Raw genomic sequence first — 56,687 nt, 5'->3', positions numbered from 1 at the left:
GCTACGGAAACAATCCCCGCAGCCAAGAATGTTCATCGAGTATGAGCAGGGATGTGTTTAAACATCAAACCTTAGTTTTGTGCTTCTCCATCACCATCATATTCAATCGATACGGCATGGGCGATGCATGGAATCGTCTCACTTTGTTGAAAGGATAGGGGAGATAGCAAGGCACCGGTAGCCACGACGAGCAATCGTTTTATTTCTCCTTTTTTCATGCGATTTAATAGATGTCCATAAACGACGGTTGCGGAACATCCAGGGCCACTTGCCCCGGCCAGGACCGGTTGACCATCCCTGTATATCATTAAACCGCAATCTTTATATTGCTCTTCTTTAATCGGGGTGCCATGTTTCTTAAATAATGCCAGAGAAACTTCATGTCCAATCTTTCCTAAATCCCCGGTCACTATTAAATCATAATAGGATGGGTCGAGGTTTCTTTCTCTGAGATGTGCTTCAATCGTATCTACAGCGGCTGGGGCCATGGCACCGCCCATATTGAAAGGATCGGTCAATCCCATGTCGATGACACGGCCTATCGTAGCTGAAGTGACTCTTGGTCCCTCCCCGGCACTGCTCAATAAAGCCACCCCGGCCCCTGTAACGGTCCATTGGGCTGTTGGAGGTTTTTGCCCTCCGTATTCAGTTGGGTAGCGAAATTGCTTTTCTACTGCGGTGTTATGACTTGATGCTCCTGTCAATAAGTACTCTGCTCCTTTGGTATTGACAAGGTAGGCACCAAGAGCCAGTCCCTCCATGGAGGTGGAGCAGGCACCAAATAAGCCGAGATAAGGTGTTCCAAGTGTTCGACAGGCAAAACTGGTAGGGGTTATTTGATTGATAAGGTCGCCTCCGAGGAAGAATTGAATCTGTTCCTTCTGAAGACCCGCCTTTTCGATTGCTTTTGTACTCGCTTCTTCCAATAAGACTTTATGTGCTTTTTCATAGGTATCTTGATTGATCCATAAATCGGAATGGAGAAGATCGAAATCATCCGCAAGCAAACCGTCTGCTTCAAATGGACCGCCAACGGTTCCTGTGGAGACGATGACAGGCTTTTGATCAAACACCCATGTGCGATGCCCCGTAAGCATTATTAACCACCCCATTGTTTGAGTATTGTCAGTAAGATAAAGCAAAGGAATAATCCTAGCCAATTTGATATCTAAAACGAAACCTGAAAGTGGAATGAAGCTGCCAATTCGTTCAAACACTCCAAGTCCGATGAGGAGCAGTCAGCTTCTTCTTTTTAATCAAGGAACATCCTCGTATCACTTCTTTCATTCATTCCCGTACAAACGGAATTTTCAAAACGATCGTATACGATGGCAGTCGATCCAAGATTTCCACTTTAAGAATTCACGGCTTTTTAATCCACGACCCGACTGATTCATTAGCTTGATTTCCGCAGTTAGGTCAATTCAGGTATGTAACCCTTTGGTAGTTTGGGATTAGCTTAAAGATTCTGTACTACATCAAAACGACGATGAAAGATATAAAAAAGGCTGGTTGCTTTAACCAACCTTTTTTATATGAATGATTATTGTTTATATTGTGGTTCCTCGTTTTGAATCTCTTCAATGCGAGGAGTGATGCTGTCCACGATCGTTTGTGTTTGTTGGGCAGCTTGTTGGTACAATTGTTTGGCTTGTTCATTATCTGTTGAAAGGGCGAAGGTTTCGAAGCTTGCTTGAGCGCTTTTTAACCCTGCTATCGTTGTTTTGACATCGTTTATTACTGTCATATATAAACCCCCTAGTTTTTTTTAAACTGCCTTATTAGAATGAGAAGAAAATGATTATCTATACCTTCCAAATTTATCTATGAATTGAATCGAGTGACTAGCAAAAATTCCATTAATTAAACGTTTGATTAACGGAAGGGCAACAGGCAGAATTTCTTGTTAAAATCCTCCTTTTTCGTTGTGCTAATCGTTTTTATTGTTTAATTATTGACCGAATTCAGAATTTTAAATATAATTGTAGAAAACATGACGTAATTACGTGAGGTGATGTGACATTTATATTATGGATGATTTATATAGTAGAGTTGTTTTTGAAATTTCATCTGAAGAAGTCATAAAAGGACTGCTATTCCATAAAAGCAAACAGGAGTCGGAAATTGAATCGATCAAAGGTAAAATTCATAAATATGAACAAAAACGAAGAGCTGAGGAAGCTTGGTATCAATCCCTGTCTCCATTTAAACGTTTTTTTACAGGGCGTGCCCCAAGTCATCACCAGGCGGTTGAACATTTGGTGAATGTTAAAGATAGATATAAACAAATTGAGAAAATAAAACAGAGGGTCGCTTTTTTTAATGAGGTGATCGGTTTACTTGAGGCTGAACCGGAAAAAAGGGAAATGAATCTACCATCAGACATCATTAAAGAAATAATGGCCTGGCAGAAAGTGGAGGGAACGCCGAGATGACTCTAGAAACGTTAAACGCTGGCTTGGATACGATTTGGGTGGTTCTGACAGCAGCCATGATACTATTGATGGAGGGCGGGTTTGCCTTATTGGAGGCAGGGTTCGTCCGTACGAAAAATAATGTGAACATCATCATGAAGGTTTTTGCCGATATTACGATAGGAACGCTTTGCTATTTCGTCGTTGGTTTTGGTTTAATGTATGGAATGGATGTATTTGGAATCATCGGGGCAAGCGGATTTCTGCTTAAAGGTGATCTGTCGCATATCGACCTTACAATTTCCATGGATGCATTTTGGTTATTTCAAGGGGCATTCGTCATCGCCGTCATTTCCATCGTTTCGGGAGCAGTTGCGGAAAGGATCAATTTTCGGGCGTACCTTATTTTTGTTGTAATGATGACGGCATTCATCTATCCGATTGCCGGTCACTGGGTATGGGGTGGCGGCTGGTTAAGCGGGTTGGGCATGCAGGACTTCGCAGGGTCTGCTGTCATTCATGCACTAGGCGGTTTTTCTGCACTTGCGGCTGCCATTATAATCGGGCCGAGAGCAGGTAAATTCACTTCACGGGGGACCAGCTCCATTTCACTGCCGAGTAATCTCCCGCTGGCATCTGTTGGGGCATTCCTTTTATGGTTTGGCTGGTTTGGGTTTAATGCAGGAAGCACCTTGCAAGCTACAGATGTCCGCATTGGCCATATTGCCATTGTCACGATGCTCTCAGCTGCATCAGGGGGAGCGGCGACCTTGATTTATACACTATTTAGATATGGACGCTCGGATGCACCTTCCGTCATCAATGGCTCACTTGCTGGTCTTGTCGGGATTACAGCTGGATGTGCATTCGTTAGTGATCTGTCGGCGTTACTGATTGGAGCAGTTTCTGGAATGTTGATGTTAGCAGCGACAAATTGGTTGGAAGCCCGGAAAATCGATGATCCCGTCGGTGCCTTTCCTGTTCATGCTGCATCAGGAATGTGGGGTACGATAGCGGTAGGGCTTTTCTCCATTGAAAACGGATTATTTGCCGGCGGGGGATGGCATTTGCTCGGAGTTCAAATATTAGGATTAGTGGTGTTATGCATCTGGGGCTTTTCAGTGACATGGCTTGTTTTTAAAGTTATAAAAGTTTGGCTGCCTATAAGATCCACTGAAGAAGAAGAAGAACTTGGGTTGGATATCAGTTATCATGGCATCATGGCCACACATACCTCGCCGGAGTTCATCAAGGTAGAGGACTACTATAAGCAGGATGAAGATTTGACAAGGTAATTGTCTATAATACCATGGTAAAATCAAGTAAGAGGTGAATTTTAAATGGGTGCATGCAATCTTAACCATTCGCAACAAGATGTCAGGCTGAAATTTGAGAGTCAAAAGGCATTTTTACCAACCGAATTGAGTCAAACATTAGATCGATATCTTGAAAAAGGGAATTCGCAGGAAACATTGAATGAACTTTTTCATCTATTGAAGAAGTATGACTTGTCTACCCAGGAGGAACAGGAATCTAGAAACGAAAAGTTGAAACGGATAATGTTGTAAATGAGAAAGAACGGGGGTGTGAGTATGACTCCCGTTCTTTTTTGTTTTTTCCATTATGGAATCTTATGTTAAATGATTTGAGGGATTCTGCGGAAATGTGGCTGATTCCATTTCCTTTTATTCAGCGCGTCAGTAATTTAACTATTTTTTAAAAGAAGATAGCAGGATTCACATTTAAGGCGGCGAAAACAATTGTGTATATTACACATAGTGAAATCGTAAAGCTCTGTAACCGAAATGGTGTAACTTTAAAATGGATTAATCAGTTTAAGTAACGTGCACAAGGGTTTAGTGAACCTTTAAAGATTTAATCAATCGTTTGATTAAATTTCATATACCGACATTTAAAGCCTCGGTAAATGAAAAAAGCGGGAGCTCACAATGAGCTCCTGCTATTTCTTTCATTAAAAACCATCATCCGTTGCGGTGAAGGGGATGTTAAGGTTTCTTTCCACGGCCCGAAGTCTTTGATTCAGTCTATTTAACCTATTCGTATGTCGCTGGTCCGTTTGACTCAGCCTGGTGATTTCCTGGTTAATGCGGTTCACTTCACGATTTATCCGCGTGATTTCTTGGTTCTGCCGATTGAGTTCCCTGGTTTGACGCTCGTTTTGACGCTCAAGTTCCCGGATTCTTCTTTCAAGTTGTTGAGGCTGCCTTTCAATATCGAATTGGTCTGGCAATTGGCTATATGGATGCTCTTGTACCTGCGGAACGTTCCAATCTTGCTGTGGCATATAATCAAATCGTTCAGGCTGTTGGAAATATGGGTTAAAATTAGGCTCATAGTACTGGTGATTTCCATTTTGTTGTGGATAAGGATAAAATCCGTATGAATTCATGGTCAACTCTCCTTTTTAAAATCAGGATGGATACCTTATAACTTATGTAAGTTTCAGTGAAGTGACTAGGCGTTTGCCCATATGAATGGGAAGAAGAGGTAATTCACAGAAAAAATTTCAATAAATTTGCAGAAACCATCCGGTTCCTATATCGTTTAGGATAGGAGAAATTCTTTTATCCGACTTGAAACCAATTCCAAGGATAATCCGTATATAAAGAAAAGAGTGTAAGTCAGGAGTGTAATGATAATGAATCGATTTCTTGCTGGTCTTGTTCCGATATTGATTGCATTTCCAATGGTTTTGCCGGTTTGGATGATTAGCTATTTTTCATTGAATCAACCGTTTGCCCTGTCCGTTGTCATATCTTTAGCAGGAGGGGTGCTTGCATACTGGCTAAGTTCCGTATATTTTTCATCAAGATACCTCAAAAAACATGAATTGACGAGAAAAGAATATCAATATATAAAGAAAAATTTAATTGAAGCAAAACCGAAGATATGGAGGGTGCAAAAAGCACTAATCTCGGTCAGGCATATCTCTTCTTTTAAACAGAGGAAAGATATGATTAAAATGATCAGGAAAATATATAGTCTGACAAAAAAAGAACCGAAGCGGTTTTATCAGGCAGAACAGTTTTATTACTCGCATCTTGATTCCGCCATGGAGCTTTCGGAGAAATATGTTTTTTTAGCACAGCAGCCAAAAAAGAATAGGGAACTCGAACTTTCACTAACAGAGACTCGTAAAACCTTAAAGGAACTTACTAATACGATAGAAAAGGATTTATATAAAGTGATTGCCGATGATATCGATAACCTTAACTTTGAATTGGATGTTGCTAAGCAATCCATTAAAACTAGAAAAGAGTCACAAGTAATTGATGAAAGCAGGAGGTTAAAATGAATAACAATGATCCAAACCTGTTGAATAAAATGAATAATGCCAGTTTGATGGATGACCTTTTAGCCAATCCATTTGATGGGATGCAGGAGCTTGAGAAAGTATCTTCCCAAGAAGCGAAACCGGTTAAACTGATTGATGTCATTCCTGAAGAGAACAGGGCAAAGGCTTATCAGCTTGCCGAACAAATCGACCCAACGAATCATCAGGCAATGATATCCTATGGTACACCCGCCCAATCAAAGCTCCTGACCTTTTCTAATTCCATGCTTGAGCATGTCCAGAAAAAAGATGTGGGTGAAGTGGGCAACATTATCAGTGATTTAATGAAAAAGTTAAACGAACTGAGCCCAGATGAGTTAAAACCGGATAAGCCCTCATTTCTTGCGCGTATGTTCGGGAAGCTCTCGGGATCTGTACAGGAGGTGCTATCCAAGTATCAAAAAACTGGTGCCCAAATTGACCGAATCAGTGTTAAACTCGATCGGAGCAAGAATATCCTGTTATCGGATATCGTAATTCTCGAAAAGCTATATGAAACGAATAAGGATTATTTCCAGGCATTGAATGTCTATATTGCTGCTGGGGAAATCAAACTCGAAGAAATCCATGAGAAAACGATTCCGGAGCTAAGGAAGGCCGCGGAATCAAGCAATGATCAAATGAAGTTTCAAGAAGTCAATGATATGCTGCAATTTGCTGAACGATTGGATAAAAGGCTTCATGATTTGAAATTGAGTCGTGAAATCACGATTCAAAGCGCACCGCAAATCAGGCTGATCCAAAACACGAATCAGGCACTAGTCGAGAAAATACAATCTTCGATCATGACAGCTATTCCACTTTGGAAAAATCAAGTTGCGATTGCACTGACCCTAATCAGGCAAAGGCATGCTGTAGAAGCACAAAAACAGGTTTCCAAGACTACAAATGACTTGTTATTGAAGAACTCCGAGATGCTGAAAACGAATACCATTGAAACAGCAAAAGAAAATGAGCGCGGGCTTGTCGATATCGAAACATTGAAGAAAACTCAAGCTAACTTGATATCCACGCTTGAAGAGACCATGCGGATTCAAGAAGAAGGCAGGCATAAACGCCGTCAAGCCGAACAGGAATTGGCGTCCATGGAAAATGAACTGAAACAGAAACTATTAGAGATAAAGGGATAAGGGGAGATAATATGGATACTATCGAGGCTATAAAAACGAGAAGAAGCATTGGAATCGTTAAGCAAGATCCTGTTCCTAAAGAAATGATCGAGCAAATCATTGAAGCTGGAACATACGCACCTAATCATCATCGGACGGAGCCTTGGCGTTTTTTTGTATTGACAGGGGAAGGAAGAAATAAACTTGGGCAGGTATTCGAAGAAATAACAAGAATTGAAAATGCTGATGATACCCCTGAAAGTTTAATCAGCAAGCTCGAAAGGCAAAAAAAGAATCCATTAAGGGCTCCAGTCATCATCGCAGTGGGCATAGAGCCTAGTGAAAAGAATAATGTCCTCGTGGCAGAAGAATATGCTGCAGTGAACAGTGCCATCCAAAATATGCTTCTTGCAGCACATTCTCTAGGTTTGGGAGCAGTATGGAGAACGGGGAAAATAACTTATCATGAAAAAGTCCGTGAATTTTTCAATTTATCTTCTAAGGGTGAGGTATTGGCTTTCATATACTTGGGTTATCCTGACATGGAACCGAAACCTGCTAAGAAAACACCGATTGATGAATTGACCACATGGATCGGATGAAGGATTGAGGGGGCTGCATCAGTTTATAGACACTGATGCAGCTTTTTTTATTGCCTTGATAAGGCTTCCTTGAGTCTGCTTTTACTGATAGGGATTTGGCTTTGTCAGGCTTCGTTTCAAGTGACGATTGATGAATTAGGTTGTACAATACAAAAGAAGAATAAATTTTGATGAATTAGGATGTGTCTATAGATGAGAACGATTGATCCATTTGAGATACTCGATGGAAAAGCGATAAAATATTTGGATGTATTTGGCGTTGAGGATGGCATTGCTTTAAAGAGTAAATACGAAGATAAATCGTATTGGATTTATGATTACTATTGCATGCATCAGACTTGTGATTGCCAGGAAGTATACCTTGAATTCGTTGAGGAGCGCAAGGGAAATAAACAGGCGGGACAGCATTTTGGAGTAAGGGTTTCTTTCGGGGATAATCAATTTGTCCTGGAGGATTATAATATTTCGAAGCAAAAGGCGATGGATATCGCGGAAGATACGCTGAAGTACAGTAAAGATGTAATGGATTTATTTAAACAGCGGTATCAGCAAATGAAGGAAAAAGGCACGCAAATTATCGTGGAAAGTGCAAAGGCGGCTAAAATGCCGCATGTTCATACAGAACCGGTCATTGGCAGAAATGAACCTTGTCCATGCGGAAGCGGGAAAAAATATAAAAAATGCTGCGGTGCAGCATAACATCTTGGAAGCTGACTCGATTCGGGGTCGCTTCTTTTTTTATTGGAAAAGCGCATGCTTGGAAAAAAATGAGTAATGAATGAAAAAAATGTGGCATTAAACGAACGTTTGTTCTATAATAAGGGTACCAGATAATTACTCAAAAAGAAATAAAAAGTAGTCATTTAGACGGAATTTTCCGAAAACTTCTTTTTTATTTTCATAAATCTGGTATATATAAGAGAGAAGAGTTTTTTGATCTCATCTCTTTCAACGGTAGACGGCAACCAGACGGGATGAAAATCCCTACACTGATGGCAGTTTAACTTTTGAACGAAGGAAGGGGTAATCAAATGACAAGGGAAAAAAGATTAATACCTTACAAAGTTCTTGAAGTAATGGAAACGGTGAAAGAGAAGATTCCTGAGGGTGTCGAGCTTGTGAAAGCACCGGCAATTTGGGAAAAAAGCAATCATGGTGAGGGCGTGGTAGTTGCCGTCATTGATACAGGCATTGACAAAGGACATCCAGACCTCAAGGAAAGAATCATTGGCGGGAAGGATTTTACTAATACCGGGGATTATCAAGATGATAACGGACATGGGACACATGTTAGCGGTACGGTTGTGGCTGCCATTAATAATGCTGGTGTAGTGGGAGTGGCTCCGAAAGCAAGCATATTAGCGTTGAAGGCCCTAAATGGTCAAGGACAAGGCGACATAGATTGGATTAATGGGGCTCTAGAGTATGCAATCAATTGGCGGGGACCTAATGAAGAAAAGGTTTCGGTTATTTCACTTTCACTTGGCGGACCTCCGGATGAGACTGAACACAAACTCATTCAAAGGGCCCTTCAGAACGATATCCTTGTTGTTTGTGCAGCTGGAAATAGCGGTGATGGGCGTCATGAAACGGATGAATTGGATTATCCAGGAGCATATCCCGAGGTAGTGGAAGTGGGAGCTGTGGATTTAAGCAGAAATTTAGCGGATTTTTCAAATACGAATGATGAAATTGACTTGGTGGCTCCAGGGGTTGATATTCTCTCTACGTATCCAGGAAATAAATATGCCAGGTTGAGCGGAACGTCAATGGCTACTCCTCATGTAAGCGGTGCGGCAGCTCTCTTGAAAGTGATTGCTGAAAAGGAATTTGATCGCAATTTAACTGAAGCGGAATTATATGCACAGCTGGTGAAAAGTACGGAAGATCTGGGAATAAGCAAAAAAGCACAGGGAAATGGACTGCTTAACTTAACGATTACGGAACAAAGAGCTGAAAAATCGATTAAGATTACAATAGAATCAGAAAATCTTAAGTTACCGAGTAAATCAGTGGTCATGGAATATTAGAAGAGAAAAAAGGTGCCCCAAGAATTTTTGGGGCACCTTCCATGATGGTCATTTTTTAGTTTTCCTTAGAGCTGCAAAAAGCGCTACAATGGAAAGAATTAGTGAGATGACAGCAAGGGTGATGATCAGCGTTTGATTGCTACCACCTTCTGTTGTTGCTGTATCCTTTAAATTGTCAGTAGTCGTGGAATCATTAGTGTCACCTTCATCTTCGTGACCATGGTCCGCAGGTTCTGCATCAGCCTTGGGCGCTACCGTAATTTCCGTTACAGAATGCGGTAGGTCTGAGCCTTCTTCCCCGCTCCATTCAACAATTTCACCATCTTCGTAATATTGAAATGCATCCCAGGCAACTTTCGTTTCTTCTTTAGGATTTTGTGCTACGAAAGAGAATTGCTGGAACTGTCCAGCAGCTATCCCTTCATCAGTTGCTGCCCAAGTTACCGTTTTTACATGCCCATCTTTGTCACCTTCTGTCGTTACTTTCCATCCCGGTACAGGCTGATAGCTTTCAAAAGTAACCCCTTCAGGTACTTTTATAGTCACCTTTGTAGTGGCAGTTTCCTTTTCTACGGGTACTTTAATTGTATAAGTTTCCCACGCTTCAGGTGCAGATGAACTAGGCTTGACTGTAACGTGAGCATATGCTGAACCGGAAAAAATGAATAATGCAGCAAATGTGAAAATAAGTAGCTTTGAAAAATTTTTCATTTGTATAAATCCCTCCTGTTATCAATTCCCTATGAAAATTATAAAATCAGCATTGATTGATTCCAGGCTTTCAGTTAATCCGTGAACATGGATCTTCCACTTTCCTGGCATGGTTAATATAGACTTTGATGTAAATGTACCTGTGTTTTTCTCCTTCATCTGCAGCTTTATTTCACCGCGTGGCGTATCCAATGGCTGCATAGTGATTGTAAGCTGCTCTATTTCAGCAATTGGCTTGCCTTCATTGGATAGATTTACTTGAATCAGATTATCCCCGACTTCATTGGGAGTCACCATTAATGTAATCTCGTTATTTTGTTCAGTCCGTAACGTTTTTTCAATGGGACCGGGAGAAGACATGGCAGTTTGGACATTTGTCAATAAAGCTGCAACGAGAAGTATGGCGATTCCTAAACCAAACTCCATTCCCACACTATAACCAAGTTTTTTCGTTTGCTTTTTCCCACTGAGAAAATGAAAGCCTCCTAAAACGATCATGATTAACATGAGACCGATTTTCGCTAGTAACAATTGGCCATATGTTGTGTTAAACATTGAATGGATAGTTGGTACATGCTGTAAACTGCTATATATCCCGCTAATGATCAGTATGATTACAAACAGAAATGCCCATTTGGAAAACCTTTGAATGATCGACCAGTAAAATGTTTTCTTGTCTTCTTGGACTGCCTGCCGATCTGCAAGCCCAGGCAAAATCACCAATAAGGCCATAAGGCCTCCGAGCCACAAAGCCATGGACAATAAATGAAGGAAATCCATCAAAACGGCCAGAACCTGATTAGGAACGGTTGCTGTATGTCCAGTGAAAGCCTTACAAATCATCAAGCTTGCAATTATGATGAAAGAAATGATAGGCAGTGATTTATTCAAGGAGTTCTCGAGCATGAAATAAATTACTAAAAATAGAAGGAGCAATATTAGAATTTCTATGATCCAGACCGTTCCAAAGTTTGTAGCATTCAATATTTCCTTTATATAACTTACTTTAAATGCATCGGTCCAACCTACGCCAGCATCGATCGTAACTTTTAAAGGCAGACTGCAGAAGATGGAAAATGCTAAACCTGCATATGAAAGCCAAAGGTATAGACGGGTACTTCTGCTGGCTTCAAAAAGACGAGAATCCTTCATTAACGATAATCTGAAAAAAAGGATTCCGGTAAGGGCAGCGAAGCATATGTATTGAAGACTTTGCAGTATAACGGTGATGGAATTCGGAAAACTTGCATTCACCTCGGAATTTTTTTGATCTGATAGGCCCGCCGAATCTCCGAATTGAAAGGGAATTGTTCCTTCAATGGGATGGCCATCACTCGAAACCACTCTCCATTTAATATAGTAAATCCCTTCATCGATAGCGCCCTTCCACTTAGCTTCCAGTACTTTTTCACTTTGTTGCGAGATTGTACTGTCTTGAGTGTGGATTTTGTCTCCATCTTGGCTGAATACCTCAAGCGAATGAAAAGCTGGTTGAATATTCTCGCTGAATTGAATGCTGATCTTTTCAGGAAGAGTATCCATCGCTTCATTCGGGCTAGGATTAGAGCTGATTACTGTAGCATGACCGGAAGCCATTACCGGGTATAAAAGCAAACTGAATAGGCTGACTACCAGCCATAAATATTTTTTCATCTTGGTGTGCCATCATCCTTTCATCAGATTATGTAAGCCCATTATAAAAGGAAAATGTGAAAAAACAGTGAAAATAATTTAGTTATCTAAAGGCAGTTTAAGAGGTTCGCTAGAAAAGCGGGAATAATAGGTTTAGATTTGCCTTCCGCTCCAGTATAGCCATAAATAAGGGGTAGGGATTCCACTTTGCACAAAGTTGTTGACCAAATAGGCATCCTCCTGTTGGTATAAACTCCATTAAGAAATAATTAAGGTTCCTTTATTAATCTGTTCCTATCATGTTTAAGAAAATATAGGGGGGATAGGTTTTGATAAAGATGGGATTAAAAGAAAAAAGTGTGAAGGTCATTTTGGTTGGTTCCCTTGTGGGGATGGGAACATCCACTTATATGTCAGCGGCAGAAGCTGCGGAAGGCACTTCTATCATTCTGGAAGAGGCACAAACGGTGAATAGTCTTTCAAAGTTAGAAATAGAGGGTATAGCACTGGATCAAAAATTTTCAGATGATGTACACAACTATAGTTCAGCAGTGGGGAATGATGTGGAAAAGATCACCTTGCTTGCAGCGAGCCCTAACGAGAATGCAGTCATTTACGTGAATGGTGTTAAAATGACAGATGGTAAAGTGAAGGATTTAACTCTTCAAACTGGGATGAATACGTACGAAATCACCGTCAGCGATGGGGAAAATGAAACCGTTGCCTATACTCTCAAGGTCGAAAAACATGAAAGTGATGATAACCATTTAACATCGATTGGATTATCAAAAGGCTCATTAACATTCCATTCTAAAGTGACAGCTTATCATGCTTCAGTTGAAAATGAAGTCCAGTCCGTTAAGGTAACTCCGACATTGAGTGACAGTAAGGCAATTGTAAAGGTGAATGGAAAGGATGCAACCAGTGCAGGTGTGAAGGTTGCCCTTCCAGTCGGTAAGACAACGGTGAATATAATCGTTACAGCAGAAAATGGAGATGAAAAAATATATACACTCACGATTACACGGGCCGCAGCAAAGGAAACTGAATCGAAAGCTGTTCCTAAAGAGGGTGAAGTTCAAAAGGAGCCCTCAACAGGAACGAGTAAAGCCCAACCTTCCTCAGATAAGGGGAATAAATCATCTTTAGCATCAGCAGGATCCTCCAATAATCAAAAATCAGGCGGTGGTGTCAGCCAAGCACCGAAAGCACAGCAAATTGAAAGTATTTCAACACAAAAAGTGAAAACGGATTCTGTTGAGAAAGTTACGTCAGCAGATTCTTTAGGCGAGGAAGGCAATGATGCACCAGTGTTGAACAGTCTGACGTTATCATCCGGAGTATGGAACAAATCTTTTGAATCTAATGAGCATACCTATCATATCGAGGTCGATAATGATATTTCTTCAGTCGAAATGAATGCAGCGACAAATGCGAGCGGAGCAACGATTGAATATGACGGTAAGAGCAGTGAAAAAGTGAAAATCAAGGATAAAGCGAAAACGGCTATTTCCGTTACCGTTTCAAAGGATGGGGAGCGTCGTACTTACGTCCTTGTTTTCGAAAAGGATATGGATGTTGAAATGGATGTGGAAGAAACCGTGGATGATGTCAAAACAAAAGAAGTGGAAGTTGAGGCAAAGCAAACGAGTACAGCTGGCAAGGCGGAGAGCGAAACATCCAATGATACAGGTGGCCAGGTTAATGGGAAACAACAGGTTGAGACCGTGTCATTCTTTAGGAATATAAAGGATTTCTTCACCTCCCTGTTTAAATAGGATGGTTTTGAATCCTGCAAAAAAAAGGACAAGGTTTAGGCTTGTCCTCGAAATTCATATTTAGATGGGCAAAATGATTTGGACCTCGGTTCCTTGGTTTAGTTCACTGTTAAAGCGGACCTTTCCCCGATGCGCCTCAATGATTCGGCAACTGACTGTCAATCCTAATCCGGTTCCTTTTTCTTTTGAAGAATAGAAAGGCTCTCCAAGATGCTTTAAGCGGTTTTTTTCTATTCCGCTTCCATTATCTTTGATGGTGATGGAAAGGTTATTGTTCATACGTTCGAAATCAATCCAAATGTGATCGGCGGATGCCTCCATGGAATTCTTGAGCATATTTATGAAAACTTGTTTTAATTGGTTTCCCTCACATAATAGAAGCGGTATTTCATTTTTGACAGATATTGATATTTGGGTGGGGTACGAGTCCGCCTCAGGTTTTAACAAGGTTTTGACATCATTCATCAGGTCGATGATTTGATGTTTGCTGAATGGAAGTTCCTGTGGTTTTGCCAGAACGAGTAACTCGCTTACAATAAGATTGATCCGGTCCAATTCACTTAACATGATCGTATAGTATTGTTCATAGGGATGGTCGCTCTTTTTAAGCAGCTGGACGAAACCCTTTAAAGAAGTCAGCGGATTTCGTACTTCGTGGGCTACACTTGCGGCAAGTTCTCCGACTATCGATAATTTTTCGGTTCTTCTTAAGCGTGCTTCGGTTTCTCGAATTTGAGTGACTTCTTTAGCATAAGTAATGATACCGACTAAATCCTCGCCAACCATCATCGGGACAAACGTACAAGAAAGTAAGATGGACTTCCCGTACTTCGTCAGGAATTCTATATCCTTCCCTTTTTTGATTCCCTTTTGGTTTTCCATGACATATTGGCATGATGTACGGATCAATTCCGCGTCTTCTTCTGAAAAGTTCAAATTAATGAATGAGGCGCCATGTATTTCTTCCTGTTGAAAGCCTGTTACCGTTTCAAACCTTGGATTCACGGTCGTGATCATTCCATTTAAATCAAGCATCAGCATCGGATAAGGGTTGTGTTCAAACAATGATTTATAGCGTTGTTCGCTATCAAATAATTGATTCTCCGCGACAACTCTTTCAGATATATCCCTGCCAATGACAACTAAGCCTTTACGTGAACCATCTTCATTGAACAGGGGAACTTTAATTGTATCAAAGGTCTTGTGATTGCCATCGGGAAGAGGGATGATTTCCTCACACCTTGTAATTTCCCCCTTTACCCACGTTTCTTCATCGGAATCTTCACAGTAGATCAAAGACTCTTTATAAAATTCGGAGTATTCTGCGAGCTCACTGTCTCTTTTTCCCTTATAATCTACATGCTCTAATTGAAATAATTGCAGCCCGAAGGTATTGGATTCAAGCCATCGGCCATCCCCATCCTTGAAGTTAACGAAATCCACCATTGAATTGATGAGTGTGCGCCGACGTTGTTCCGCTTCTTTTAATCGTTTGAATTCTTCCTTTTTAGCTAAATAAAGATATAAGATAAAGCCTATTGATAAAAGGAAAACGATGCCTTCAGCCCTTTGGAGTTGAATGAAGACCTCTTTATTATGGATATTTGTAGTTAAAAAATAGTCGAATACGACTAATGTAAGAATCCCGGATAGGATATATATTGCTAAGATGGAGCGTTTGGACATGGAGATTCTCCCTGATTTTAAGACATTTCAAAGGTAAAATTACATACACATTTTAACAAACTATCGGTAAAAAATATATGCAGAATCCTAAATAAAAAAACAGGGGCCAATGTGGTCACCTGTTTTTTCTGAATAAGGTTAGTTTCTTCTTCTTTTTTGCACGCTTATAGATAATGAAGAATAGTAAAAAGAGGAGTGCGAGAGCAGCTAGCGTATATTGGTTCATTTCAACAGATAGCAGTCCATAGGGAATCAGCGATAGGAAGAAAAAGTATATAAGGTTGCCAAGTGCCGTCGCTAATAAAAAGTCCTTGAAAGTGACGGTGCTGACTCCAGCTGCCAAGTTAATTAAGCTTGTTGGGATAAGCGGGAAAATCCTGCCTGTAAAAACGTACATGAAGCCATGCTCCACGGCAACTTTTTGCCATTTTTCGCCAATCTTCTTTAAGAGAAGCTCTTGAAACCAGTTTCTTGCTGCATAAAAAATGAATCCTGAGGCAACAACACTTGTAAACCAACTCCATAGATAGCCATATATGAATCCGAATATCGTGACATTGATGGTCAGGAGCAAAATTAAGGGTATGATTGTAAAAGAATTTTGTACAAACATCAATACGAATGTCACAATAAATGTAAGCCAAAGGTTTTCCTTCAATATACCAATAACAGAATCCAAATCACTTTTCCAAACCAAAGTGAACAACTCTGCATTAGAGTAAATAAATACTGCGATTATCAGTAGACCAATTATGGTCAGGACTTTTTTCAATGGGCCACCACCATTCATACTAATAGTTTATCATTTTCGAGTTCATTGGTGAAAAAAAAGAGCTGCCGCATCATGCAGACAGCTCTTTTCCATTATAGTGGGTTAACGACGCGAAGATTCCTTTAAAGCCACTTTTCAAACTGAATTCTTTTGTTCATTGCATAAATGATTGGCGCGCCAATCAGGAGGACAACGAACTCACCGACAGCCGTAGTCATCCAGCTTAGCCAGAATGGCAAGCCAAAGGCAAGGTTCAGTTCAATTGCAATTAAAAACATTGTGAACGTGAAAAAGATAATCGTGGCGATCATCCGTCCTTGAATGCTTTTAATGAAACGAGAAACGAAGATGACAAGCAATAAGGCGAGCAGGGATTGCCCCACCCCAAAAATCAAATCATATGGCACCATCGGTGAAAAGAGCAGATTCGAAATGAAGACCCCGCCAACGATACCGTAGATATACTTTTTATTGAATACAATCAGATGATTCAACATTTCCGGGACACGAAATTGGAACATCTCAAAAGCTATTGGTTTAAACACCAATGAGACCGCCACATACAGGGCAGCCAATAACCCGTTTATCACGAGTGTACGAACATTCATTTTACTCTCTCCCTAGTTTTTTATCGTGGGATGGTTACGAACCACGTGCAGGCGTTTACCCGATGATTAATAGTATCCCATGTAAGCTTGTTTCGTCAATTTGTAAAGAATGGTTTTAAATTATAAGTTTCCAAGCGGAAGAAGTCGCACAATAGGATTTTGATTTATTGCAATGAAGGATGATATTATTTCAATATGTACTTTAAAGGAGTGAATATAATTGTCGATCGAGAGTGTCAAAAGCCACTTTAAGCAATGGAATCGGGAAGGCGACGTAAAGGAGTTCGAAACATCGAGTGCTACGGTGATTGAGGCAGCGGAAACCATCGGTGTAATCCCAGCGCGGATTGCCAAGACTCTTTCCTTTAAAGGGGAAGGTGAACATGCAATTTTGGTTGTTGCCGCTGGGGACGCGAAAGTGGATAATAAGAAATTTCGTCAGGCGTTCGGTTTCAAGGCACGAATGCTTTCACCTGAAGAAGTGCTTGCACAGACCGGCCATGCAATCGGAGGAGTTTGCCCGTTTGGGCTGGCAAACGATTTAGCTGTTTTTCTTGATGTATCGATGAAGCGCTTTGAATCATTGTTCCCGGCATGCGGCAGTACGAACTCTGCAATAGAACTTACACTCGCTGAATTATTTGAATATTCAGGTGCGAAGGAATGGGTCGATGTTTGTAAGGGTTGGGAAGAAAAGGCGAATGAGGAAACGGCGGTAGGCAATGCAGCTGATGTCATCTGATCAATAGTTCCATACAGATTCACTGAATGGAATGGAGTCCACTAGTGTGGACTCTATTTTAGTGGCGATCGCATGCATCGTGAAGAAAGTGTTCCTGAGCGGAGGTTGAAAGATGTTAAATGGAAGCCAAAGAAAAAGCAATAGCAGCTATCTCAGTCTTAAAACTCTTTATGAAGAAAATATAACGGTTAAGAGCATTGCCCAGGAGCTTGAGTTTTGCCATAAAAACGATTTGGCGCTGGATATCCAGAAAGCAATGGAAAAAAAGAATTTTGATATATTGGCAGTGCAAGATCAGGGGGAAATCATCGGGTATATCGAGAGGGAAGAACTAGGTGAAGGGATCATTTCTGAATATTTAAGAAACTTTTCACCAAGGGAAATGGTTTCGGATTCAACCCCTTTGATCCAGCTTCTCCATATCTTCAAGAATAAAACAAGGGTGTTCGTATTAGAGAATAATTCAATTAAAAAGTTGATTACTCATGCCGACCTTCAAAAGCCTCCGATCAGGATGCTGATATTCGGATATATTACCTTATTGGAAATGAGGATGAGCGATATCATCCTGGATAGATTCGGTGATGGCAGCTGGTATCCAATGATCAGTGAAGACCGTTTAGAAAAGGCAACCGAATTATATAGAAGGAGAATTGATAAAAATGAGGATATCAATATAATAGAGTGCCTGCAAATCAGTGATAAATTCGATATTATACATAAAGATAAAGAATTGAGGCACTTCTTCCAAATCCCTTCGAAAAGTAAAGGGAAGAAGGATGCGAATGCCATCCGGAAATTACGGGATAAGATTTCCCATGCTAATGAACTGGGTCTGGACATGTCATGGATGGAAATCATCGAGGTTGTCGAGTCCTGCGGCCGACTGCTCGAAATCTCTGAATCCTATCATTATGAAAAATAAGATCCGGCTAATCATGCGGGTTCTTTTTTTTAGCGCATCCAGACAGAAAAAAAACTGCCCATATCAGGCAGTCTCCCCGAAAAACTCAAAACTCCGGCAGTTGATCCAGGTTATTTTCCTTTATCCCATCGGGCTCACTCCGCAATATGTCACGTCCATATTTATGAAAGACGTCAACGTTGGCCAGGTTGCCCGCCTTTGCTTCCGCAAGGGCTGTCGGGTAGTCGAGTTCGCGGCCGGAGTTCGTCTTGATGGCGATAATATTGTCCTCTTCATTTTTCCTTACGGCGATGATTTCTTCTTTTCCTGCTGAATCAAGTTGGTTTGCTTGCGGTGTTCCCTGCTGTTTATATGATTCATAGGCTTCTTCAAATTGGTCCATGTTTTTGACACCTCCTATTTATAGGGTGAACCATTTTTTCTGCAATATACAAACCGGATTTCGTCCAACTTGAGCCGTTAATTCGTCCAAATGGGCCGATTTTTCGGCACTTTTATTAGTGAATGCTGTCGTCTTGGCCTTTTTGCAGTGGCATGGTACTTGCATCTTGTATAAGAGTAGCAAGAATTAATATCCACTAGATTAAGGGAGGAATATGAATCATGAATGTAAAACAAGGGGCAAGCACTGTAAATGCAAAACAACAGGTCAAGACAATGAAAGCGGCCGTCGTCAATGAATTTAACCAAAAACTTGAGATTAAAGAAGTTCCGATCCCAGACTTGGAATATGGTGAGATATTAGTGAAAATTAAAGCCTGTGGCGTGTGTCATACCGATTTGCATGCGGTACATGGTGATTGGCCGGTAAAACCGAAACTTCCGCTTATCCCCGGACATGAGGGTGTGGGCATTATAGAAAAGGTGGCGGAAGGAGTAACTTCCTTGAAAGTGGGTGACCGTGTTGGGATCCCTTGGCTTTATTCGGCCTGCGGCGATTGTGAATACTGTCTGACCGGCAGGGAAACGCTTTGCTTGGATCAATTGAATGCAGGATATTCCGTGGACGGCGGGTATGCGGAATATTGTAAAGCACCTGCCCAATATGTGGTGAAGGTTCCTGAGGGGCTTGACTTTGCGGAGGTATCACCGATTTTCTGTGCAGGTGTAACGACTTATAAGGCGCTTAAGGTATCAGAAGCAAAACCTGGCGATTGGGTAGCGATTTATGGAATTGGCGGATTGGGACATGTTGCTTTGCAATACGCAAAAGCGATGGGCTTTAATGTCATTGCTGTCGATATTCAAGATGATAAGCTTGATCTGGCAACGGAACTGGGGGCGGATTACACGGTTAATGGGCTTAAGACCGATCCTGTACAGGCCATTAAGGATAAAGTTGGCGGTGTGCAGGCCTCCATTTCTGTAGCGGTTACGAAAAAAGCATTCGAACAGGCTTACAGTTCAGTCAAGAGGGGCGGGACACTTGTCGTAGTCGGATTGCCGAATGATGAACTTCCAATCCCAATTTTTGATACAGTGTTAAATGGGGTAACTGTAAAAGGGTCTATAGTCGGGACGAGAAAAGATTTACAGGAAGCTGTTCAATTTGCGGCTGAAGGTAAAGTCAGAACGAATATAGAGACGAGGAAACTTGATGAAATCAATGATGTATTTTCAATGATGGAAAAGGGAGAAATCAACGGACGCATCGTATTGACGCTGGAATAGGAATGGATGAGGATGCCCTGGAACGGGGCATCCTCTTTTTATTATGTCTGGTTCTTCTCATTTAATATATAGCGTAATTTCCTTATGGATATCTGCAAGCGTTTGGCTGCTTCATTCCGGTTGCCGTAGGTTTTTTGCAGTGCCTGCATGACAAGCTCCTTTCCAATTGTCGATTGAAGCTGTTTGATTTCCGTAAGTATATCTTCAAGCATCAGTTCATCCTTCTCATTAAAGTCAGCCACTAGCCTTTTTCGCCATTCTTCAAGAAGGTTTTCAGTTGACTGAGTCTCATTAGGGGACAAGTTTTTGTCAGGGGTGATCTGGCTGTTGGATAGAGAGAGATCATTGGCGGTTATTACCGACTTATGGTCTGCAAGAGTTAGCGTGCGCATGACCACATTAGATAGTTCGCGTATGTTGCCTGGCCAGTTGTATTGCTGTAGTTTTTCAATGGCTTCATTGGAAAATGAGATATCTCCATGACCATTTCTCTCGATCAAGTGACGGACAAGCAAGGGAATATCTTCTTTTCGGTTCCTTAAAGGCGGGATATCCAGAGTCACGACGTTCAGTCGGTAAAATAGGTCTTCCCGGAATTTATTTTTGTCCACTGCCTGCTGCAGGTTTTCATTGGAGGCCGCCACTAACCGGGCGTTCGTCCGTAATGTCCCGCTGCTGCCAACCCTCATGAATTCCCGCGTTTCCAAAACCCGAAGCAATTTGACTTGAATGGCCGGACTTGCATCCGCAATTTCATCAAGGAAAAGCGTCCCGTTCCCGGCAATTTCGAAAAAACCCTTTCGCAGCTGGGTCGCTCCGGTGAAAGCCCCCTTTTCATGACCGAATAATTCGCTTTCAAGCAGGGATTCAGAGATTGCTCCACAATTGATGCCGATAAAAGGTTCATGGTTTCGGGGGCTGGCTATATGGATGAAGCGGGAAAGCACTTCTTTTCCGCTTCCGGTTTCTCCTTCGATTAATACATTGACGGATTTTTGGGCAACCTTGAAAGCCGTTTCAATCAAATTCTTCATTAAAGGACTTTCACCGACAATGAGTCCTGAATCCTCGGCTAGCTTATGGATGAAATGCTGATTCAAAGCTTCATTTTCATTTAATAGGTTGTCAATCTGTCTTTCAAGTACTTCAATATCCACAAAGGGTTTTTCCATGTAATCACTCGCGCCAAGTTTCATTGCATCAACAGCGGTTTTGACGGTGCTGTATCCGGTCATGATCAGTACCTTGCAACGCGGCTGCAGTTGTTTTAGATGCTGCAGGAGGGAAAGTCCATCACAATCCGGGAGCTTCAGGTCTATCATCGCGACATCAAATCGCTGCTGATTCCAATCGATTTCATGAAAATCCTTCCCGCTATTCACAACTTGTACGAGATAACCTTTCATCGTAAAAAGGCGGGATAGAAAAGTCCCAACCTCTTTCTCATCGTCTACCACAAGTAAATGAACCACCTTATCGTCCCCTTTCCTCTTCTGCTTGTAAGGGAAGCCTCAGGAAAAAAGTGCTTCCTTGTCCTGGTGTGCTCAAAACGTCGATCTTTCCGCCATGGTCTTTGGCAATGCCAAGGCTTACAGACAGCCCCAAGCCTGTACCTTTTTCACGGTCTTTAGTCGTATGGAAGGGATGGAATATGAAGGGCAGGCGTTCTTTTTCAATCCCCGTTCCGTTATCAGTCACCTGAACCACCATGAACTTGTTTTCTGAATAGGTAGTGATTGCAATCGATTTTTCCGTTTGGGCGGACTCATCCAATGCGTCCTTGGCATTCAATAGCAAGTTGATGATGATCTGTTCTATCTGCGGCTGGCTGCCCTTTATGTAAGGAAGGTCTTCCTGAAGGGTAAGATGGAGGGAGATCTGCTTCTTCCCAAGCTGGAACTTCAAAAGGTTCAGGACCTGGTGAATGGCTTCGTTAATAGAGTAATAGTGGAATCTATACTCATCCTGCCTTGAGAAGGTAAGCAGGCTTTTTACTATTTGCCTGCATCGGTCCCCGCAAATCCTGATATCGTTCAATAGCATATAATCCAGATTGTCCTGAGGGGTTTTCCGCATTAAAATTTGCGAGTTACCTAGAATGGCCGTTAATGGGCTATTCAATTCATGGGCAATCCCTGCTGCCATTTCACCAATCGCCCCAAGTTTACCGGCATGCAATAGCTGGACTTCCATCTGTCTTCTTTCGGTGACATTTTTATAATAAGCAATGACCCCATATACTTGTTGCTCCTTATTCTGAATCGGGTAAGCATGCATTTCCAAGATGGTATCATGCTGAAGGAGAATTTCCTGAAACCCTGGCTTATTAAATGAAAAGGTATCTGTAATCAGATTTTGCGATTTTTCAATTAAAGGAACCAGCTCGGAAAAGTCCCTGGCTGAATCATTGGATTGATAAACCGTTCCTTTGTGATCGAAGACGATGATCATATCTTCAACTGCCTTGAATGTATCCTCCCACTCCTGTTTTGAATGAAGAACTTCCTTATAAAGCTGGGCATTCTCCAAAGTTAACGCAAGCTGGTTGGATAGTTGCTCAAGAAATTCGAGTTCATCTTCATGCCATGTTTTCTTTTTCTTCCTGCCGAAAGTCCAAATTCCGATTTTTTTACTTTTTCCGTATAAAGGGACTAATAGAAGTGATTCGATCTCAAGGGATAATAGACGTTCCTTTTCCGGGAAGTCCGGTAACTGGTTAACTTCCACCTGAATCGGCTGCTTTTCTTTCAGGGCGGATGAGAAATCCTGAAAAGGGTGTAACAAGTTTTTGGAATCCATTTCAAGTTCGCAGTGACCATTAGGGCAGATGTGAAGCAGGGCAGGTTCTTCCTCATACAATATGACAAAATGACTGTCATCGAAGGTAATGAGCTGCTTAAGTTTTGCAATAACATTTCGGAGAATCTCTTGGATGTCGATGTCCATATTCATATTTTTTGTGATGTCATTCATGATTTCAAGCTGCATATTCTTCTTCTTCAGCTGATCCACGGTTTTCTTAAGTTCCGTATAATACGTCTTCTTTGAAGATTTAACGCCTGTCATTAAATCTATCATTTCAAGTTTGTTCATGCTTTTCACCTCTTAAAGGGCTGTAAGAAGCAGCTGATTAATCTGTTCCAATGACATATCACGAGGGTTTGTGATCATGCAGGCATCCTCAAGAGCGGTCATCCCTATCGAATCTATCATTTCTTTCGTAATGCCGACATCACTTAAACTCTTGGGAGCCCCTATATCCTGGGATAATTCCCTTACGAAGTGAATGGCTGCCATTCCTGCTTGCTGCTCCGTCAATGCCCGTGTATCGATGCCCATGATGCCTGCAATCTCGCTGAATCGCCTTGGTGAGGCAATTCGATTGAAATCCATGACATGGGGAAGGAGTATCGCATTGATTTCACCATGCGGAAGGAGGTACTTGCCGCCTAGGGCATGTGAAATGGCATGGGCAGCTCCCAAAATGGCATTGGAAAAAGCCAGTCCAGCCTGCAGGCTCGCCATCGCCATCGCTTTTTTTGCTTCCTCATTATGCCTGGAGGCAACAGAGGGGCGTAAGTGGCGGGAAACGATGAAAAGCGCGTTTTTAGCTTGTACATCTGTCATTGGTGTCGCCGCGAGTGAAACATAGGATTCAATGGCGTGGGTCAAAACATCCATTCCCGTAGCTGCGGTCAAATCCGGTTCCAAGGTGGTCAAGGTACCAGGGTCGACTATTGCAATATCGGGGACGAGTGATTTTGAAATGATCGTCATTTTTTTTTCGCGGAATGAATCGACGATCACCGAAAACTGTGATACTTCCGAACCCGATCCTGCCGTGGTCATGATCATCACCATGGGCGGGAGGGGAGAGTGGACTTTATCAACACCTTCATAATCACTGATGATGCCGCCATTCGTTACTAAAAGGGCAACCCCTTTGGCGACATCCAAAGCACTGCCTCCGCCCAAACCGATGATGGCATCACATTCTTGTTCTTTAAATGCCAAACAGCCGGCTTCGATCTCCCTGTCCTTCGGATTGGTCGTCATTTCAATGAAGGTAGCAAAAGCAAGGCCTGCATCTTGGCAGGATTTAATGACTATATCTAACCAGCCGGCATTGGCCACCCCTGAGTCGCTTACTATCAGCGCCTTTTTGGCGCCCAGCCGCAAGCAGGCCTCGCCAGCTTGTTCAATCGAACCTTTTCCAAAAATCACTTCCGGCATCACGAATTTAGTTATCGACATTTTTGCGCCTTCTCCCTGTGAAAATTCTATCTCTTCTGTATTATTTTCCCGAAAAAGAGCGAAAATCCTGTTTGGTTTCCAGGTATTTTTATATAATATGACAAAATATCGATTGATAGAGAACTTTCGGCATGAGTCAAAACTCCTGATAACTTCTTTAATTTGTAATTTCGTTACTTTAGACATGTATGAATAGGGATAAACCTACCTAGTTAGTATTATCTATATATTGTAAAATTATGGAGAAATCTATTAAACTGGGAGGCAATCTATGAAAAAACAATTTCTAACAGTAACCTTGATCGCAGCATTGACACTCGGGACAGCCGGGACAACCACCGCTTTAGCAGCGCCACATTCATCGCCGGTGCTATCTGCACCATCCACGGACAAGCATGTCATTAAAAGAATCGATGCCGATAAAATCTACAAGAATATTGAATACCTCTCACAAACACCTCGGGTGGCTGGTACGGATTCTGAGTATAAAGCCGTCCAATTCATCAAAAAGCAATTTCAATCTTATGGCTATAAAGCCGATATTGAAGAGTTCAAATTTTTATCTTATACAGACCCAAATCTGGTCGAGCTGTCCGTTGCTGGATTTGATGGGGAAATCCAAGCGAACCATTTAACCTATTCAGTTAATGGGGATCTATCCGGTGAAGTGGTATATGCCGGTTTAGGAACGAAGGAAGAGCTTGAGGAAACCGATGTTGCAGGGAAGATTGCCCTAATACAAAGAGGGAGCCTCACTTTTGCAGAGAAAGTATTGAATGCAGCGGAAAAAGGGGCATCGGGAGTCATCCTATTCAATAATGCAGATGGGGAATTAAACGGGACACTCGGAGAGGATAATGACAAGTATATTCCATCCGTCACGATCACCAAGAAGGATGGAGAAGCCCTTTTGGAAAAATTGAATGCTGGAGTCAAATTGACAGCATCATTAAAAATCGAAGGAGCCCATTCCGGAGAAAAAACCTCTTATAACGTAGTTTCAACTAAAAAAGCAACAAAGAACAATAAAGCAAAAAAGAGCGATATCATTTATATTACTGGACATCATGATTCCGTCGCGGGGGCACCCGGAGCGAATGATGATGCATCAGGAACATCCGTCACCCTTGAACTTGCACGTGTTCTGAAGAATCTTCCTACAGATACGGAAATTCGCTTCGTCACCTTTGGGGCGGAGGAAAATGGATTGTTGGGTTCACAGCATTATGTGAGCAATCTTCCTGATGATGATATCAAGCGGACCATTGCTAATTTCAATCTGGATATGGTGGGAAGCAGGGATGCCGGGGATTTGGTCATTTTGACTAATGATGGAGAAATGAACCTTGTAACCGAGCTGGCCCAGGCATCAAGTACAAGACTGAATGGCGAGCCGACTCCATATGGACAAGGCGGGAGAAGTGACCATGTATCCTTTGCTGAGGCAGGAATACCCGCTGCCTTATTCATCCACAGTCCTACAGAACCTTGGTATCATACTCCTGATGATACCATTGATAAAATCTCAAAAGAAAAGCTTCAAGATGTAGCTGGAATTGTCGGCACCGCCGTCTATGACCAAGCTAAAATCGAAACTAAAAAACCTGATCTCAATCATAACAAAGGGAAAAAGGTGAAAGTACCGCATTTATTTAATGAAAAGGAATTCAGATAATGCAGTAAATATTTAGAGGGTGCAGCCTGCATCCTCTTTTTATGTTTAAAAATGGAAAAGAAGGGGTAATAAGTCTAATCCGGAATTGATGCCTATGGGAAGGATTTCCTAAATCGGTAGCATAAATAGCTTATTTATCCCTATTTAACTCTAAGACTATAATCCTTATAATAAAAATTATGAAAAATATGACAGTCTACATAATGAGAATAGTATGTTTGAGGTGATTTTTTAAGTGTATGCAAATTCATTGAGTGAAATTCACTCAGCCCTCTCCAGCAAAATGTCCGATGTGAATGAAAAAATCAATCGTTTGGAGCAGGCAAAAAGACAAATCAAAGACGAACAGAATGCTTGTCTGGGGGAAATTGCTAAAATTAAAAATCCGGATTTGGCAAAAAGCTGGACGGGAAACCGTGCAGAAGACTTTCAAGATGCCCGCAGTGATGCATATAAGGCAATGTCAACGATCATTCATGATGATTATGACGACTATCAAGAGAAAATCGACGGTAAAATCATGATGCTTAATATAGAAAAAAAGGCTCTGAGTGCAGCAGGAACCATAGCACATGAGGCGGATGTTCTTTTAGGTAAAGGGGAAGCCGTCATAGATCAATTGGAAAGCAAAATATCATATTTAAAAGGGTGGTTGTTTTAATGACGACAATCAAACTGAATCATCCTGCCGTAATGAAGCAAGTCGATCAGGTGAAGACGGCACTTGGTACAGTCACGCTTGGAAATTTGCCGGCAGGCGAGCTTGGCAGCAATAAATTGGAATTCACTTCGAAATGGATCGACCGGGAAACGAACCTGGAGAAGGTCTTTGAACAATATATCAAAATCGTCCAGAAAAATGTGGAAGATACCCGTGCCAACATTGACTTATTAAAAGAACAGGATGAAGCCATCGCCCATGCGTCTTCACATGGGTATCCTACGCGATGAAAATATATGAAGCCGAGACATTGACGGCCGCAACCAAGTCGCGCGCCAAGCAATATGAAGAACTAAAGAAGGAAGTCTCAGCCCTGAAAAAGGAATTTCAGGGCATTGTCGGCCTGGATAACGAGTTTCAGGGAGCCGGTGCTACCGCCATCAAAAGCTTCTATGAAGCGCAAATTGAGGTGGCGGACGCCTGGATGGAACTATTCACGACCCAGATCAGTTTTTTGGAAGGCATTCCGGCCAGTCTGGAAGAGGCGGACCTCTCCGGAAATACGGTGGTCGAGGTTCCCTTTTTAGATGGCGAAGTCTCAAACGGCATCAACCAAGCGAAGTCGCTTGTCGATCAACAAGCGAACGATCTTCAAAGGATCCTCGACAGCATTGACGATATTCTGCCTCTTGATATGTTCGACCAAAAGGACTTTAATGAAAAAATCACGCTGGCCGGGCATAGACTGGATGACACCGTGACAAAGGTCGAGAATGTGGACAGGCAATTGGTCGAGGAATATGATGTGTCCATTGGGCAGGAAAACGTGGCCGTTGGCCTCTTCCGTGCCTTGCTTGATGCCACCAAACAGGACGGCAACGTATCGCCGATGACATTCAATCAATCGGCCTTCAAGAGCAGTGACGTCTATCAAGTGAAGGATGAAGTCGCCGGTCAGATGAAAGATTATCAGACCTTCAAAAAGCAGCAAGCCGAAGCCCGGAAAATCGAACAAGAAATGGAAGAACTCGAAAACCGCCCATGGTACGAAAAAGCCTGGGATACGACAAAAACCTTTACAGGGGAATTCACGGGATATTATGATTCAATCAGGGCCTCAACCGGAGTCGATCCAGTAACAGGGCGCAAGCTGTCCGATGCCGAACGAATCGCCGCCGGCGCCATGGCAGCCGCTGGATTCATCCCCGTCGTCGGCTGGGCAGGACGGGCCATCAAAGGCGGCAGCGCCATCTACAAAACGGCCAAAGGACTCAACGCAGCGAACCACGCGCTCGATGCCTATAAAACGACAAAAGGCTTTAGCCTCCTCCAGAAAACCGAATACGGGATATACGGGCTCCTCGCAGCCAACGGCCTCGGTGAAGCGGCCACAGGCAAAGATATGTTCGGCAACCAGCTGACCGAGGAACAGCGCCAGAACGGGCTGTTAATGGCAATCGGAATCGGCGGTGTGGCAGGTGCTGCTAGGTATGTGGATCATTTACAGGCTAAGAATGCACTCTATCAAACTACTGACTTATTAAAGGAAAATAAAGTAGTAAGAAAATATGCTAAGGAAATAGCGAAACATCCAAATCCTAAACCTGTTGAAGACGTATTAAAGTATGTAATTAAGAAACAAAATTCTATAGGAACTAAGGTAATGCTCGATGGAGAAGTTGTTGAAAAAGTTTTAAAGGAAGTTAAGCCGAATATCACGATAAGGGAACTGGAAAATTTAAAATGGAGTGTAATAGAGGAAGCTACTTTAAAAAATAAGACCATTCTTCAACCTTCACAGAGAGCAAGGTTATGGCAGGGATCTAATCCTTACTTTGGTATAGATACATATGAGGATATTATTTTGAAAAAAGGCACAATCTTATTTGCTGGATATCCAAGACCAACAGGTTATTGTTTTACAAAAGAGGTTTTAGATAGTGTAGACGGAGATTCAAAAAAATTATTTCAAGGTGTTCAAGTTAATCCTAGAGAATTTGATGATGGAACGGGAGATTATAAATTTCAGGTCATCCAATTCGAATTAATGGATGATTTACCATCAGCTAGAGGTATGACAGATGCTAATCCTCAATTTGGATCAGGCGGTTTAGAGCAAATATTCACACCTGATTTTGAAGATTTACTTAGGGAAGGAAAAGTAAATCCTGTGCTGGAAGATGTGACTAAGCAAAAATTAAGAGGAAATGGAATAGAGTTTAATCCAACATTGTTACAACAAAAAGATGAAAGTGGTAAATACATCTACGAAACAATCAGTAAGACTTTTGTAGAGATAGCAGAAGATTCAAATGTTATTAAATTGAAAAACTTTGAATTAACTAAAGCTGAAATGGATGAAATTAATGAAGCGATAGAAAATGCTGATTTATTTGAAATGGGGATTCGTTAATGAATAATTTGAATAACGGAACATTGACAATAGAAGGAATTGAAGTTAACCAAGATACAAAATTAGATTTTTTTGAGAAGTCATTAGCAACAAATTCTAATTTTGAGGTTAGGAAGAGGCAGCCTGATAAAGCAACAGTTGGTTCCTTAAGGCCCATACAGTTGGGAAGCAAAAGATTTTCTGTTAGAATTTCTTTTGAGAATAATATAATAAAGGGAATACGTTTAAAGGTTAGTGATCCATCCATTAACCAATGGGACTATGAAGAAAAACTATCTCAGCATGGCGAATGGCTTACAGAGCAAATTGGTTATCCTGAGGGGATATTGTCTGAAAATGTATTTGAATGGGGTAAGATTACCCAATGGTATGATCCGCGGTCCAGTGATGCAGGAATCAGCATACTATATTTCCAAAGGTAAAATGACACGAAATGAATATGAAAATAAGATAAAAGAGTTAGGTGTAGATTTACAAGAACTCAATATTGTTATTGGAAAAAAAACTAATGTACCAATTTCAACAGGTTGTTACTTTGAAGATGGAAATTGGATATTGTATAATGTGGATGAAAGACAAAATTTTTCAATTATCGTAAAGGGTAACGAGGATCGAATTTTTAAATTTTTATATATGATAACGATTGGAAAATAGGGAAGTAGAATTATAGGCGATTCATATAATTTGGATGCCAGACTACTTAACCAAAGCAGCAAAACCATTGCATGCCGTGGTAACATAGTTAAGATTTTTGAAAATGAAAACCGTATTTTGCTAGAATAAAATGAAACCTTGAGTGGCTAAAGCCATTCAAGGTTTTTTTATAAAAGGAAAAAAACCTATAGTATAGGTGTTAGTTTTTATAAAACCAAAGTGTTACCTTAATCAATCAGTAGTACATTGAATTAAGCAAGGAGTATTGAAGGATGACAAAATGGTACTTAAACAAAAAGTAGGTGTAAAGAATGACAGGCAGAAGAATGGTAGACAGATGGGAAGACGATAACAAGATTTTTATGAGTTTAGCCATTAAGAAAAGATTATTACCGAGTATGTATGGCGGTATTATCGGAGACATGCTGGGTGTTCCTGTTGAATTTAAAAAAAGAGGGACTTTCACTATTAATGATATATCGGGATATGGAACCTATAATCAGCCGCCAGGCACCTGGTCGGATGATACTTCGTTAACTTTATGTTTAATTGAAAACTTAATTGAAAAAAGCGATTCAGCGGAGCTCATGCAAAAATTCGTTCAGTATATGGAATCTGGTTATTGGACACCACATCATGAAATGTTCGATATTGGCAGAACGACCAGTGAAGCCATAATCAAGTTTAGAAATGGATCCCCGGCACCAGAATGTGGCGGAAATGCCATGTTTGATAATGGGAATGGGGCGTTGATGAGGATCGCTCCCGTGGCATTTATCCTTTTTAATAACTTTAATTTCATTGAAAAAATCCAAACCATTAAAAAATATACGGAAGTTACACATTCTCATCCGCGTTCTGTGGTAGGTTCCATTATTTATGTCGAGTTTTTACTTAGACTTTATTATAATAATTCTCCTGAAGTTTCAAAAAGGGAAATAAAAGAACTTTTTGATGAGAATTTTGATAAAGATCATATATACTAAAAAGAGCTGCAATCCTATTCAAGGATTTTTGAGGAAGATTTCTTTTCATTACCACATGAAGAAATTCAGTCAGATGGTTATGTCGTTCATACGTTGGAAGCAGCCATTTGGTGCTTAGGAAATTCAAATTCGTTTAGCGATGCCGTTTTAAAAGCAGTGAATCTAGGGGATGATACGGATACAGTAGGTGCCATTACAGGGACAATGGCAGTTATGTACTATAAAAAAATGGACGACATTCCTAAAGAATGGCTTGAGAAAATCACAAGAAAAGAAGATATTGATAAATAAATTGAGCAATTCCATAGATTTTGTGCAGATAAAGCAATTAAAGAAGAGTATGGGGATTGAAGTAAAACCCCTCATATAAACATAAGAAACGCCCTATAAAAGTCCTTTATAGGGTTTTTTTATGTTCTGAGGACAGATTATGCTATGTTAAACGGGAAGCGAAGCAGTTTATTATTGGTGATGGAAAATTAAATAATGGAGTGGGAAAATGATAAGAAAAGGTGAGTATACGATCTATAATGGGAGAGAGTATAGATTCATAGAGTCTGATACAGTGGAAGCTATTGAATTAATTAGCAATGATAAAAAAGATATGGACAATGGCTTTACTTATTACAAAAATAATATTTACACGAAAATGGTAGGTGTAAGTGAAGTTAAAGAATTATATTCTATTAATCCCTATGCTGTATATAAAGGAGAGGTGTTTCCAGCATCTGAAGAAAGAAGAACTGGAAATGTATTGTTGGCTACAACAAACACTAAACTTGCTAAAAGGATGGGGTTTGAACGGACAGATAAATATATGTACTCCAAATCTGTGGAATGGGATGAAGTGAAAATAATCGAGGAGAGGAAACCTTATTCATTAGATTAATTTCCCCATTTCAAACTCGATTAATATTTATTGCACTATCCCCTCTAATGAGCTTTGGAACTGTTTTGTTAAAGGTTTCCTTTATAGGCGAGTAGATAGGAAGATGAAATGGATAAGAAAAAGCAGTTAATCGATCAATTAAAAGTTGTGATAAATAATCTTGAAAAAGATTATAGTAATGAAATTACTAGCGGCGTTTTTCAACTTATATATATTAGATATAAGAATGCATTGGATGTAATGGAGTGTAATGAAGATATAAGGGAATTAAATATTATTGGCGGCGTAAGGGCTTATATGGATAGTTATAATGACTATCAAAATCCGTTATTAGGAGAATTACATAAAGCCGAAAAATTAAATAGAGAATTATTCCATGCTTGATAAAGTTTGAAAATGGAGGAACCTATGATAAGAAAAGGAAAGTATGCAATACATAATGGTAGCGAGTATAGTTTTAGTCTACTGAAAGATAAGTCTATAAGGTTAATAAGTAATAAATATGCTGATCTAACTCAAGGTTTCAAACATTTAGATGAAAATATCTATATAAAAAATGTTTCTGTAGAAGAGGTAGATTTATTTAAGATAAATTCAAAGGGAGTATATAAGGGAGAGAAGTTTTCAGCTTCTGAAGAAAGAAAAACCGGAAAAGTATTGTTGGCTACAACAAACACTGAACTTGCTAAAAAGATGGGGTTTGAACGAACAGATAAATTTATGTACTCAAAATCTGTGGAATGGGATGAAGTGGAGATAATCGAAGAAAGGAAACCTTATACATTAATTAATTTTCTGATTTAAAGCGCCTACATAAAGTAAAAGCGGTTATTTCATCAAAAAAGTGGGTATTAAGAATTAAGCGGTCTTTCATTTAATATCTAGCACTAAGTTTTCTTTATGTTGAATAAGGAGAATTTGGTGGGAGGTGATTAAATGAGGAAAGCCTATGGTATAAAGCGTTTAATAATGTACCTTGAGTCGGTAAATTATCCAATTACCGAAGAGGAAATCAATGATCTAATATTAAATAAAAAGATACCCCACCTCAGACCCATCAATAATTTGCTGATTTTTAATTTGGATCATATTGATGACTGGCTTAGTGATCAGCAATCCAACCCTTAGTTAATTGAAGCCCTGCTTTAAGTGGAATTTTGATTTATATGTGTACCTGTAATCTAAGTCCATTGATGTAAACACGTGAATATGAAAATGGGAAGGCTAGCCGAGGTGTTTCATGAAAACCTTGGCTGGCCTTTTGTTTATCCCTACATTTTCAGAAAAACGAATCAGCGCCAGTTGATTTAGTAACAATAGTATAATGCCATTACCAAACCGGCCGAAGGTGCCTGGATTATAACAGCTTAAGCAGAGCCTGTACACCTGTTAGGATAAGCCCTATGATAAAACCACAGACCGCCCCGTTCACCCGAATCCATTGTAAGTCTTTTCCTACACCATTTTCCATCATATCAATCAGCGTTTCATTGTCTAGCTTATCTAAGTTTTCTTGTACAAGATTGCCGATTTGCGTATGATTTTTTTCAATGAGAACAGTAATTTGTTTCTGTATCCAGTTATCGATGTGGATGCTATTTTCCTTAATATTGTCCAGTATATGATGAATCAGTGGCGTAAGGTAAGTATCCATGAAATGTTCATCTTCGACGAAATCCAATGCTTCTTGTTGAATTTGTTTTAGGCTTCCCTCTATTGTCGCCTCAGGCTCCCATTTTGTCAGAAGTTGATTTTTCCATTTTTCAACTCCTTCCAACAGTTCCCGGTTATGGTTAATGCCTTGTATCTCTTTCCGGATATATAAGATTAAAGCTTCTCTATTTGGTTCTTTCTCGTTTTGTAAATTATTTACGACACTTAATAACAGGTTTTGGATGATATTCCCAAGTTTCTCTTCGTTAAGTAGACTTTGAATGGATTTAATGGCAAACTGAAGCATACCTTCCAGTTCAATCTTGCTGAGTACATCCATGGAAACAGTGCCAAGTCGATGACTGGTTTCTTTTTTCCCTAACCAATCTTCCGCTTTTTTCAAAACATGATCCAAAGCCTTCTTATCAAACTCTTCGTTAAGTAACTCTGAACTTACTAAATGCAGAATCTTGTCCATGTCTATGTTAGAAAGTGATGCTTTAATTTTTTTTGTAACGAAAGGTGTAACCTTTTCTATATCTATATAACCAACCATTTGCTTGATCAGTTTAATCAGGACTTTTCTAAAAGTATCACTTTGAATCTCTTTTACTAAAATAGGGATCAATTTTTCAGTAAAAGGAATATGTTTTACTTTGTCCTGAATGCTTTCCTTAGAAAGCCAGTCGTTTTTTAGCATCGAAACAAGTGCATTTGTCATTCTTTTACGATTGTTGGGCAAAAGCGCTGTATGGGGGATTGGTAAACCAAGTGGATGGCGGAATAATGCAGTGACTGCAAACCAATCTGCCAATCCGCCGACTAAACCAGCCTCAAACCCTCCATGTAATAAATCCAGCGGCAACGTACCTTGAAATGGAGTGGTTGCAATATAACCCGCCCCCATGATAATTAGTGAATATCTAGCTATTTTTCTTGACGATTTTATTTTTGGTGACATTATATTCTCTCATCCTTAAAATTCATCTATATGTTTAATGCCTTACTTTTATCTAGTAGTAGTATAGCAGGTAGTTCAAAAAAATACTCCCAACAAAGACAGTAAGTTCATTTATTGGGGAATGGGAAAATCACTTATTAAGTAATGAAACTTTAAAAAATGCATTTCAATATGAATCGAAATTATTGGAAAGCTAATTTATAAGGAACCGGAAAATGAATTAGATTTGTTGTTTTACAGGTTTAATTATTGCTATTGTATGTTTAGCCAGAGCCTATAAAAGAAGTGGAGATGTGGTTTCTTTGATACATATTTTAATTGCGGATGATGATCGGCATATTCGGGAGTTGCTTAAATTCCACTTGGAAAAGGAAGGGTACATGGTATCGGAAGCGAAGGACGGGAATGAAGCTTCCTTGCTACTGGTGAAGGAACGGATCCATCTGGCTGTTGTCGATATTATGATGCCGTATAAAAACGGACTGGATCTTTGTAAGGAAATCCGCGATCAATATGATCTGCCGGTCATTTTATTGACAGCTAAAGATCAACTTATCGATAAGGAAAAGGGCTATTTTGCGGGTACGGATGATTACCTCGTAAAGCCGTTTGAGCCAAGGGAACTTCTATTTCGGATAAAAGCGCTATTGCGAAGGTACCGTATGGTGAATTCTGAATCCATCTCATTGAATCAAACGGTGATTGACCGTAAAAGTTACGAAGTGCGAATAAAGGGGAATACCCTGCTCCTGCCGCTTAAGGAATTTGAGCTGCTGGCTCAGCTGGGGAGTTTTCCTGATCATGTCTTTACGCGTGAGCAGCTTATCGAACTTGTGTGGGGTGCTGACTTTGCAGGGGATGATCGAACGGTTGATGTCCATATTAAACGGTTAAGGGAACGTTTTGCCGGGCGGTCCGATGATTTTGTTATAACGACTGTCCGTGGCTTAGGTTATAAACTGGAGGTCAACAAGAAGTGAAAACACTCTATTTCAGGATAGTTATTCAAACCATTTTGATCATGGTGCTTGCCAGTGTCATCGCTTTTTTAATTTCCAATGTTTATTATCACCAGGTTCAAAAACCCTACAATGGTGAGAAGATAAGCAAAGTCGCAAGTGAGATCGTCTCCTTATATGAGGAGAATCCTGATCAGGATATTGATACGTATTTAAACCATGTTGCAGGATTGCACTATCAAATGTATCTATTTAATAAGCAAGGTGAAGGAACTTTATATGGTGAGCCGTTTCGGGATACGAGCTTGGATCGCGACACGATTTCCGGAGTTTTGAATGGGAAGACCTATCAAGGGATCGCCAATTATAATAATGGGTTATTTATTACGGGGTTTTTTGAAGATGTATTAATTAACAGCATTGGGGTCCCGATGAAAGTGAATGGCGAAAAGCATGCATTGTTTGTAAGGCCGAATATAGAGCTGCAGTTTGGCGAATTTCGCTTTTTCCTTGCAGTTTTGCTTGTACTGACGCTCCTTCTCAGTTTTTTATTTGTGATCATTAACACGCATTTCATCGTTAAGCCGATTACGAAATTAACGGAGGCTACAAAAAGAATCGCCGATGGGGATTATAGTAGTGAATTGAATGTCTCCCGAAGCGATGAAATAGGGGACTTGGCACAGCATTTCTCGAAAATGACTCAAAGCATACAGCGGTTGGATGATATGAGGCAGGAGTTCGTATCGAATGTATCTCACGAAATTCAATCTCCGCTTGCATCGATCCAAGGTTTTTCCCAAACCCTTCAATCGGAGGAATTAACAAAAGAACAAAGAAATCAGTACTTGTCTATCATTGAAAAAGAAAGCAGGCGCATGTCGTCGTTAAGCAAACAGCTGCTCATGCTTGCTTCGTTGGATAAAGTAGATGAACCGCTGCAGCGGTCAAAGTTTGATTTAGCGCAGCAAATCCGGCAGGTGTTGTTCATGCTGGAATGGAATTGGCGGGAAAAGGATATGGTGATCGAAATGGATTTGCCGTCAACCGTCATTTCTGCAGATGAAAAACTGTTAAATCAAGTTTGGACGAATTTGATAACCAACAGCATTAAATACTCGGAAAGCGGCAGTTCAATCGATATTCGGATTAAAAGAATAGGCAGTACTGTTGAAGTGATGATCGCGGATACGGGCATCGGAATTCCAGAAGAAGACCTCCCTTATATCCTTGATCGCTTTTATAAAGTCGACAAAGTGAGGAATAGGAGTGAAACCGGAAGCGGATTAGGACTTTCGATTACGAAGAAGACGGTTGAACTTCATGGGGGAACGATCGAAGTTCAAAGCGAACTTGGTAAAGGGACCACTTTTTATGTACGGCTGCCCCTTATGTAATCAGTTGTTCATCTTCCATTCATATTGATTGTTTACAATCGGGTCATACCGATTCAAGCAAGACTTGATCGGTAAACAAAAGGAATGGGAGATGAAATGATGTTTTTGGCAATACGTGAACTAAAGCATTCAAAATTACGTTATCTGCTGATTGGACTGATCATGGTATTGGTCGCTTTGCTTGTCTTTATCATTTCAGGATTAGCTAATGGACTTTCTTCAGATAATGCTTCATCCATACAAAACATGAAGGCCGACTATTTCGTTATGGAGCATGACTCTAAAAATAAATTGAACCGATCGATCATATCGATGGAAAAGCTGGATGAAATCCGGGCTTCATCGGATGTTAAAGCAGCCGAAGGACTTGGGCAAATGATGATCACATTGAATAAAGTCGGCTCTTCGGAGAAAACGGATGTCACGATTTTTGCGACTGATGCCAGTGGGATTTTAGCACCGAAGCTCATAGAAGGAACGAGCTATGACAATAAGAAACAAGGCGAAGTCGTTGCAGATCGTTCTTTAAAAGAAGTCGGTTATAAATTGGGTGATTCACTTAAAGATGACCTATCTGGTAAGGTTTTTACCATTGTTGGTTTTACTGAAAAGCAGTCTTATAGCCATTCACCTGTAGTGTACATGAATGTTAAGGGGTGGCAGGAGATTAATCCTGGATTGAAAAATCACGGGAAAGACTCAATCAGCACAATAGCCTTGCAAATGGATTCGAAGGCAGAAGTGAATGTACGTGAATCATTGCCTGAAGGACTAACGCTCATTTCGAAAGAAGAATCACTTCAGAGTATACCAGGGTTCAAAGAGGAACAGGGTACGTTGACGATGATGATTGCATTCTTGTTTGTCATCGCAGCTTTCGTTTTGGCTGTATTCTTTTATGTGATTACCTTGCAGAAGACGAATCAATTTGGAGTCCTTAAAGCACTCGGGGCCAATACTGGCTACCTGGCAAAAAGCATCGTTGGTCAAGTAATGCTGCTTGCCGTGACATGCATAGCCATCAGTGTTGCCCTGACATATGGCGTCACTTTAATCATGCCAGAAGGAATGCCTTTTGAATTGAGTAACGATTTGGTCATTAAATACTCCGTGTTACTTTTGGTAGTATCCGTATTGGGTTCGCTGCTATCACTATACCGAGTAGCTAAGATAGATGCGATCGAAGCAATAGGGAGGGTATCATGATGGGGGATAAATTATCATTTGAAAACGTCAGTAAGATTTATGGGGAAGGTGATAATAAGGTTATAGCCCTTGATGATATTTCCCTGAATGTGAGAGCGGGGGAATTCGTCGCCATCGTGGGTCCTTCAGGCTCAGGAAAAAGTACTTTCCTATCAATAGCAGGTGCGTTACTATCCCCGAGCAAAGGCCGCCTAAGGCTGAATGGCGAGGATATTACCATACTATCCCCAAAAGAATTGACTCGAGTGCGCCTTGAAAAGATCGGGTTTGTATTCCAATCGTCGAATCTTGTGCCATATCTCTCCGTACGAGATCAGCTTCTGCTACTTTCTGAACTGATTGGCAAGCGAGATAAAACAACTGTTAAAAAAGCGGACGAATTGCTTAGCCACCTTGGACTTGGACACCGGGCTGGCCACTTTCCGGAAGCACTGTCGGGCGGTGAACGGCAGCGTGTAGCCATCGCCCGTTCGCTGATGAATGATCCAGAAATCATTTTAGCGGATGAACCGACCGCAAGTCTTGATTCCAAAAGAGGCAGGGATGTTGTTGAAATGCTTGCACATGAAGTGAAATCAAGAAATAAAGCAGCCATCATGGTGACGCACGATGAAAGAATGTTGGATTTATGTGATCGAGTGGTCAATATTACGGATGGCAAGGTATTTGGATGAAGTTATACGTAAAATGGCCGCCGCCTCTCCAAAGGAGTTAGGAGAGGCGCGGCATGAATTGCTTGACTGGGAACCTGGCTAATTGACAGTAAGCGCCTGAAATAGTCGTTACTATATAAGAACGGTCTGCAATTATGTATAATATTTTGCTTGTATCCCAAATGCTTATCTTCGGATCAATCATGCTTTTCCATCTTTAAGAACAAACAGTGATAGGTTGCTTTCACACCTGATTCGTTTCGGTATTCTGCTTCGTATATGTTCATTAACTCTCGAAAAAAGGATGGGCGCTGGCAGTAGTTTTCTTTGTTGCTGTTAGCTGCGCCAATCTTTTTAATAGAAGTGAAAAATTCACGTACTGTCTGAAAGTACTCCAGTTCAAGCTTTTCTATTTTTGTTATCTCGATTGGAACTGCTGCTGGATAGGGGATTGCCGCTTCACAAACTTGGGATAATTCTTCCAGAGTGTAAAACATTTGGCCTGGTGAACTATCCATGGATAGTTGAAGCTTTTCTTTCGCATGTTCATATGACCGATGAAGCTCTTGAAAGGTATCTATTCCGAACGTTGAAAATATCAGGCTTCCTTCAGCCGTTAATCGTGTACAAAGTTTTTCAAGGGTTGCAGGAAGATCATTCAGCCATTGAAATGTTGCATTGGAAATAATCAAGTCGTAATTTTCATTTAGCGCCATTTCTTCGATGTCCGTACATAAAAATGTAACACGGTCTTCCTTTGTCATTCCTTTTGCCACTTCAACCATTCCTGGTGCCAAATCAACAGCCGTAATAGCGGCATTAGGAAATGTTTTGACGAGTAACCTGGTTAAGTAACCGGTGCCGCAGCCGATTTCAAGAATATTGATTTTATGATTGGTGTTTTTTTGAGGAAGCAAATCCACTAATTGCTTTGCCATGTTTTTTTGAACATTGGCATACGCATCATATGTTTTCGCGTGTTCACTGAACCGCTTGCTTAACAATCGTTTATCTATCATGAACGTACTCCTTTTGAATAAATGTTTTTATATGCTCCATACATTCCTGTGGTTTTGTGAAAAATGGAATATGACCAGCCCCTTCGATAATACGAACCTCGGCTTTCCCACCCAAATTCTCTTTAATGAAAGATGAGGCTTCAAGTGGACAAATGTTGTCTTCCCTCCCATGAAGCATTAAAAAGGGGGATTCAATCCGGTCTAGTCTTGCTCGAGCATCTTTCTGAAGTAAATAATCCAAACCAACCAGAAGTGAAAACACATCATCGCCATGAAACTCGTGTTGAATTGTCTTGATGAATTGATGATAAAAACCTGCTTCTTTTTCAGCATCGGAAAACATTGCTTCATAGAAAGAAGTCAAAGTCTTCTCTTTATTGCGCTGCAGTTGTTTCTTCATGCGCTCGACCATTCGTGGATTCCAGCCAAATGAATAATTTTCTCCTGTAGTGAACCGACTTGTTGCGCCAAAAAGGATAAAACCTTTTATTTTTTCTCGAAACGAACTTGAAAGTTCAAGTGATACTAGTGATCCTAATGACCAGCCCAGTAAATAAACAGGACCATCGATGGAAGCGATTGTGTCTATGACCCGTTCATCAAAGTCATTTAGTGCCTTCATATCTCTCCAGTCTATAAATGAAAGGTAAAAAGCTTCTGACAGCGGTTTGATTAACGGTTGAAACGCATCTTTTTCCATTCCCCAGCCTGGAAGCATGACTAAATTCGGCCGTTTCATTCAATAACACCCATTTCTTTTCCAATGATCGAAACTTTTTCAACTGCCCAATCAAGATCTTTTTTATCGTGAAGAGCTGTTACGGTAAACCGGATTCTTGCTTCATTTTCAGGAACGGTCGGCGGCCTCACAGCAATGGCCGCAATTCCTTCTTTTTGTAAACGTGCTGCAAATTCCATCGTTTTTTCGTTTTCCCCGATGACGATAGGAACAATTTGTGAGCGGCTTCCGCAAATATTAAATCCGTTATATGTGAGTTCTTTTCTAAATTGTTCTGAATGTGTTCGGAGCAATGAGCGGCGTTCTGGTTCTTGCTGTACAAGTGCAATCGCTGTTTTTATAGCACCGAGTATGGCCGGGGGAAGTGCAGTTGAATAAATGAATCCGCGCATGCGATTCTTTAAATAGTCGATGAGCCATTTTTTTCCGACAACATAGGCCCCGAATGAACCGAGCGCTTTACTGAATGTTCCCATTTGGATATCAATTTTATTTTGAAGATGGAGATGACTGGCATAGCCTTCACCGTTTTCACCGTAGATGCCGCTTCCGTGTGCTTCATCTGTCATTAACAGTGCGTTATAACGTTCCTTTAACCGAACAAGGTCTTCAAGAAAAGCGAAGTCACCATCCATGCTGAAGACCGTATCCGTCACGATTAATTTACGTGCTTCAATCGGTGATTTTTTTAAAAATGCTTCTAAATGAGCTAAATCATTATGCCGATAGCGTATATGCTTTGCACGGCTTAAAAGAGCTCCATCTACAATGCTTGCATGATTCAATTTATCGCTATAAATAATATCGTTCCGCGACAGCAGGGTTGAGATAATTCCAAGGTTCGCGTTATATCCACTGTTGATGATCAGTCCTGCTTCGGCCTTCTTCCAATTGACAAGAGCTTGTTCCGCTTGCTCGTAAAGAGGATGATTGCCAACAATTAAACGTGAAGCCGTTGCTCCTGCACCATATGTATGTACTGCATCAACCATAGCCTTTTTCAGCCGCTCATCTCCTGCATATCCTAAATAGTTATTAGAAGCTAGATTAAGCATCCTGCACCCGTTGATCGTAAGCCAAGGCTGTTCGGCACATCCGGTTGATACGAGTTCACGCTTTTGAGAAATCTCTTCTAAATGAGCCAGTTCTTTTTTTATTTTTTCTTCCCAACAAGGTAATTGTTTTTCACTGTGCATGGCCATTCTCCTTTTTATATGTTAACTAAAATTAGTATAGGTTAACATATAAAACATTCTAATTCTGACTCAATGAAACTGTCAAGGTTGAAAAGGGGCATGAGAACAAATTAATAATCCATTAATCTGGGAGAAATCAAGGGTCGAAAAAAGCTTGTTGGTTATTTAGATCCAAGCCAGGAACATGTAGCTAACCATAAAAAAGGTTTAACCGGGAAGCGGTTTTGTTAAGCTAATAGCTTAGTGAAAATCAGTGCCTTTGTATGTATTAAGCTCGTTCATTGAAGAGAATCTAATTTCCAAGGTAGTCTTTTTGTTAAACCTTCAAATCTTTGAAGGATTAAATGGAATTCCATGTTACTATAGAGCAGTGAAATTAACCAATTCACATTAACCATTACATAAAGGAAGGGTATAAATATGAAAAAGATTTCTTTAGATGTTTTCTTTATATTAATAGGAGCTTTTATTTTCGCTTTGGCAATAAATCTTTTCGTCATTCCCAATGAACTTGGCGAGGGAGGGGTCACGGGGATAACCATCATTTTATTTTATCTTTTTGAATGGTCACCAGGGCTGTTAAGTTTGATCATTAACGCTTTCCTGCTTATCGTCGGTTATAAATATTTGTCGAAAATGACAACGGTATATACAATCGTAGCCGTTGCATTCAATTCACTTTTCCTTCATTTAACCGAAAATTGGACGATATCTTCAGATGAATTGGTCATCAATGCGATATTTGGCGGGGTTTTTGCCGGTGCAGGAATTGGCATGATCATTCGTGTTGGAGGCACTACTGCCGGTACGACGATCCTTGCCCGAATTACGAATAAGTATTTGGGGTGGAGCTTAAGCTACGGACTTCTGTTTTTCGATTTAATCGTTGCGTTCTCATCTTATTTCATCATTGGTGCAGAAGGTCTGATGCTCACTATACTAATGCTTTATATTGGAACAAAAACGATGGAATTCATCATTGAGGGATTGAACCCGAAAAAAGCGATCACCATCATTTCAAAAGAAGCGGACCAGATTGCAAAACAAGTAACCGAATTGATGGACCGGGGGGTCACTGTTTTTAGCGGTCATGGATACTATACAAAAGCATCCAAGGATATTTTATATATCGTTATAAGTAAGCAAGAGGTACTGAAGTTAAAGAGGATAGTGCAGTCAACCGATAGCAATGCTTTTATAGCCATACATGACGTTCGGGACGTATTTGGTGAAGGATTCCTGGATATCTCGAAGTCATGATGTGAATAAGGTATTGGCGAAATGAAAAGGCCTAATAGGCTTTTTTATTTTGTATTGAAAAAATCTGTAAATTCCGAATAATTTGTTATATTATGTAAGGAAGAAGCCACACACCCTGAGGAGTGCAGCCATTAAATGTGGAGGTGTCCAAGATGATCCTTTTAAAAGTGGATGACAGAAAGTTTGGGAAAAGCAATATCAAGTACAGTGTCGTTGATAAGGAAACGAATGAATTGATCATTAGTGGTGTGTTTAAAGAATTTGGACAAGCAAGCGATAAATATTATGAATTGAAGGATGAATACGGTCCTTCCAATGTGAAGATGATATTGAAGTGAAAAGAAGGGGACCGTAGGGTTTCCCTTCTTTTCGTATAATGCCAGGATGAAAATGCCCGTACAATAAATAATCGGATAAAGGAATAATCAAAGGTTTCTGAATCATATAATTAGATTAAGAGAGTTCTCAACATCCTTTTTTTACAATATACTACAATTTTATTGTAAAGTATGGAATTTGGTGGTAATATAAGCGCATAAATGTAAACGTTTGCAGTGTATTTGTGAGGAGGTGATGTAAAAGAAGTATGATAGACTATGAATTTTATAGAATGAAGGGCTTTTATTTTACTTATTTTATGCAAACGTTTTCTTAAAATTGCATGAATATTATGAGAAAAAGGGGAGAGTGGGTAAGCATGAGGCGTAAAAAATGGTACGGGGGAATTCTTACTGTTTTATTAATTTTTATTGTGATTTTGGCTGGATGCTCTTCTTCAACTGGCGGAAACAGCGACTCAAAGGATGTCGTTACGCTGGATATATTTCAATTCAAGGTAGAATTCAAGTCGCAATTCGAGACATTGGCAAAACAATATGAAAAAGAAAATCCAAATGTGAAGATCAAGGTATCGACAGTCGGCGGCGGAAATGATTATAAATCAGCCATTACGGCAAAGTTCGCTTCAGGTGAGGAGCCGGCGGTTTTTAACATTGGCGGACCCGTGGATGTCGAACAATATAAAGATAGATTAACAGATTTAAAGGACACGAAGGCCGCTGCTGCAGCACTTGGCGGAACTTTGGATGGCGTGGAAGAGGACGGGCAAGTCCTTGGACTTCCATTTAACCAGGAAGGATACGGCTTGATTTATAACAAACGGATATTTAAAGAAGCCGGAATTAATCCTGATGAAATTACAAGTTATGAAGCCTTAGAGGCGGCAGTTAAGAAAATCGATTCACAAAAAGACAAGTTGAAAATCGATGCAGTTTTCGCTTATCCGGTTAAAGAGAAGTGGGTGACAGGAAACCATTTATCCAATGTATTCTTATCTCCGGAGTTTGATGGGAATGTGTTAGAAGCAAGCAAGGCACCAACGGTTAAATTCACGGATGGTGACAAGTTTAAACAACTGGTCGATATCCAAAATGAATATTCCGTCCAGCCGACAGCAAGCCTCGATTACTCGCAACAAGTGGAAGAGCTGTTCTCACTTGAAAAGGTTGCGATCATACAGCAAGGTAACTGGGTGTATAACACAGTCTATGATATGGACCCTGAGTTGGCTGAAAAGGGAATTGGCATCATCCCGATTCCAAATGGAGACAATGCAGGCATGCCGGTCGGCGTACCGAACTATTGGGCAGTGAACAAGAAATCGGATGAAAAGGTACAGGAAGCAGCGAAGAAGTTCCTCGATTGGATGTATACATCCGAAGAAGGGAAAAAAGCCGTTTTGGAAGATTTTAAATTCATTCCTGCTTATGAAGGATATGATGTAGAAAAAATTGCCGATCCAATTTCAAAAGAAATTTATAAATACTCCCAAGAAGGAAACACGATTGGGTGGGTGTTTAATGGATATCCGGTCGGTTGGAATGATGATCTTGGAGCAAGTGTCCAAAAATACGTTACTGGTAAATTGACTTGGGAGGAACTTGTCCAACAGAACATTGAAAATTGGGAGAAGATTCATAGCAAATAAGTGGTGGGGAAATGCAAGTGACCAATCGGCATGAAAAGTGTGTCGATTGGTTGTTCCTTATTATAGAAAAGTCGCAAAGGGAATCATCAAATAACCCAGTCATGATCTAAACCCATTAACTATTAAATCATTCAAGGAGGTCGGTTTCGTTGAGAAATCGGGATGCCGCATATTGGCTGTTTTTGACACCTGTTCTTGCTGCACTCATTTTGGTTGTGATCGTGCCACTCATCTACGGTTTTTATTATTCCTTTACGAATTGGAACGGTTTAGGGACACCGGATTTCATCGGTCTTAAGAATTATATGGACTTGTTTACGGATAAAGGGTTCCTTGATACATTTTGGTTCACCATTAAATTTTCCGTAGCGGCAATTGTGGTAATCAATATCATCGGATTAAGTTTGGCTCTCATCGTGACTTCGAAAATTAAATCAAGCAACATACTGCGGACAGTTTTCTTTATGCCCAATTTAATTGGCGGCTTGATTCTCGGCTTTATTTGGCAGTTCATTTTTATTAAGGTCTTCGGTGCGATTGGTGATTTGACCGGGATCGAAGCATTTAATGGTTGGTTATCTACGACTGATACAGGTTTTTGGGGGTTGATTATTTTAACGTCCTGGCAAATGGCCGGATATATCATGATCATTTATATCGCCTATCTGCAGGCAGTTCCTGAAGACTTGATCGAAGCGGCAAAAATTGATGGAGCTAACAGTTTCCAGCGTTTTCGCCATATAACTTTTCCACTAGTGGCACCTGCTTTTACCGTCAGTTTGTTTTTGACGCTTTCCCACTCGTTCAAGATCTATGATCAAAATCTCTCTTTGACGAACGGAGCTCCCTATAATTCAACTGAAATGGTTGCGATGAACATTGTAAAATCCGCCTTCACCGAAAACGATATGGCATATGCACAGGCAAAAGCCGTTATCTTTTTCGTAATCGTGGCGGTCGTTTCGCTGACACAAGTCTATTTCAATAAAAAACGGGAGGTTGAGCTGTAATGAGGGGAAAATGGAAATTGTGGCTGATTGGATTCATCGGATTCATTTTGGCCATATTATGGCTCACCCCGTTTTATTTAATGCTTGTCAATGCTTTTAAAATGAAACGGGATATATTTGCCGATACATTGGGACTGCCTGAAACCTGGACGTTCGAAAACTTCATTCAAGCTTTCGAGCAATTGGATTTCCTCCGGACTTTATTCAATTCTTTATTGATATCGGGCGTCAGTGTAGCCATCATCATCATTTTTTCTGCGATGGCAGCATACGCTCTTTCCCGAAACAAAAGTAAAATAAGTTCCCTGCTTTTCTTTATATTTGTAGCAGCCATGCTTATCCCGTTTCAGTCTGTGATGATACCGCTCGTTGCCCAATTCGGTCAATTTGGGATGCTGAACAAGGCGGGACTGATTTTCATGTATTTAGGTTTTGGCTGCAGTCTATCCATATTCCTATATCATGGTACCTTAAAGGGCATTCCCCTCTCACTTGATGAGGCAGCAAAGATTGATGGTGCAAACCGCTTTCAAGTATTTTGGTATATCATATTTCCATTATTAAAACCGATGTCCATTACAGTTGGGATCTTAAATGTCATTTGGATATGGAACGACTATTTGTTGCCATCCCTTGTTATTGGCGGTGCGGGATCGGAGACCATTCCACTTAAATTGTTCTTCTTTTTCGGTCAATATACGAAGCAATGGCATCTTGCCTTGGCTGGACTTACTTTATCCATCATTCCAGTCATCATTGCGTACTTTTTTGCTCAGAGGCAAATTATCAAAGGAATTGCTGATGGAGCCGTTAAATAACTATTTAAATATAGGGAATATTAAACCATGTGCGGTGAACGGGGAGTGTTGATGAAATTGTCTGTTACTATAAAAGACGTTGCCAAAAAAGCGAATGTCGCTCCATCAACGGTATCGCGTGTAATCCATAACAGCCCGACAATCAGTGAAAAGACCAAGCGCAAGGTACGCAAGGTATTAAAGGAAATGGGCTATCATATGAATGAAAATGCCCGGAACTTAGTCACGAAGTCAACTAAGGCAATTGGGATCGTCATGAAAAGTTCGGCAAGGGAATCACTTTATAATCCTTTTTTTCCAGAAGTGATCCGAGGAATCGGGGATTTCTGTAATAAAGAAGGGTACAGTCTTTCTCTGACAACCGGAGAGACGGAGGATGCCATCTTTGAGGACGTCGTGAAAATGGTTCAGGGCAGAAGAGTGGATGGCATGATTGTTTTGTACTCTAAAAAAGACGATAAAGTGGTGCCGTATTTATTAAAGCAGGGCTTCCCGTTCGTTTTGATCGGGAAGCCAAGTACGAACATGAGCGGTATCACATTCATTGATAACGATAATGTTCAAGCGGCCAGGGAAGTATCGGAGTTTGTCATCAATCTTGGACATGAGCGCATCGCCTTTTTAGGGGGCAGCCCCGAGTTTGAAGTGATCCAGGACCGCCTGACAGGCTTTCAACAAGCGATGGAACAGGCTGGGTTGGATGTGCGGCAGGAATATATCAAATTGATTCCTTTAAATCGAACGGATGGAATAAAGGCGATTGACGAATTGCTGGAATTGAAAGAGGCACCAACCGCTTTTTTGGTTATGGATCTTTTATTGGGTGTTCTTTTACTTGGAGTGTTAGCCGAAAAGAACTTGAAAGTGCCGCATCAAATAAGCGTCGTCTGTTTTAACCACTCAGAATTCATAGAATTTTTAAGTACGCCGCTGACAACGGTTGATATCCATACGTATCAGTTAGGGTATGAGGCGGCAAAATGCGTGTTCGACCTAATTGCAAATCCGGAAATGATGGAAAAGAGCATTAGTATTCCTACCAAAATCATAAAGCGGGAGTCGCATTTTGTTGCTGAAAAGGAAATTAAATGAAAAATGTAGAAATGTTTTACCAATTAAAGCTTGATTTTCGCTAACATAAATTTACAATATAGATTACCACTATTATTTTTGAAAATTCATACATTCTAAAAATCAATAAGTATGTCCTTATATTTTGATCACGCCTAACGCAAACGTTTGCGTTATGAATAAAGAGGTAATAGTTAAAATACAAAGCAAGTTGCCGTGAAATGATTCTTGAATGGAGGAGGTTGTTCATGAGAGTCCTTGTATGGAATGAGTTTCGCCACGAGAAAACAAAGCCTGAAGTAGCAAAAGTATATCCGGATGGTATCCATGGTGCAATTGCCGGCTTTTTACAAAGTGAGCAGGTCGAGGTGACGACTGCTACTCTCGATGAAGAAGAGCACGGATTAACCGATGAAGCATTGAAACGAACCGATGTACTACTTTGGTGGGGGCATGTTGCACATGATGAAGTTCAGGATGAAATCATTGCAAGGGTTCACAAGCGAGTACTCGAGGGAATGGGCCTCATCGTCCTCCATTCTGGTCATTTTTCAAAGATCTTCAAACGATTGATGGGAACGACTTGCGATTTGAAATGGCGGGTGGCGGATGAAAGGGAACGGCTCTGGGTTGTCGATCCGAATCACCCTATCGTTGATGGAATCGGAGAATATATAGAGCTTGAGAAGGAAGAGATGTACGGGGAACATTTTGATATTCCTGCACCAGATCAATTAATATTCGTCAGTTGGTTTGAAGGCGGGGAGATATTCAGAAGCGGTTGCACATATCAGCGGGGAAAAGGGAGGATTTTCTATTTCCGTCCAGGACATGAAACATATCCTACCTACCATAATCCGGAGATTCAACGAGTAATTAAGAATGCCGTTGATTGGGTCAAGCCGGAATTTGGAATCATAACGAACTATGGTAAAGCCGAACCGTTGGAATCCATCTCATGCAAAGAGATGAAGTGAAGGAGAGAACAATATGGGCAAAGTGAAGGTAGGAGTCATTGGATGCGGGAGTATCGCAAAAAACAGGCATTTTCCGGAGTATGAATCACATCAGGAAACGGAGATCTTTGCCGTTTGTGATATTGTGCCGGACCGGGCGAATGCAGCAGCACAAAGGTATGGAGCGCAAGCATATACTGATTATATAGAACTTTTGAAGAATGAGGAGATTGAAGCGATCAGTGTATGTACACCGAATTACCTGCATGCGCGCATCACGGTTGCGGCCTTGGAAGCTGGTAAGCATGTCCTATGTGAGAAGCCAATGGCTACTTCTTTAGTAGACGCTGAAAAAATGAATGAAGCAGCAGCGAAAAGCGGCAAAATACTAATGATTGGTCATAATCAGCGTTTTGTTCGCTCACATCAAAAAGCGAAACAGCTTATTGAGAGCGGGGAGGTAGGGAAGGTCTATAGCTTCAGGACGGCTTTTGGACATTCCGGGCCGGAAACCTGGAGCGTGGACGGACTGGAAAGCTGGTTTTTTAAAAAGGATCAGGCAGTCATTGGTGCAATGGGCGATTTAGGTGTTCATAAAGCTGATTTATTACGGTATATCCTTGGAGAAGAATTTGTTGAAGTGGGAGCCTTTGTGGAAACGACTGCCAAGAAAAATACAGACGTTGATGACAGTGCGGCCTGTATCCTCCGGACGGAGAGCGGTATCATCGGGACTCTTACCGCCAGCTGGTCTTATGCAAAAGAAGACAATGCTACGGTCATTTATGCGGAAAAAGCGGTATTGCGCCTTGAAGACGATCCGAAATACTCACTGATCATCCATCATGACAATGGAAAGACCGAAACCATCCAATTAGGAAGCATCCAGACTAATGACTCAGAAGGACAACATGATTCCGAAGTGATCAGCCACTTTGTAAAATGTGTGATGGACAATGAGGAGCCACTTGTCTCGGGAGTTGAAGGATTAAAATCATTAAAAGTCATTCTTGGCGCGATGGAATCAAATGCATCCCGAAAAATCATCCGCTTATAAAGGGGTTAAAAGTCATCATGTACAAATTAAAAATGGGTATTATCGGTGCTGGCGGAATTGCCCAAAAAAGGCATATCCCAGCTTTTCAAAAATTTCAAGATAAAGTGGTTTTATACGCCATTCAGGATATAGATGAAATGAAGGCGCGGGAAGTGGCGCGTGAATTTCATATCGAAAAGGTTTTCACCAATTATAAAGAAATGTTTGCTGAAGTGGATGCTGTTACGATTGCAACGCCAAACAAGTTCCATGCGGAGATTTCCATTGCTGCCCTGCAAGCGGGTGTACATGTGTTATGCGAAAAGCCGATGGCCATTACAACCGAGGAATGTTTAGCAATAACCGAGGCAGCGAATATATCTGGTAAAGTGTTATCGACTGCATATCATTACCGCTTCATGAAGGAAGCCCAGGCTGCAAAGAAAATGATTCAAGCCGGTGAAATCGGTGAACCATATGTAGCGCGTGTACAGGCAATAAGGCGGCGCAAAGTCCCGGGCTGGGGGGTATTTACAAGCAAGGAATTACAAGGCGGGGGAAGCGTGATCGATTACGGCTGCCATTTGCTTGATTTGGCATTATGGCTGATGGATGACCCAGAACCGATTGAAATCGTAGGTTCGACATATAATTATGTCAGTAAGGGTGTCGATCAAGTCAATTTATGGGGGAATTTCGATGCCTCGGTATTCGAAGTTGATGACCATGCCACGGCATATATCAAATTTGCCAATGGAGCATCTCTATTATTCGAAACATCTTGGGCCGCGAATATCCGAGAAGAAGCGACTGTTTTGAGTTTATCCGGAACGCAGGGCGGACTTGATGTGTTCCCGCTGGTCTTGAATCAGGCTAAGCACGGCATGCTTTTAAACAGTGAGGCAGTATGGATGCCAGGGGAGGATACACCAGACCTGCAACAGGCAGAGAACTTTATTAATAGCTGCCTGGGGTTGGCAGAACCATTGGTAAAACCATCGGAAGCCATGAAAGTTTCAAAAATAATCGAAGCCATTTATCAAAGCTCGGCAAGTGGGAAGGTCATGAGCATAAATTAATGAAAAGGTGAGGTGGGGCATGTGAAATTAGGGATCTTTACAGTGCTATTTGCTCAAAAATCATTCGAGGATATGCTTGATTATGTCGCGGATTCCGGATTAAAAACAGTTGAAATCGGTACAGGCGGGTATCCAGGGAATATCCATTGTCCACTCGATGAACTGCTGGAAAGTGAAGAAAAGCGCCAAAAATATCTCGAAGCCGTTCAAACAAGAGGGTTAACGATCAGTGCATTCAGCTGCCATGGCAATCCAATCTCTCCAGATGAAGCATTCGCTAAAGAAAGTGATGAAACACTGATCAAAACAATCAAGCTTGCATCCTTACTGAACGTCCCGGTCGTCAATACCTTTTCTGGTACAGCGGGTGATCACGAAGGAGCTAAATATCCAAACTGGCCCGTCGCCCCATGGCCGAATGAGTATACAGATGTGCTGAAATGGCAATGGGAAGAAAAATTGATCCCCTATTGGAAGAAAGTGGCCGCCATTGCCGATGAACACAATATAAAAATCGGCCTTGAACTCCATGGAGGCTTTCTCGTCCACACACCCTATACCTTGTTAAAACTGCGGGAAGCTACATCTGATGCAATAGGCGCCAACCTTGATCCAAGCCATCTTTGGTGGCAGGGCATCGAACCAGTCGGTGCCATCAAGATCCTAGGGAAAGCGGGAGCAATCTACCACTTCCACGCAAAAGACACATACCTGGATCAGGATAACATCAATATGTATGGACTAACCGACATGCAGCCTTATGGAAATATCCAGAGCCGTGCCTGGAACTTTCGCTCTGTAGGATGCGGCCACAGCCTGCAAGAGTGGTCCGACATCATGAGTGCCCTTCGCACATACGGTTACGATTACGTCGTCAGCATCGAACACGAAGATCCGCTGATGTCAGTTGAAGAAGGATTCCAACGGGCCGTAACCAATCTGAAAACTGTACTCATCAACGAAAGCCCAACTGATTTATGGTGGGTATAACTTAGAGCCGATAACGAGCAGCCTAATTCCAGGTTGCTTTTTATTTTCGCCCTTACTCGTGGAACTCACGAATAAAAAAGTATAATTCACGAGTAAAAGCGTTAAACTTACGAGTAAAGTGGAATTTATGAGTAAAAGTGCGAAACTCACGAGTAAAAGTGTAAAACTCACGAGTTAAAGCGTGAAACTCACGAGTAAAAGTGCGAAATTCACGAGTAAAAGTGTAAAAATCACGAGTAAAAGTGCGAAATTCACGAGTAAAAGTGCAAAATTCACGAGTAAAAGTGCGAAATTCACGAGTAAAAGTGTAAAAATCACGAGTAAAAGCGTGAAACTCACGCGTAAAGTGGAATTAATAATACGTCAAAATTTCTTTTTTACATAAATTGTGTTGAAGACAAATATATTGTGACCCTTTCCACCCTTACGTTTAACGGTTCTTCCCTGTCAATATACTGAAATCTTCGCCTTTCTTAACACGTGTAATCATTGTGAAAGAGGCATGGGGGAAAGTAAAAGCTCCATAAAAGAAATCACCAGTATCCATTGGAGATAGCTTGTTTTTAAAAAAATTAATCAATTTGCAGTCACCCTACTACGTGTTACAGCATACCTTGTAGTAAGTAACACGGGATACCAACAGCACTGAATAGTGAAGTTGCAAAAATATTCTTAAGAAAAAAAGTTGACACCTCTGCTACTCAGTGTTACAGTTTAGATGTAATAAGTAACACTAAATAGCGTGATTTCCCAAAAGCTATTCAGTAAAAATTCCCCTCGGAACTACGTTATACTTTATATAAGTCACAAAATAGAGGAGGCTCTTAATATGGAAAATTTAACTGAAATGCTGAAGGGTTCGCTGGAAGGCTGCGTGCTTGAAATCATCAGCCGCCATGAAACCTATGGCTACGAGATTACCCGCCGCCTGAACGAGCTTGGGTTTACTGAAGTCGTGGAAGGGACGGTCTACACCATCCTCGTGCGATTAGAAAAGAAAAAACTGGTGAACATAGAGAAGAAACCGTCAGATATGGGGCCGCCCCGCAAGTTTTACTCACTTAATGAGGCTGGCCGAAAGGAACTTGAATTGTTTTGGGAAAAATGGGATTTTGTATCATCGAAAATCAACGTCTTAAAGTCAATCTAGCTTCATAAGATATTCCGTACGATATTTTTGGAGTGACTTGTTCAGCTTTATAAAAAAGGAGGAAAAATAAATGATGGAATTGTTCAAAAAAATGATTGGTGATAAAAAAGAGTATAAAATGATGATGGCACGGGTTGAAGCCCTGCCAGAGGACTACCAGTTTGTATTTAAGAAGATTCAAAACTATATGTGGAATTTCTCAGCGGGCAACGGGATGGATATGCTGCACATGCAGTATGAATTAATCGAGTTGTTCGAAGCCGGTGCGGCGGAAGGTAGACAAGTGCTGGAAATCACTGGGGAAGACGTTGCGTCCTTTGCCGACGAACTAGTGGCAAATGCTAAAACCTATTTCGCCAAGTATCGTGAAGATTTAAATGACAGTATCATGACGCGATTGGGAAAAAATAAATTCAATAAATAATTCCGACTGAATAGCTGGTTACAAAGGTGAAATGCCACCTTCGCTATTCAGTTATATTTTAACTCGGTAGTAAGTTATACAGAATATCAGTCAGACTAAATAGAGAAGTCTATTCAATCTAGTTCAGCAAGGCGCTCGACCGGATAATTACGGATCTTACAAGCGGCTTTACTGCGATATTAAAAGGAGGAAAAAAGTATGAATAATGCAGTGATTTCTGTAAAAGGGTTAAAAAAATCATTTAAAGACAAGGAAGTCTTAAAGGGGGTGGATTTTGAGGTACGGCGTGGCGAAATTTTCGCACTGCTGGGCTCAAATGGAGCGGGCAAGACGACGACGGTAAACATCCTCTCGACTCTGATGAAGGCCGATGGCGGCGAAGTAGGTATTTGCGGCTTTGACGTTCAGCGTCAACCGGATCATGTTCGCCAGAGCATCAGCCTGACAGGGCAGTTTGCAGCTATAGACGGCATGCTCACCGGGCGGGAAAACTTGCTGATGATCGCCAAGTTGCGGGGAGTTTCCAATCCCGCTCAAGTCGCCGACAATCTGCTTGCAAGATTCAGCCTGACCGATGCGGCCAACCGCCGGGCGGACAAATATTCCGGCGGGATGAAGCGCCGGCTTGACATTGCCATGAGTCTGATCGGGACGCCAGCAGTCATTTTCCTCGACGAACCGACGACAGGGCTTGACCCCGAAGCGCGGATTGAAGTCTGGGATACCGTCAAGGAGCTTGCCGGCGGCGGCACGACCATCTTGCTGACGACCCAGTACCTGGAGGAAGCCGAACAACTGGCGGACCGAATCGCCATCCTTCATGGCGGAAAAATCATCTCAACCGGCACCCTTACCGAACTCAAGGAGATGTTCCCGCCAGCGAAGGTGGAGTACATCGAGAAGCAGCCGACATTAGAGGAAATTTTCCTCGCGATCATCGGCAAAAAGGAGGAGATGTAAATGAAAAGAAAAACAGGGGTATTACTAGGGCGTTTAATGCGCAACATCATGCGCAGCCCGGATACAATTATCACGGTGGCGATTACGCCGATTATGATGCTGCTGCTGTTTGTCTACGTATTTGGCGGCGCCATAGAGGCAGGAACGGACAACTACGTCAATTATTTATTGCCGGGAATCTTGCTGATGGCTATCGCATCCGGCGTCGCTTACACATCCTTGCGGCTGTTTACGGATGTAAAGAGCGGGCTGATGGCGCGTTTCATAACCATGCCCATCAAGCGTTCGTCGATATTGTGGGCTCACGTGTTGACCTCGCTTGTTTCCAATGCGCTTACTGTCGTGGTGGTTATCCTCATCGCGCTCTTGATGGGCTTCCGTTCCAGCGCTGATATCCTGGATTGGCTCGCGGTAGCTGGGATACTCGGGCTGTTTACGCTGGCGCTGACATGGCTGGCGGTCATTCCAGGGTTGACAGCGGGTTCTATGGAAGGGGCGACGGCCTACTCGTACCCGCTGATTTTCCTGCCGTTTATCAGTTCGGCCTTTGTCCCAACGGAAACCATGCCTAAAATTGTCCGTGCGTTCGCTGAAAACCAGCCAGTGACTTCAATCGTGAATGCGATTCGTGCCCTTTTATATGAAGGGTCTGTTGGCAACGATATCTGGATCGCGCTTGCCTGGTGCGTCGGCATCATGGTCATCGCTTACTTCTTTGCCAGTAAAGTATTTAAACGCCAATTAGGGTAAGTATCGGTTTAGCCATATCAATAGTCAGCCGCTGCGATGAATGCAATTGCTATCACATGGAATGCTGCTTAAATGCCGGGGCAACCATCGATGAAATCATGGAGGCGCGAAACTCACGAATAAAGTGGAATTCACGAGTAAAAGTGCGAAACTCACGAGTAAACCAGCAAAATTCATGAGTGAAAGCACCAAATACGTATAAAAAAGCAAATGATTGCTGAAAATTCTTCTGAAATTAAAAAAGCGATGCCCCCGGAATTCTGGGGGCATCTTCCTTATCATCTTTTCCTTGGGGTATAATCCAATTCCTTAAATAGTTCCGTCAATTCATCCTCGGTCAGGTCGCGCCATTGTCCGATCGCCAGTCCGTCCAGATGGATGTTCATGATCCGGATTCGATGTAAATCACGGACTTCATAACCTAGTGCTGAGCACATACGGCGGATTTGTCTGTTCAGTCCCTGCATCAAAGTGATGTTAAATGTGTATTTGGTCAACTGCTCAACCTTACAAGGAAGTGTTTTCGTATCCAAAATCTCCACTCCGGAAGACATATCTTTAATGAAGGAAGCGGTAAGTGGCTTATCCACGGTTACGATGTATTCTTTTTCATGCTTGTTTTCTGCACGAAGGATTTCATTAACGATATCTCCGTCATTTGTAAGAAGGATCAGACCGCTTGAGTCTTTGTCCAGACGTCCGATATGAAAAATGCGAAGCGGATGATTTACAAAATCAACGATATTCCCTTTAATGTGTTTTTCGGTCGTACTTGTAATCCCTATCGGTTTATTCAGTGCAATATAGACATTTTGCTGTTCCACTTTTATCGGCTTGCCGTCCACCCGAACATCATCACCGGGTTCAGCTTGACTGCCGAGCTCAGCTACAGTGCCATTAATCGTCACGCGACCCTCGGCTATCCATTTGTCTGCGCCTCGTCGCGAGGTAATTCCGGATTCACTGATAAATTTATTGATCCTCAACTAAAGCACACCTTTACATTCAGATTTTCTTCTTTAAAGGATAACGTAAATCATGGTGCATAGACAAGGGGAAAAGACAAGAAAGCGTTCATTGATGAGAATTACTGGATGTTCTTCGTGACAGCTGCCGGATATGCCTTTTTCTTTTTGCTTGTCAGGTAGACGCCAATGAAGACAAGGAGGCCACCGAGGATTTGGATGATCGTAATCGCATGACCCAAAATCAGGCTAAGAATGGCGGTAAATACAGCAATCAGATTTAGATAAATCCCAGCTTGGCCGGCATTGATATGACGAAGGGAAATATTCCAGAAAATAAATGAGCCGACAGATGGGAAAATCCCAATATATAAGAGACCCGTAATGGCTTTATTGCTTAAAGCAAGGTTCATTCCCGAGCCAATGGCAATTGGAGCGATGAGAATCAATCCGAGAAAAACGGAAACGGCAGTGGCTGAGATGATCGGAATGTTTTTCAGCTTTTTACCGATTATTGAATAGAAGGTCCAAACAAGAATCGCTAGGATCATCAATAGGTCGCCTTTATTATAAGTGAGCTGGAATATATCCTGAAGATGTCCTTTTGTCAAGACCAATAAAACGCCGAATAAAGATATGATAAGTTCGAGTGCATGGAGGGGTGAAATTTTCTCCTTTAACAGCAAAGCGGAAAAAAGAACAATTAAGGCAGGGTTCATGGAATTGACAAGAGCGGCATTCATGGAAGTTGTATAGGTCAGAGCCCAATAAAGGAAAAAATTATAACTGATGATTCCAAGCACACCCATGACTAATAGTAATTTCCAGGCTTTCCATACACTCTTCCAGTCGGGCTTTTCAATCCATTGCGCTAAAGGAAA

60 protein-coding genes, 2 pseudogenes and 1 riboswitch (1 of these 63 running past the window's edge) are annotated in these 56,687 nt (G+C 41.2%); of the genes and pseudogenes, 43 read left to right on the top strand and 19 right to left on the bottom strand.

Annotation, left to right across the window (positions count from 1 at the left end; translation table 11 throughout):
* Window positions 1–71: 71 nt before the first annotated feature.
* Entirely contained in the window at window positions 72–1,097 is a 1,026-nt protein-coding gene (gene spoVAD / locus ACIQ0C_RS11580; protein ID WP_402838558.1) for a stage V sporulation protein AD, read from the bottom strand.
* 446 nt (window positions 1,098–1,543) lie between these two features.
* Window positions 1,544–1,747, bottom strand: a complete 204-nt coding sequence (locus tag ACIQ0C_RS11575; protein ID WP_057278507.1) for a DUF1657 domain-containing protein — start codon at window positions 1,745–1,747, stop codon at window positions 1,544–1,546.
* A 283-nt stretch (window positions 1,748–2,030) separates the two neighbouring features.
* Between ACIQ0C_RS11575 and ACIQ0C_RS11570 the strand changes: the two genes are divergently transcribed.
* The 3 genes from ACIQ0C_RS11570 to ACIQ0C_RS11560 are packed head-to-tail and all read left to right on the top strand — an operon-like array spanning window position 2,031 to window position 3,982.
* Window positions 2,031–2,435 carry a hypothetical protein gene (locus ACIQ0C_RS11570; protein WP_403059927.1) on the top strand — a complete coding sequence of 135 codons (405 nt, stop codon included), beginning with the start codon at window positions 2,031–2,033 and terminating at the stop codon, window positions 2,433–2,435.
* The gene (locus ACIQ0C_RS11565) at window positions 2,432–3,709 is read left to right on the top strand and encodes an ammonium transporter (RefSeq protein WP_403059924.1); all 1,278 of its coding nucleotides are present in this window, start codon (window positions 2,432–2,434) and stop codon (window positions 3,707–3,709) included. Before ACIQ0C_RS11570 ends, ACIQ0C_RS11565 begins: the two co-directional genes overlap by 4 nt.
* 45 nt (window positions 3,710–3,754) lie before the next feature.
* Window positions 3,755–3,982 (top strand): group-specific protein, encoded by a 228-nt coding sequence (locus tag ACIQ0C_RS11560; protein ID WP_076372781.1) that lies wholly within the window; start codon window positions 3,755–3,757, stop codon window positions 3,980–3,982.
* A 404-nt stretch (window positions 3,983–4,386) separates the two neighbouring features.
* Here the strand turns inward: ACIQ0C_RS11560 and ACIQ0C_RS11555 are convergent, their stop codons facing one another.
* Window positions 4,387–4,824: a hypothetical protein gene (locus ACIQ0C_RS11555; protein WP_403059921.1), complete on the bottom strand. Its 438-nt coding sequence runs from the start codon at window positions 4,822–4,824 to the stop codon at window positions 4,387–4,389.
* A gap of 249 nt (window positions 4,825–5,073) precedes the next feature.
* Here ACIQ0C_RS11555 and ACIQ0C_RS11550 point away from each other — a divergent pair, with 249 nt between their 5' ends.
* The 5 genes and pseudogenes from ACIQ0C_RS11550 (at window position 5,074) to ACIQ0C_RS11530 (ending at window position 9,510) form a co-directional block, all read left to right on the top strand.
* Window positions 5,074–5,730 carry a 5-bromo-4-chloroindolyl phosphate hydrolysis family protein gene (locus tag ACIQ0C_RS11550; protein ID WP_403059918.1) on the top strand — a complete coding sequence of 219 codons (657 nt, stop codon included), beginning with the start codon at window positions 5,074–5,076 and terminating at the stop codon, window positions 5,728–5,730.
* The gene (locus ACIQ0C_RS11545; protein WP_403059915.1) at window positions 5,727–6,899 is read left to right on the top strand and encodes a toxic anion resistance protein; all 1,173 of its coding nucleotides are present in this window, start codon (window positions 5,727–5,729) and stop codon (window positions 6,897–6,899) included. Before ACIQ0C_RS11550 ends, ACIQ0C_RS11545 begins: the two co-directional genes overlap by 4 nt.
* Window positions 6,900–6,910: 11 nt before the next feature.
* A complete protein-coding gene (locus tag ACIQ0C_RS11540) occupies window positions 6,911–7,480 on the top strand; it encodes a nitroreductase family protein (RefSeq protein ID WP_402838570.1) in 570 nt (189 codons plus the stop codon).
* Window positions 7,481–8,101: 621 nt separating this feature from the next.
* Window positions 8,102–8,179: pseudogene (locus ACIQ0C_RS27255) on the top strand (SEC-C metal-binding domain-containing protein); the annotation flags it as partial.
* A 332-nt stretch (window positions 8,180–8,511) separates the two neighbouring features.
* Window positions 8,512–9,510 carry a S8 family peptidase gene (locus tag ACIQ0C_RS11530; RefSeq protein ID WP_403059909.1) on the top strand — a complete coding sequence of 333 codons (999 nt, stop codon included), beginning with the start codon at window positions 8,512–8,514 and terminating at the stop codon, window positions 9,508–9,510.
* 48 nt (window positions 9,511–9,558) lie between these two features.
* On the opposite strand, the gene ACIQ0C_RS11525 is transcribed toward ACIQ0C_RS11530, so the two are convergent.
* A complete protein-coding gene (locus ACIQ0C_RS11525) occupies window positions 9,559–10,221 on the bottom strand; it encodes a YcnI family copper-binding membrane protein (RefSeq protein WP_403059906.1) in 663 nt (220 codons plus the stop codon).
* Between the two features lie 21 nt (window positions 10,222–10,242).
* Window positions 10,243–11,874, bottom strand: a complete 1,632-nt coding sequence (locus ACIQ0C_RS11520) for a copper resistance CopC/CopD family protein (protein WP_403059903.1) — start codon at window positions 11,872–11,874, stop codon at window positions 10,243–10,245.
* Between the two features lie 317 nt (window positions 11,875–12,191).
* On the opposite strand from ACIQ0C_RS11520, the gene ACIQ0C_RS11515 reads away from it, so the two are divergent.
* Window positions 12,192–13,631: a cadherin-like beta sandwich domain-containing protein gene (locus ACIQ0C_RS11515; RefSeq protein WP_403060008.1), complete on the top strand. Its 1,440-nt coding sequence runs from the start codon at window positions 12,192–12,194 to the stop codon at window positions 13,629–13,631.
* A gap of 60 nt (window positions 13,632–13,691) precedes the next feature.
* Here ACIQ0C_RS11515 and ACIQ0C_RS11510 read toward each other — a convergent pair whose 3' ends face one another.
* The 3 genes from ACIQ0C_RS11510 to ACIQ0C_RS11500 form a co-directional block, all read right to left on the bottom strand.
* A complete protein-coding gene (locus ACIQ0C_RS11510; RefSeq protein WP_403059900.1) occupies window positions 13,692–15,317 on the bottom strand; it encodes a PAS domain S-box protein in 1,626 nt (541 codons plus the stop codon).
* A 115-nt stretch (window positions 15,318–15,432) separates the two neighbouring features.
* Window positions 15,433–16,089, bottom strand: coding sequence for a TVP38/TMEM64 family protein (locus ACIQ0C_RS11505; protein ID WP_403059897.1), 657 nt, complete (start codon window positions 16,087–16,089; stop codon window positions 15,433–15,435).
* A gap of 122 nt (window positions 16,090–16,211) precedes the next feature.
* Entirely contained in the window at window positions 16,212–16,697 is a 486-nt protein-coding gene (locus tag ACIQ0C_RS11500; protein ID WP_402838584.1) for a QueT transporter family protein, read from the bottom strand.
* 6 nt (window positions 16,698–16,703) lie between these two features.
* A riboswitch (PreQ1 riboswitch) is annotated at window positions 16,704–16,748 on the bottom strand.
* A gap of 169 nt (window positions 16,749–16,917) precedes the next feature.
* Here ACIQ0C_RS11500 and ACIQ0C_RS11495 point away from each other — a divergent pair.
* Complete coding sequence (locus tag ACIQ0C_RS11495) at window positions 16,918–17,439, top strand: YbaK/EbsC family protein (protein ID WP_402838586.1); 522 nt, start codon at window positions 16,918–16,920, stop codon at window positions 17,437–17,439.
* A 112-nt stretch (window positions 17,440–17,551) separates the two neighbouring features.
* Window positions 17,552–18,364, top strand: a complete 813-nt coding sequence (locus tag ACIQ0C_RS11490) for a hypothetical protein (RefSeq protein WP_403059894.1) — start codon at window positions 17,552–17,554, stop codon at window positions 18,362–18,364.
* An 85-nt stretch (window positions 18,365–18,449) separates the two neighbouring features.
* On the opposite strand, the gene ACIQ0C_RS11485 is transcribed toward ACIQ0C_RS11490, so the two are convergent.
* A complete protein-coding gene (locus tag ACIQ0C_RS11485) occupies window positions 18,450–18,746 on the bottom strand; it encodes a DUF3892 domain-containing protein (protein ID WP_402838590.1) in 297 nt (98 codons plus the stop codon).
* 275 nt (window positions 18,747–19,021) lie between these two features.
* Between ACIQ0C_RS11485 and adhP the strand changes: the two genes are divergently transcribed.
* Window positions 19,022–20,035, top strand: a complete 1,014-nt coding sequence (adhP, locus tag ACIQ0C_RS11480; protein WP_403060005.1) for an alcohol dehydrogenase AdhP — start codon at window positions 19,022–19,024, stop codon at window positions 20,033–20,035.
* A gap of 41 nt (window positions 20,036–20,076) precedes the next feature.
* On the opposite strand, the gene ACIQ0C_RS11475 is transcribed toward adhP, so the two are convergent.
* Genes ACIQ0C_RS11475 through ACIQ0C_RS11465 form a run of 3 tightly spaced genes read right to left on the bottom strand, consistent with a single transcriptional unit; the run spans window position 20,077 to window position 24,289 of the window.
* Window positions 20,077–21,507 carry a sigma-54-dependent transcriptional regulator gene (locus ACIQ0C_RS11475; protein WP_403059892.1) on the bottom strand — a complete coding sequence of 477 codons (1,431 nt, stop codon included), beginning with the start codon at window positions 21,505–21,507 and terminating at the stop codon, window positions 20,077–20,079.
* Between the two features lies 1 nt (window position 21,508).
* Window positions 21,509–23,128 (bottom strand): GAF domain-containing sensor histidine kinase, encoded by a 1,620-nt coding sequence (locus tag ACIQ0C_RS11470; RefSeq protein WP_403059889.1) that lies wholly within the window; start codon window positions 23,126–23,128, stop codon window positions 21,509–21,511.
* Window positions 23,129–23,140: 12 nt separating this feature from the next.
* Window positions 23,141–24,289, bottom strand: a complete 1,149-nt coding sequence (locus ACIQ0C_RS11465) for an iron-containing alcohol dehydrogenase (RefSeq protein WP_403059886.1) — start codon at window positions 24,287–24,289, stop codon at window positions 23,141–23,143.
* A gap of 271 nt (window positions 24,290–24,560) precedes the next feature.
* Between ACIQ0C_RS11465 and ACIQ0C_RS11460 the strand changes: the two genes are divergently transcribed.
* The 11 genes and pseudogenes from ACIQ0C_RS11460 to ACIQ0C_RS11410 all read left to right on the top strand — a co-directional run bounded on the left by ACIQ0C_RS11460 (window position 24,561) and on the right by ACIQ0C_RS11410 (window position 32,695).
* The gene (locus tag ACIQ0C_RS11460; RefSeq protein WP_403059883.1) at window positions 24,561–25,964 is read left to right on the top strand and encodes a M28 family peptidase; all 1,404 of its coding nucleotides are present in this window, start codon (window positions 24,561–24,563) and stop codon (window positions 25,962–25,964) included.
* Window positions 25,965–26,199: 235 nt separating this feature from the next.
* Window positions 26,200–26,625, top strand: a complete 426-nt coding sequence (locus tag ACIQ0C_RS11455) for a DUF5082 domain-containing protein (protein ID WP_260398000.1) — start codon at window positions 26,200–26,202, stop codon at window positions 26,623–26,625.
* Window positions 26,625–26,915, top strand: a complete 291-nt coding sequence (locus ACIQ0C_RS11450; RefSeq protein ID WP_342605511.1) for a YwqI/YxiC family protein — start codon at window positions 26,625–26,627, stop codon at window positions 26,913–26,915. Before ACIQ0C_RS11455 ends, ACIQ0C_RS11450 begins: the two co-directional genes overlap by 1 nt.
* A complete protein-coding gene (locus ACIQ0C_RS11445) occupies window positions 26,912–29,038 on the top strand; it encodes a ribonuclease YeeF family protein (RefSeq protein WP_403059878.1) in 2,127 nt (708 codons plus the stop codon). Before ACIQ0C_RS11450 ends, ACIQ0C_RS11445 begins: the two co-directional genes overlap by 4 nt.
* Window positions 29,038–29,460, top strand: coding sequence for a hypothetical protein (locus ACIQ0C_RS11440; RefSeq protein ID WP_403059875.1), 423 nt, complete (start codon window positions 29,038–29,040; stop codon window positions 29,458–29,460). The genes ACIQ0C_RS11445 and ACIQ0C_RS11440 overlap by 1 nt, the downstream gene beginning before the upstream one ends.
* Window position 29,461: 1 nt before the next feature.
* Window positions 29,462–29,692: a hypothetical protein gene (locus ACIQ0C_RS11435; protein WP_403059872.1), complete on the top strand. Its 231-nt coding sequence runs from the start codon at window positions 29,462–29,464 to the stop codon at window positions 29,690–29,692.
* 311 nt (window positions 29,693–30,003) lie between these two features.
* Window positions 30,004–30,969: pseudogene (locus ACIQ0C_RS11430) on the top strand (ADP-ribosylglycohydrolase family protein).
* 208 nt (window positions 30,970–31,177) lie between these two features.
* On the top strand, window positions 31,178–31,567 hold the full coding sequence (locus ACIQ0C_RS11425) for a hypothetical protein (protein ID WP_403059869.1): 390 nt from the start codon (window positions 31,178–31,180) through the stop codon (window positions 31,565–31,567).
* A 108-nt stretch (window positions 31,568–31,675) separates the two neighbouring features.
* Window positions 31,676–31,951 (top strand): hypothetical protein, encoded by a 276-nt coding sequence (locus ACIQ0C_RS11420; protein ID WP_403059866.1) that lies wholly within the window; start codon window positions 31,676–31,678, stop codon window positions 31,949–31,951.
* Window positions 31,952–31,975: 24 nt separating this feature from the next.
* Window positions 31,976–32,371 carry a hypothetical protein gene (locus tag ACIQ0C_RS11415; RefSeq protein WP_403059863.1) on the top strand — a complete coding sequence of 132 codons (396 nt, stop codon included), beginning with the start codon at window positions 31,976–31,978 and terminating at the stop codon, window positions 32,369–32,371.
* A 132-nt stretch (window positions 32,372–32,503) separates the two neighbouring features.
* Window positions 32,504–32,695 carry a hypothetical protein gene (locus tag ACIQ0C_RS11410; protein WP_403059860.1) on the top strand — a complete coding sequence of 64 codons (192 nt, stop codon included), beginning with the start codon at window positions 32,504–32,506 and terminating at the stop codon, window positions 32,693–32,695.
* Between the two features lie 229 nt (window positions 32,696–32,924).
* Here the strand turns inward: ACIQ0C_RS11410 and ACIQ0C_RS11405 are convergent, their stop codons facing one another.
* A complete protein-coding gene (locus tag ACIQ0C_RS11405; RefSeq protein ID WP_403059857.1) occupies window positions 32,925–34,181 on the bottom strand; it encodes a DUF445 domain-containing protein in 1,257 nt (418 codons plus the stop codon).
* 302 nt (window positions 34,182–34,483) lie between these two features.
* Here ACIQ0C_RS11405 and ACIQ0C_RS11400 point away from each other — a divergent pair, with 302 nt between their 5' ends.
* The 4 genes from ACIQ0C_RS11400 to ACIQ0C_RS11385 all read left to right on the top strand — a co-directional run bounded on the left by ACIQ0C_RS11400 (window position 34,484) and on the right by ACIQ0C_RS11385 (window position 38,417).
* Window positions 34,484–35,161, top strand: coding sequence for a response regulator transcription factor (locus ACIQ0C_RS11400; protein WP_403059854.1), 678 nt, complete (start codon window positions 34,484–34,486; stop codon window positions 35,159–35,161).
* Window positions 35,158–36,537, top strand: a complete 1,380-nt coding sequence (locus ACIQ0C_RS11395; protein ID WP_403059851.1) for a sensor histidine kinase — start codon at window positions 35,158–35,160, stop codon at window positions 36,535–36,537. Before ACIQ0C_RS11400 ends, ACIQ0C_RS11395 begins: the two co-directional genes overlap by 4 nt.
* A gap of 99 nt (window positions 36,538–36,636) precedes the next feature.
* A complete protein-coding gene (locus tag ACIQ0C_RS11390) occupies window positions 36,637–37,743 on the top strand; it encodes an ABC transporter permease (RefSeq protein ID WP_403060002.1) in 1,107 nt (368 codons plus the stop codon).
* Complete coding sequence (locus ACIQ0C_RS11385) at window positions 37,740–38,417, top strand: ABC transporter ATP-binding protein (protein WP_403059848.1); 678 nt, start codon at window positions 37,740–37,742, stop codon at window positions 38,415–38,417. The genes ACIQ0C_RS11390 and ACIQ0C_RS11385 overlap by 4 nt, the downstream gene beginning before the upstream one ends.
* A gap of 176 nt (window positions 38,418–38,593) precedes the next feature.
* Here ACIQ0C_RS11385 and bioC read toward each other — a convergent pair whose 3' ends face one another.
* The 3 genes from bioC to bioF are packed head-to-tail and all read right to left on the bottom strand — an operon-like array spanning window position 38,594 to window position 41,350.
* Window positions 38,594–39,415 (bottom strand): malonyl-ACP O-methyltransferase BioC, encoded by an 822-nt coding sequence (gene bioC / locus ACIQ0C_RS11380; RefSeq protein WP_403059845.1) that lies wholly within the window; start codon window positions 39,413–39,415, stop codon window positions 38,594–38,596.
* Entirely contained in the window at window positions 39,405–40,154 is a 750-nt protein-coding gene (locus tag ACIQ0C_RS11375) for an alpha/beta fold hydrolase (RefSeq protein ID WP_403059842.1), read from the bottom strand. The genes bioC and ACIQ0C_RS11375 overlap by 11 nt, the downstream gene beginning before the upstream one ends.
* Window positions 40,151–41,350, bottom strand: a complete 1,200-nt coding sequence (bioF, locus tag ACIQ0C_RS11370) for an 8-amino-7-oxononanoate synthase (RefSeq protein WP_403059839.1) — start codon at window positions 41,348–41,350, stop codon at window positions 40,151–40,153. Before bioF ends, ACIQ0C_RS11375 begins: the two co-directional genes overlap by 4 nt.
* Window positions 41,351–41,770: 420 nt before the next feature.
* Here bioF and ACIQ0C_RS11365 point away from each other — a divergent pair, with 420 nt between their 5' ends.
* From ACIQ0C_RS11365 to ACIQ0C_RS11315, 11 genes are all read left to right on the top strand, one after another.
* Window positions 41,771–42,610, top strand: coding sequence for a YitT family protein (locus tag ACIQ0C_RS11365; protein ID WP_402838624.1), 840 nt, complete (start codon window positions 41,771–41,773; stop codon window positions 42,608–42,610).
* Between the two features lie 152 nt (window positions 42,611–42,762).
* Entirely contained in the window at window positions 42,763–42,948 is a 186-nt protein-coding gene (locus ACIQ0C_RS11360; RefSeq protein ID WP_034305959.1) for a hypothetical protein, read from the top strand.
* A gap of 359 nt (window positions 42,949–43,307) precedes the next feature.
* Complete coding sequence (locus ACIQ0C_RS11355; protein WP_403059836.1) at window positions 43,308–44,597, top strand: ABC transporter substrate-binding protein; 1,290 nt, start codon at window positions 43,308–43,310, stop codon at window positions 44,595–44,597.
* Between the two features lie 149 nt (window positions 44,598–44,746).
* Window positions 44,747–45,607, top strand: coding sequence for a carbohydrate ABC transporter permease (locus ACIQ0C_RS11350; protein ID WP_076370709.1), 861 nt, complete (start codon window positions 44,747–44,749; stop codon window positions 45,605–45,607).
* Window positions 45,607–46,425 carry a carbohydrate ABC transporter permease gene (locus tag ACIQ0C_RS11345; RefSeq protein ID WP_402838629.1) on the top strand — a complete coding sequence of 273 codons (819 nt, stop codon included), beginning with the start codon at window positions 45,607–45,609 and terminating at the stop codon, window positions 46,423–46,425. Before ACIQ0C_RS11350 ends, ACIQ0C_RS11345 begins: the two co-directional genes overlap by 1 nt.
* Window positions 46,426–46,482: 57 nt before the next feature.
* The gene (locus ACIQ0C_RS11340) at window positions 46,483–47,517 is read left to right on the top strand and encodes a LacI family DNA-binding transcriptional regulator (protein WP_403059833.1); all 1,035 of its coding nucleotides are present in this window, start codon (window positions 46,483–46,485) and stop codon (window positions 47,515–47,517) included.
* A gap of 227 nt (window positions 47,518–47,744) precedes the next feature.
* Window positions 47,745–48,473, top strand: coding sequence for a ThuA domain-containing protein (locus tag ACIQ0C_RS11335; RefSeq protein WP_402838631.1), 729 nt, complete (start codon window positions 47,745–47,747; stop codon window positions 48,471–48,473).
* Window positions 48,474–48,486: 13 nt separating this feature from the next.
* Window positions 48,487–49,509 carry a Gfo/Idh/MocA family protein gene (locus ACIQ0C_RS11330; RefSeq protein WP_402838633.1) on the top strand — a complete coding sequence of 341 codons (1,023 nt, stop codon included), beginning with the start codon at window positions 48,487–48,489 and terminating at the stop codon, window positions 49,507–49,509.
* A 17-nt stretch (window positions 49,510–49,526) separates the two neighbouring features.
* Complete coding sequence (locus ACIQ0C_RS11325; protein ID WP_402838635.1) at window positions 49,527–50,567, top strand: Gfo/Idh/MocA family protein; 1,041 nt, start codon at window positions 49,527–49,529, stop codon at window positions 50,565–50,567.
* 21 nt (window positions 50,568–50,588) lie between these two features.
* Window positions 50,589–51,557: a sugar phosphate isomerase/epimerase family protein gene (locus tag ACIQ0C_RS11320; protein WP_053533637.1), complete on the top strand. Its 969-nt coding sequence runs from the start codon at window positions 50,589–50,591 to the stop codon at window positions 51,555–51,557.
* A 181-nt stretch (window positions 51,558–51,738) separates the two neighbouring features.
* Window positions 51,739–51,942, top strand: a complete 204-nt coding sequence (locus tag ACIQ0C_RS11315; protein WP_403059829.1) for a hypothetical protein — start codon at window positions 51,739–51,741, stop codon at window positions 51,940–51,942.
* Window positions 51,943–51,987: 45 nt separating this feature from the next.
* Here ACIQ0C_RS11315 and ACIQ0C_RS11310 read toward each other — a convergent pair whose 3' ends face one another.
* A complete protein-coding gene (locus ACIQ0C_RS11310) occupies window positions 51,988–52,137 on the bottom strand; it encodes a hypothetical protein (protein ID WP_403059826.1) in 150 nt (49 codons plus the stop codon).
* Window positions 52,138–52,386: 249 nt separating this feature from the next.
* On the opposite strand from ACIQ0C_RS11310, the gene ACIQ0C_RS11305 reads away from it, so the two are divergent.
* The 5 genes from ACIQ0C_RS11305 to ACIQ0C_RS11285 all read left to right on the top strand — a co-directional run bounded on the left by ACIQ0C_RS11305 (window position 52,387) and on the right by ACIQ0C_RS11285 (window position 55,020).
* Complete coding sequence (locus ACIQ0C_RS11305) at window positions 52,387–52,707, top strand: PadR family transcriptional regulator (RefSeq protein ID WP_402838637.1); 321 nt, start codon at window positions 52,387–52,389, stop codon at window positions 52,705–52,707.
* Window positions 52,708–52,777: 70 nt separating this feature from the next.
* Window positions 52,778–53,131, top strand: coding sequence for a DUF1048 domain-containing protein (locus tag ACIQ0C_RS11300; RefSeq protein ID WP_402838639.1), 354 nt, complete (start codon window positions 52,778–52,780; stop codon window positions 53,129–53,131).
* Between the two features lie 198 nt (window positions 53,132–53,329).
* Complete coding sequence (locus ACIQ0C_RS11295) at window positions 53,330–54,091, top strand: ABC transporter ATP-binding protein (protein ID WP_402838641.1); 762 nt, start codon at window positions 53,330–53,332, stop codon at window positions 54,089–54,091.
* Window positions 54,092–54,841 (top strand): ABC transporter permease, encoded by a 750-nt coding sequence (locus ACIQ0C_RS11290; protein WP_403059823.1) that lies wholly within the window; start codon window positions 54,092–54,094, stop codon window positions 54,839–54,841.
* On the top strand, window positions 54,832–55,020 hold the full coding sequence (locus ACIQ0C_RS11285) for a carboxymuconolactone decarboxylase family protein (protein WP_403059999.1): 189 nt from the start codon (window positions 54,832–54,834) through the stop codon (window positions 55,018–55,020). Before ACIQ0C_RS11290 ends, ACIQ0C_RS11285 begins: the two co-directional genes overlap by 10 nt.
* Window positions 55,021–55,119: 99 nt before the next feature.
* On the opposite strand, the gene rluF is transcribed toward ACIQ0C_RS11285, so the two are convergent.
* Both rluF and ACIQ0C_RS11275 read right to left on the bottom strand, forming a co-directional pair.
* Complete coding sequence (gene rluF / locus ACIQ0C_RS11280) at window positions 55,120–55,827, bottom strand: 23S rRNA pseudouridine(2604) synthase RluF (RefSeq protein WP_053533639.1); 708 nt, start codon at window positions 55,825–55,827, stop codon at window positions 55,120–55,122.
* 101 nt (window positions 55,828–55,928) lie between these two features.
* Window positions 55,929–56,687, bottom strand: partial view of a DMT family transporter gene (locus ACIQ0C_RS11275; protein WP_403059820.1) — the 3' portion only. It continues 144 nt past the right edge of the window; only the last 759 of its 903 coding nucleotides appear in the window; its start codon lies off the right edge, out of view; it ends in the stop codon at window positions 55,929–55,931.

The organism is Peribacillus sp. NPDC096448 (assembly GCF_044762675.1).
In the GTDB taxonomy this organism is placed as follows: Bacteria; Bacillota; Bacilli; order Bacillales; family DSM-1321; genus Peribacillus; species Peribacillus frigoritolerans_B.
Note: the sequence above shows the minus strand (reverse complement) of the source record. Positions and strands in the feature narration are given on the sequence as shown.

What these genes read in the sequence shown, in the direction of transcription:
- spoVAD (WP_402838558.1), bottom strand. Translation starts at nt 1,097, where the DNA reads ATGCTTACGGGGCATCGCACATGGGTGTTTGATCAAAAGCCTGTCATC.
- ACIQ0C_RS11575 (WP_057278507.1), bottom strand. Translation starts at nt 1,747, where the DNA reads ATGACAGTAATAAACGATGTCAAAACAACGATAGCAGGGTTAAAAAGC.
- ACIQ0C_RS11570 (WP_403059927.1), top strand. Translation starts at nt 2,031, where the DNA reads ATGGATGATTTATATAGTAGAGTTGTTTTTGAAATTTCATCTGAAGAA.
- ACIQ0C_RS11565 (WP_403059924.1), top strand. Translation starts at nt 2,432, where the DNA reads ATGACTCTAGAAACGTTAAACGCTGGCTTGGATACGATTTGGGTGGTT.
- ACIQ0C_RS11560 (WP_076372781.1), top strand. Translation starts at nt 3,755, where the DNA reads ATGGGTGCATGCAATCTTAACCATTCGCAACAAGATGTCAGGCTGAAA.
- ACIQ0C_RS11555 (WP_403059921.1), bottom strand. Translation starts at nt 4,824, where the DNA reads ATGAATTCATACGGATTTTATCCTTATCCACAACAAAATGGAAATCAC.
- ACIQ0C_RS11550 (WP_403059918.1), top strand. Translation starts at nt 5,074, where the DNA reads ATGAATCGATTTCTTGCTGGTCTTGTTCCGATATTGATTGCATTTCCA.
- ACIQ0C_RS11545 (WP_403059915.1), top strand. Translation starts at nt 5,727, where the DNA reads ATGAATAACAATGATCCAAACCTGTTGAATAAAATGAATAATGCCAGT.
- ACIQ0C_RS11540 (WP_402838570.1), top strand. Translation starts at nt 6,911, where the DNA reads ATGGATACTATCGAGGCTATAAAAACGAGAAGAAGCATTGGAATCGTT.
- ACIQ0C_RS11530 (WP_403059909.1), top strand. Translation starts at nt 8,512, where the DNA reads ATGACAAGGGAAAAAAGATTAATACCTTACAAAGTTCTTGAAGTAATG.
- ACIQ0C_RS11525 (WP_403059906.1), bottom strand. Translation starts at nt 10,221, where the DNA reads ATGAAAAATTTTTCAAAGCTACTTATTTTCACATTTGCTGCATTATTC.
- ACIQ0C_RS11520 (WP_403059903.1), bottom strand. Translation starts at nt 11,874, where the DNA reads ATGAAAAAATATTTATGGCTGGTAGTCAGCCTATTCAGTTTGCTTTTA.
- ACIQ0C_RS11515 (WP_403060008.1), top strand. Translation starts at nt 12,192, where the DNA reads ATGGGATTAAAAGAAAAAAGTGTGAAGGTCATTTTGGTTGGTTCCCTT.
- ACIQ0C_RS11510 (WP_403059900.1), bottom strand. Translation starts at nt 15,317, where the DNA reads ATGTCCAAACGCTCCATCTTAGCAATATATATCCTATCCGGGATTCTT.
- ACIQ0C_RS11500 (WP_402838584.1), bottom strand. Translation starts at nt 16,697, where the DNA reads ATGAATGTTCGTACACTCGTGATAAACGGGTTATTGGCTGCCCTGTAT.
- ACIQ0C_RS11490 (WP_403059894.1), top strand. Translation starts at nt 17,552, where the DNA reads ATGTTAAATGGAAGCCAAAGAAAAAGCAATAGCAGCTATCTCAGTCTT.
- ACIQ0C_RS11485 (WP_402838590.1), bottom strand. Translation starts at nt 18,746, where the DNA reads ATGGACCAATTTGAAGAAGCCTATGAATCATATAAACAGCAGGGAACA.
- adhP (WP_403060005.1), top strand. Translation starts at nt 19,022, where the DNA reads ATGAAAGCGGCCGTCGTCAATGAATTTAACCAAAAACTTGAGATTAAA.
- ACIQ0C_RS11470 (WP_403059889.1), bottom strand. Translation starts at nt 23,128, where the DNA reads ATGAACAAACTTGAAATGATAGATTTAATGACAGGCGTTAAATCTTCA.
- ACIQ0C_RS11465 (WP_403059886.1), bottom strand. Translation starts at nt 24,289, where the DNA reads ATGTCGATAACTAAATTCGTGATGCCGGAAGTGATTTTTGGAAAAGGT.
- ACIQ0C_RS11460 (WP_403059883.1), top strand. Translation starts at nt 24,561, where the DNA reads ATGAAAAAACAATTTCTAACAGTAACCTTGATCGCAGCATTGACACTC.
- ACIQ0C_RS11450 (WP_342605511.1), top strand. Translation starts at nt 26,625, where the DNA reads ATGACGACAATCAAACTGAATCATCCTGCCGTAATGAAGCAAGTCGAT.
- ACIQ0C_RS11445 (WP_403059878.1), top strand. Translation starts at nt 26,912, where the DNA reads ATGAAAATATATGAAGCCGAGACATTGACGGCCGCAACCAAGTCGCGC.
- ACIQ0C_RS11440 (WP_403059875.1), top strand. Translation starts at nt 29,038, where the DNA reads ATGAATAATTTGAATAACGGAACATTGACAATAGAAGGAATTGAAGTT.
- ACIQ0C_RS11435 (WP_403059872.1), top strand. Translation starts at nt 29,462, where the DNA reads ATGACACGAAATGAATATGAAAATAAGATAAAAGAGTTAGGTGTAGAT.
- ACIQ0C_RS11425 (WP_403059869.1), top strand. Translation starts at nt 31,178, where the DNA reads ATGATAAGAAAAGGTGAGTATACGATCTATAATGGGAGAGAGTATAGA.
- ACIQ0C_RS11420 (WP_403059866.1), top strand. Translation starts at nt 31,676, where the DNA reads ATGGATAAGAAAAAGCAGTTAATCGATCAATTAAAAGTTGTGATAAAT.
- ACIQ0C_RS11415 (WP_403059863.1), top strand. Translation starts at nt 31,976, where the DNA reads ATGATAAGAAAAGGAAAGTATGCAATACATAATGGTAGCGAGTATAGT.
- ACIQ0C_RS11410 (WP_403059860.1), top strand. Translation starts at nt 32,504, where the DNA reads ATGAGGAAAGCCTATGGTATAAAGCGTTTAATAATGTACCTTGAGTCG.
- ACIQ0C_RS11405 (WP_403059857.1), bottom strand. Translation starts at nt 34,181, where the DNA reads ATGTCACCAAAAATAAAATCGTCAAGAAAAATAGCTAGATATTCACTA.
- ACIQ0C_RS11390 (WP_403060002.1), top strand. Translation starts at nt 36,637, where the DNA reads ATGTTTTTGGCAATACGTGAACTAAAGCATTCAAAATTACGTTATCTG.
- ACIQ0C_RS11385 (WP_403059848.1), top strand. Translation starts at nt 37,740, where the DNA reads ATGATGGGGGATAAATTATCATTTGAAAACGTCAGTAAGATTTATGGG.
- bioC (WP_403059845.1), bottom strand. Translation starts at nt 39,415, where the DNA reads ATGATAGATAAACGATTGTTAAGCAAGCGGTTCAGTGAACACGCGAAA.
- ACIQ0C_RS11375 (WP_403059842.1), bottom strand. Translation starts at nt 40,154, where the DNA reads ATGAAACGGCCGAATTTAGTCATGCTTCCAGGCTGGGGAATGGAAAAA.
- bioF (WP_403059839.1), bottom strand. Translation starts at nt 41,350, where the DNA reads ATGCACAGTGAAAAACAATTACCTTGTTGGGAAGAAAAAATAAAAAAA.
- ACIQ0C_RS11365 (WP_402838624.1), top strand. Translation starts at nt 41,771, where the DNA reads ATGAAAAAGATTTCTTTAGATGTTTTCTTTATATTAATAGGAGCTTTT.
- ACIQ0C_RS11360 (WP_034305959.1), top strand. Translation starts at nt 42,763, where the DNA reads ATGATCCTTTTAAAAGTGGATGACAGAAAGTTTGGGAAAAGCAATATC.
- ACIQ0C_RS11355 (WP_403059836.1), top strand. Translation starts at nt 43,308, where the DNA reads ATGAGGCGTAAAAAATGGTACGGGGGAATTCTTACTGTTTTATTAATT.
- ACIQ0C_RS11345 (WP_402838629.1), top strand. Translation starts at nt 45,607, where the DNA reads ATGAGGGGAAAATGGAAATTGTGGCTGATTGGATTCATCGGATTCATT.
- ACIQ0C_RS11335 (WP_402838631.1), top strand. Translation starts at nt 47,745, where the DNA reads ATGAGAGTCCTTGTATGGAATGAGTTTCGCCACGAGAAAACAAAGCCT.
- ACIQ0C_RS11330 (WP_402838633.1), top strand. Translation starts at nt 48,487, where the DNA reads ATGGGCAAAGTGAAGGTAGGAGTCATTGGATGCGGGAGTATCGCAAAA.
- ACIQ0C_RS11325 (WP_402838635.1), top strand. Translation starts at nt 49,527, where the DNA reads ATGTACAAATTAAAAATGGGTATTATCGGTGCTGGCGGAATTGCCCAA.
- ACIQ0C_RS11305 (WP_402838637.1), top strand. Translation starts at nt 52,387, where the DNA reads ATGGAAAATTTAACTGAAATGCTGAAGGGTTCGCTGGAAGGCTGCGTG.
- ACIQ0C_RS11300 (WP_402838639.1), top strand. Translation starts at nt 52,778, where the DNA reads ATGATGGAATTGTTCAAAAAAATGATTGGTGATAAAAAAGAGTATAAA.
- ACIQ0C_RS11295 (WP_402838641.1), top strand. Translation starts at nt 53,330, where the DNA reads ATGAATAATGCAGTGATTTCTGTAAAAGGGTTAAAAAAATCATTTAAA.
- ACIQ0C_RS11290 (WP_403059823.1), top strand. Translation starts at nt 54,092, where the DNA reads ATGAAAAGAAAAACAGGGGTATTACTAGGGCGTTTAATGCGCAACATC.